Origin of the sequence: Rhizobium leguminosarum, assembly GCF_002953715.1 — a bacterium.
In the GTDB taxonomy this organism is placed as follows: Bacteria; Pseudomonadota; Alphaproteobacteria; order Rhizobiales; family Rhizobiaceae; genus Rhizobium; species Rhizobium leguminosarum_V.
Map to the genome: position 1 here is coordinate 3,423,460 of NZ_CP025012.1, position 53,968 is coordinate 3,477,427.

The 53,968-nt window shown below is 61.2% G+C and carries 60 protein-coding genes and 1 pseudogene (2 of these 61 running past the window's edge); 37 read left to right on the top strand and 24 right to left on the bottom strand.

Annotation, left to right across the window (positions count from 1 at the left end):
- On the top strand, positions 1–83 hold the 3' portion of the coding sequence (locus CUJ84_RS17210) for a KTSC domain-containing protein (RefSeq protein WP_012758625.1). It extends 160 nt beyond the left edge of the window; only the last 83 of its 243 coding nucleotides appear in the window; its start codon lies off the left edge, out of view; it ends in the stop codon at positions 81–83.
- A 104-nt stretch (positions 84–187) separates the two neighbouring features.
- Here the strand turns inward: CUJ84_RS17210 and CUJ84_RS17215 are convergent, their stop codons facing one another.
- The 3 genes from CUJ84_RS17215 to ung form a co-directional block, all read right to left on the bottom strand.
- Positions 188–793, bottom strand: coding sequence for an alpha/beta hydrolase (locus tag CUJ84_RS17215; protein ID WP_105007103.1), 606 nt, complete (start codon positions 791–793; stop codon positions 188–190).
- Positions 794–804: 11 nt separating this feature from the next.
- Positions 805–1,737: a VOC family protein gene (locus CUJ84_RS17220; RefSeq protein ID WP_105007104.1), complete on the bottom strand. Its 933-nt coding sequence runs from the start codon at positions 1,735–1,737 to the stop codon at positions 805–807.
- A 239-nt stretch (positions 1,738–1,976) separates the two neighbouring features.
- Positions 1,977–2,678: a uracil-DNA glycosylase gene (ung, locus tag CUJ84_RS17225; RefSeq protein ID WP_105007105.1), complete on the bottom strand. Its 702-nt coding sequence runs from the start codon at positions 2,676–2,678 to the stop codon at positions 1,977–1,979.
- A gap of 239 nt (positions 2,679–2,917) precedes the next feature.
- Here ung and CUJ84_RS38355 point away from each other — a divergent pair.
- The 3 genes and pseudogenes from CUJ84_RS38355 to CUJ84_RS17235 all read left to right on the top strand — a co-directional run.
- Positions 2,918–4,339 (top strand): annotated as a pseudogene (locus CUJ84_RS38355) (phosphomannomutase); the annotation flags it as partial.
- A gap of 42 nt (positions 4,340–4,381) precedes the next feature.
- Complete coding sequence (locus tag CUJ84_RS38360; protein ID WP_199788827.1) at positions 4,382–5,809, top strand: mannose-1-phosphate guanylyltransferase/mannose-6-phosphate isomerase; 1,428 nt, start codon at positions 4,382–4,384, stop codon at positions 5,807–5,809.
- A gap of 119 nt (positions 5,810–5,928) precedes the next feature.
- Positions 5,929–6,234, top strand: a complete 306-nt coding sequence (locus CUJ84_RS17235; protein WP_105007107.1) for a hypothetical protein — start codon at positions 5,929–5,931, stop codon at positions 6,232–6,234.
- A 71-nt stretch (positions 6,235–6,305) separates the two neighbouring features.
- On the opposite strand, the gene CUJ84_RS17240 is transcribed toward CUJ84_RS17235, so the two are convergent.
- Complete coding sequence (locus CUJ84_RS17240) at positions 6,306–7,262, bottom strand: endonuclease/exonuclease/phosphatase family protein (protein WP_105007108.1); 957 nt, start codon at positions 7,260–7,262, stop codon at positions 6,306–6,308.
- A gap of 281 nt (positions 7,263–7,543) precedes the next feature.
- Here CUJ84_RS17240 and CUJ84_RS17245 point away from each other — a divergent pair, with 281 nt between their 5' ends.
- The gene (locus tag CUJ84_RS17245) at positions 7,544–8,560 is read left to right on the top strand and encodes an NAD-dependent epimerase/dehydratase family protein (protein WP_027683418.1); all 1,017 of its coding nucleotides are present in this window, start codon (positions 7,544–7,546) and stop codon (positions 8,558–8,560) included.
- Positions 8,561–8,737: 177 nt separating this feature from the next.
- Here the strand turns inward: CUJ84_RS17245 and CUJ84_RS17250 are convergent, their stop codons facing one another.
- Together CUJ84_RS17250 and CUJ84_RS38365 are read right to left on the bottom strand one after the other, a co-directional pair.
- Complete coding sequence (locus CUJ84_RS17250) at positions 8,738–9,052, bottom strand: hypothetical protein (RefSeq protein WP_245457496.1); 315 nt, start codon at positions 9,050–9,052, stop codon at positions 8,738–8,740.
- A gap of 231 nt (positions 9,053–9,283) precedes the next feature.
- Entirely contained in the window at positions 9,284–9,436 is a 153-nt protein-coding gene (locus tag CUJ84_RS38365) for a hypothetical protein (RefSeq protein ID WP_003581757.1), read from the bottom strand.
- A gap of 434 nt (positions 9,437–9,870) precedes the next feature.
- On the opposite strand from CUJ84_RS38365, the gene CUJ84_RS17255 reads away from it, so the two are divergent.
- The 6 genes from CUJ84_RS17255 (at position 9,871) to CUJ84_RS17280 (ending at position 16,085) form a co-directional block, all read left to right on the top strand.
- Positions 9,871–10,572, top strand: coding sequence for a CerR family C-terminal domain-containing protein (locus tag CUJ84_RS17255; protein ID WP_105007110.1), 702 nt, complete (start codon positions 9,871–9,873; stop codon positions 10,570–10,572).
- Positions 10,569–11,582, top strand: coding sequence for a secretion protein HlyD (hlyD, locus tag CUJ84_RS17260; protein ID WP_105007111.1), 1,014 nt, complete (start codon positions 10,569–10,571; stop codon positions 11,580–11,582). The genes CUJ84_RS17255 and hlyD overlap by 4 nt, the downstream gene beginning before the upstream one ends.
- Entirely contained in the window at positions 11,579–13,324 is a 1,746-nt protein-coding gene (locus CUJ84_RS17265) for an ATP-binding cassette domain-containing protein (protein ID WP_105007112.1), read from the top strand. Before hlyD ends, CUJ84_RS17265 begins: the two co-directional genes overlap by 4 nt.
- Positions 13,321–14,448, top strand: a complete 1,128-nt coding sequence (locus tag CUJ84_RS17270; RefSeq protein ID WP_105007113.1) for an ABC transporter permease — start codon at positions 13,321–13,323, stop codon at positions 14,446–14,448. Before CUJ84_RS17265 ends, CUJ84_RS17270 begins: the two co-directional genes overlap by 4 nt.
- A gap of 1 nt (position 14,449) precedes the next feature.
- Positions 14,450–15,559, top strand: a complete 1,110-nt coding sequence (locus CUJ84_RS17275; protein WP_105007114.1) for an ABC transporter permease — start codon at positions 14,450–14,452, stop codon at positions 15,557–15,559.
- A gap of 130 nt (positions 15,560–15,689) precedes the next feature.
- Positions 15,690–16,085 (top strand): DUF1236 domain-containing protein, encoded by a 396-nt coding sequence (locus tag CUJ84_RS17280; RefSeq protein WP_105007115.1) that lies wholly within the window; start codon positions 15,690–15,692, stop codon positions 16,083–16,085.
- Here the strand turns inward: CUJ84_RS17280 and CUJ84_RS17285 are convergent, their stop codons facing one another.
- From CUJ84_RS17285 to CUJ84_RS17310, 6 genes are all read right to left on the bottom strand, one after another.
- A complete protein-coding gene (locus CUJ84_RS17285; protein WP_105007116.1) occupies positions 16,086–16,292 on the bottom strand; it encodes a hypothetical protein in 207 nt (68 codons plus the stop codon).
- Between the two features lie 100 nt (positions 16,293–16,392).
- Positions 16,393–17,928, bottom strand: coding sequence for a winged helix-turn-helix domain-containing protein (locus CUJ84_RS17290; RefSeq protein ID WP_105007117.1), 1,536 nt, complete (start codon positions 17,926–17,928; stop codon positions 16,393–16,395).
- Positions 17,929–18,028: 100 nt separating this feature from the next.
- Complete coding sequence (locus CUJ84_RS17295; RefSeq protein ID WP_003561895.1) at positions 18,029–19,072, bottom strand: Gfo/Idh/MocA family protein; 1,044 nt, start codon at positions 19,070–19,072, stop codon at positions 18,029–18,031.
- Between the two features lie 8 nt (positions 19,073–19,080).
- A complete protein-coding gene (locus tag CUJ84_RS17300) occupies positions 19,081–19,866 on the bottom strand; it encodes a ThuA domain-containing protein (RefSeq protein ID WP_105007118.1) in 786 nt (261 codons plus the stop codon).
- A gap of 191 nt (positions 19,867–20,057) precedes the next feature.
- Positions 20,058–20,399 carry a DMT family transporter gene (locus CUJ84_RS17305; protein ID WP_027683409.1) on the bottom strand — a complete coding sequence of 114 codons (342 nt, stop codon included), beginning with the start codon at positions 20,397–20,399 and terminating at the stop codon, positions 20,058–20,060.
- Between the two features lie 18 nt (positions 20,400–20,417).
- The gene (locus CUJ84_RS17310) at positions 20,418–20,981 is read right to left on the bottom strand and encodes a TetR/AcrR family transcriptional regulator (RefSeq protein WP_105008222.1); all 564 of its coding nucleotides are present in this window, start codon (positions 20,979–20,981) and stop codon (positions 20,418–20,420) included.
- Between the two features lie 164 nt (positions 20,982–21,145).
- On the opposite strand from CUJ84_RS17310, the gene CUJ84_RS17315 reads away from it, so the two are divergent.
- Together CUJ84_RS17315 and CUJ84_RS17320 are read left to right on the top strand one after the other, a co-directional pair.
- Positions 21,146–21,556, top strand: coding sequence for a group II truncated hemoglobin (locus CUJ84_RS17315; RefSeq protein ID WP_105008223.1), 411 nt, complete (start codon positions 21,146–21,148; stop codon positions 21,554–21,556).
- Positions 21,553–21,924, top strand: coding sequence for a DUF423 domain-containing protein (locus CUJ84_RS17320; RefSeq protein WP_105007119.1), 372 nt, complete (start codon positions 21,553–21,555; stop codon positions 21,922–21,924). The genes CUJ84_RS17315 and CUJ84_RS17320 overlap by 4 nt, the downstream gene beginning before the upstream one ends.
- A 96-nt stretch (positions 21,925–22,020) precedes the next feature.
- On the opposite strand, the gene CUJ84_RS17325 is transcribed toward CUJ84_RS17320, so the two are convergent.
- From CUJ84_RS17325 to CUJ84_RS17350, 6 genes are all read right to left on the bottom strand, one after another.
- Positions 22,021–22,392 (bottom strand): bleomycin resistance protein, encoded by a 372-nt coding sequence (locus CUJ84_RS17325; RefSeq protein WP_105007120.1) that lies wholly within the window; start codon positions 22,390–22,392, stop codon positions 22,021–22,023.
- Positions 22,389–22,703: an antibiotic biosynthesis monooxygenase family protein gene (locus tag CUJ84_RS17330; RefSeq protein ID WP_105007121.1), complete on the bottom strand. Its 315-nt coding sequence runs from the start codon at positions 22,701–22,703 to the stop codon at positions 22,389–22,391. The genes CUJ84_RS17325 and CUJ84_RS17330 overlap by 4 nt, the downstream gene beginning before the upstream one ends.
- A 9-nt stretch (positions 22,704–22,712) precedes the next feature.
- Entirely contained in the window at positions 22,713–22,985 is a 273-nt protein-coding gene (locus CUJ84_RS17335; protein ID WP_105007122.1) for a hypothetical protein, read from the bottom strand.
- Positions 22,982–23,389 (bottom strand): DUF2325 domain-containing protein, encoded by a 408-nt coding sequence (locus CUJ84_RS17340; RefSeq protein WP_105007123.1) that lies wholly within the window; start codon positions 23,387–23,389, stop codon positions 22,982–22,984. The genes CUJ84_RS17335 and CUJ84_RS17340 overlap by 4 nt, the downstream gene beginning before the upstream one ends.
- Before the next feature lie 109 nt (positions 23,390–23,498).
- Entirely contained in the window at positions 23,499–24,830 is a 1,332-nt protein-coding gene (locus CUJ84_RS17345; RefSeq protein WP_105007124.1) for a TonB C-terminal domain-containing protein, read from the bottom strand.
- A gap of 158 nt (positions 24,831–24,988) precedes the next feature.
- Entirely contained in the window at positions 24,989–25,411 is a 423-nt protein-coding gene (locus tag CUJ84_RS17350; RefSeq protein ID WP_105008224.1) for a hypothetical protein, read from the bottom strand.
- A 176-nt stretch (positions 25,412–25,587) separates the two neighbouring features.
- Between CUJ84_RS17350 and hemP the strand changes: the two genes are divergently transcribed.
- From hemP to CUJ84_RS17385, 7 genes are all read left to right on the top strand, one after another.
- On the top strand, positions 25,588–25,770 hold the full coding sequence (gene hemP / locus CUJ84_RS17355; protein ID WP_012758649.1) for a hemin uptake protein HemP: 183 nt from the start codon (positions 25,588–25,590) through the stop codon (positions 25,768–25,770).
- Positions 25,771–25,778: 8 nt separating this feature from the next.
- On the top strand, positions 25,779–26,828 hold the full coding sequence (locus CUJ84_RS17360; protein WP_105007125.1) for a hemin-degrading factor: 1,050 nt from the start codon (positions 25,779–25,781) through the stop codon (positions 26,826–26,828).
- 11 nt (positions 26,829–26,839) lie between these two features.
- Positions 26,840–27,769: a heme/hemin ABC transporter substrate-binding protein gene (locus CUJ84_RS17365; RefSeq protein ID WP_105007126.1), complete on the top strand. Its 930-nt coding sequence runs from the start codon at positions 26,840–26,842 to the stop codon at positions 27,767–27,769.
- Positions 27,770–27,771: 2 nt separating this feature from the next.
- A complete protein-coding gene (locus tag CUJ84_RS17370; protein ID WP_105007127.1) occupies positions 27,772–28,884 on the top strand; it encodes a FecCD family ABC transporter permease in 1,113 nt (370 codons plus the stop codon).
- A 24-nt stretch (positions 28,885–28,908) separates the two neighbouring features.
- Positions 28,909–29,703: a heme ABC transporter ATP-binding protein gene (locus CUJ84_RS17375; RefSeq protein WP_105008225.1), complete on the top strand. Its 795-nt coding sequence runs from the start codon at positions 28,909–28,911 to the stop codon at positions 29,701–29,703.
- Between the two features lie 149 nt (positions 29,704–29,852).
- Positions 29,853–30,197, top strand: coding sequence for a DUF883 family protein (locus CUJ84_RS17380; RefSeq protein ID WP_105007128.1), 345 nt, complete (start codon positions 29,853–29,855; stop codon positions 30,195–30,197).
- A gap of 9 nt (positions 30,198–30,206) precedes the next feature.
- Positions 30,207–30,608, top strand: coding sequence for a hypothetical protein (locus CUJ84_RS17385; RefSeq protein ID WP_105007129.1), 402 nt, complete (start codon positions 30,207–30,209; stop codon positions 30,606–30,608).
- 255 nt (positions 30,609–30,863) lie between these two features.
- Here CUJ84_RS17385 and CUJ84_RS17395 read toward each other — a convergent pair whose 3' ends face one another.
- Entirely contained in the window at positions 30,864–31,421 is a 558-nt protein-coding gene (locus CUJ84_RS17395; RefSeq protein WP_003542247.1) for an RNA polymerase sigma factor, read from the bottom strand.
- Positions 31,422–31,430: 9 nt separating this feature from the next.
- Entirely contained in the window at positions 31,431–31,637 is a 207-nt protein-coding gene (locus CUJ84_RS17400) for a NepR family anti-sigma factor (protein WP_024319398.1), read from the bottom strand.
- Between the two features lie 40 nt (positions 31,638–31,677).
- Between CUJ84_RS17400 and CUJ84_RS17405 the strand changes: the two genes are divergently transcribed.
- The 5 genes from CUJ84_RS17405 (at position 31,678) to preA (ending at position 36,974) form a co-directional block, all read left to right on the top strand.
- Positions 31,678–31,893, top strand: a complete 216-nt coding sequence (locus CUJ84_RS17405) for a hypothetical protein (RefSeq protein ID WP_105007131.1) — start codon at positions 31,678–31,680, stop codon at positions 31,891–31,893.
- Positions 31,894–32,688 carry a response regulator gene (locus tag CUJ84_RS17410; protein ID WP_027683394.1) on the top strand — a complete coding sequence of 265 codons (795 nt, stop codon included), beginning with the start codon at positions 31,894–31,896 and terminating at the stop codon, positions 32,686–32,688.
- A gap of 192 nt (positions 32,689–32,880) precedes the next feature.
- Entirely contained in the window at positions 32,881–33,876 is a 996-nt protein-coding gene (locus tag CUJ84_RS17415; protein WP_197726605.1) for a sensor histidine kinase, read from the top strand.
- A 407-nt stretch (positions 33,877–34,283) separates the two neighbouring features.
- A complete protein-coding gene (locus tag CUJ84_RS17420; RefSeq protein ID WP_105007132.1) occupies positions 34,284–35,645 on the top strand; it encodes an NAD(P)-dependent oxidoreductase in 1,362 nt (453 codons plus the stop codon).
- Between the two features lie 15 nt (positions 35,646–35,660).
- Positions 35,661–36,974 carry an NAD-dependent dihydropyrimidine dehydrogenase subunit PreA gene (gene preA / locus CUJ84_RS17425; RefSeq protein WP_105007133.1) on the top strand — a complete coding sequence of 438 codons (1,314 nt, stop codon included), beginning with the start codon at positions 35,661–35,663 and terminating at the stop codon, positions 36,972–36,974.
- Positions 36,975–37,050: 76 nt separating this feature from the next.
- Here the strand turns inward: preA and ftrA are convergent, their stop codons facing one another.
- The gene (ftrA, locus tag CUJ84_RS17430; RefSeq protein WP_105007134.1) at positions 37,051–38,052 is read right to left on the bottom strand and encodes a transcriptional regulator FtrA; all 1,002 of its coding nucleotides are present in this window, start codon (positions 38,050–38,052) and stop codon (positions 37,051–37,053) included.
- Positions 38,053–38,122: 70 nt separating this feature from the next.
- On the opposite strand from ftrA, the gene CUJ84_RS17435 reads away from it, so the two are divergent.
- Positions 38,123–38,533: a rhodanese-like domain-containing protein gene (locus tag CUJ84_RS17435; protein ID WP_105007135.1), complete on the top strand. Its 411-nt coding sequence runs from the start codon at positions 38,123–38,125 to the stop codon at positions 38,531–38,533.
- 113 nt (positions 38,534–38,646) lie between these two features.
- Here the strand turns inward: CUJ84_RS17435 and CUJ84_RS17440 are convergent, their stop codons facing one another.
- On the bottom strand, positions 38,647–39,669 hold the full coding sequence (locus CUJ84_RS17440; RefSeq protein ID WP_105007136.1) for a zinc-dependent alcohol dehydrogenase family protein: 1,023 nt from the start codon (positions 39,667–39,669) through the stop codon (positions 38,647–38,649).
- Positions 39,670–39,771: 102 nt separating this feature from the next.
- Here CUJ84_RS17440 and CUJ84_RS17445 point away from each other — a divergent pair, with 102 nt between their 5' ends.
- The 3 genes from CUJ84_RS17445 to CUJ84_RS17455 all read left to right on the top strand — a co-directional run bounded on the left by CUJ84_RS17445 (position 39,772) and on the right by CUJ84_RS17455 (position 43,913).
- Positions 39,772–40,671 carry a LysR family transcriptional regulator gene (locus CUJ84_RS17445; RefSeq protein ID WP_105007137.1) on the top strand — a complete coding sequence of 300 codons (900 nt, stop codon included), beginning with the start codon at positions 39,772–39,774 and terminating at the stop codon, positions 40,669–40,671.
- Between the two features lie 141 nt (positions 40,672–40,812).
- Entirely contained in the window at positions 40,813–41,349 is a 537-nt protein-coding gene (locus tag CUJ84_RS17450) for a biliverdin-producing heme oxygenase (RefSeq protein WP_105007138.1), read from the top strand.
- Complete coding sequence (locus tag CUJ84_RS17455; protein WP_105007139.1) at positions 41,346–43,913, top strand: HWE histidine kinase domain-containing protein; 2,568 nt, start codon at positions 41,346–41,348, stop codon at positions 43,911–43,913. The genes CUJ84_RS17450 and CUJ84_RS17455 overlap by 4 nt, the downstream gene beginning before the upstream one ends.
- Positions 43,914–43,918: 5 nt before the next feature.
- Here the strand turns inward: CUJ84_RS17455 and CUJ84_RS17460 are convergent, their stop codons facing one another.
- On the bottom strand, positions 43,919–44,596 hold the full coding sequence (locus CUJ84_RS17460) for a TetR family transcriptional regulator C-terminal domain-containing protein (RefSeq protein WP_018073741.1): 678 nt from the start codon (positions 44,594–44,596) through the stop codon (positions 43,919–43,921).
- Between the two features lie 276 nt (positions 44,597–44,872).
- Here CUJ84_RS17460 and CUJ84_RS17465 point away from each other — a divergent pair, with 276 nt between their 5' ends.
- From CUJ84_RS17465 to hydA, 3 genes are read left to right on the top strand one after another with little or no spacing between them, the layout of a single operon-like run.
- Entirely contained in the window at positions 44,873–46,126 is a 1,254-nt protein-coding gene (locus CUJ84_RS17465) for a Zn-dependent hydrolase (protein WP_105007140.1), read from the top strand.
- Positions 46,126–46,731 (top strand): hypothetical protein, encoded by a 606-nt coding sequence (locus CUJ84_RS17470; RefSeq protein ID WP_105007141.1) that lies wholly within the window; start codon positions 46,126–46,128, stop codon positions 46,729–46,731. The genes CUJ84_RS17465 and CUJ84_RS17470 overlap by 1 nt, the downstream gene beginning before the upstream one ends.
- Before the next feature lie 34 nt (positions 46,732–46,765).
- A complete protein-coding gene (hydA, locus tag CUJ84_RS17475) occupies positions 46,766–48,220 on the top strand; it encodes a dihydropyrimidinase (protein ID WP_105007142.1) in 1,455 nt (484 codons plus the stop codon).
- Positions 48,221–48,278: 58 nt separating this feature from the next.
- Here the strand turns inward: hydA and CUJ84_RS17480 are convergent, their stop codons facing one another.
- Positions 48,279–48,692 (bottom strand): cupin domain-containing protein, encoded by a 414-nt coding sequence (locus tag CUJ84_RS17480; protein ID WP_105007143.1) that lies wholly within the window; start codon positions 48,690–48,692, stop codon positions 48,279–48,281.
- 94 nt (positions 48,693–48,786) lie between these two features.
- Here CUJ84_RS17480 and CUJ84_RS17485 point away from each other — a divergent pair, with 94 nt between their 5' ends.
- From CUJ84_RS17485 to CUJ84_RS17505, 5 genes are all read left to right on the top strand, one after another.
- On the top strand, positions 48,787–49,563 hold the full coding sequence (locus tag CUJ84_RS17485; protein ID WP_105007144.1) for an ABC transporter ATP-binding protein: 777 nt from the start codon (positions 48,787–48,789) through the stop codon (positions 49,561–49,563).
- 58 nt (positions 49,564–49,621) lie between these two features.
- Positions 49,622–50,551, top strand: a complete 930-nt coding sequence (locus CUJ84_RS17490; protein ID WP_027683377.1) for an ABC transporter permease — start codon at positions 49,622–49,624, stop codon at positions 50,549–50,551.
- On the top strand, positions 50,548–51,675 hold the full coding sequence (locus CUJ84_RS17495; protein ID WP_105007145.1) for an ABC transporter permease: 1,128 nt from the start codon (positions 50,548–50,550) through the stop codon (positions 51,673–51,675). Before CUJ84_RS17490 ends, CUJ84_RS17495 begins: the two co-directional genes overlap by 4 nt.
- 58 nt (positions 51,676–51,733) lie before the next feature.
- Positions 51,734–52,705: an ABC transporter substrate-binding protein gene (locus CUJ84_RS17500; protein WP_018243277.1), complete on the top strand. Its 972-nt coding sequence runs from the start codon at positions 51,734–51,736 to the stop codon at positions 52,703–52,705.
- Positions 52,706–53,215: 510 nt separating this feature from the next.
- A protein-coding gene (locus CUJ84_RS17505; RefSeq protein WP_105007146.1) for an efflux RND transporter periplasmic adaptor subunit crosses the window boundary here: on the top strand, positions 53,216–53,968 show its 5' portion. Its footprint extends 438 nt past the window's final position; only the first 753 of its 1,191 coding nucleotides appear in the window; the start codon lies at positions 53,216–53,218; its stop codon lies off the right edge, out of view.

Genomic DNA, 53,968 nt, shown 5'->3' on the forward strand with positions numbered 1-53,968 from the left:
TCGTCGTCGGGTTGACGATGGCGGAATCACCGGGAAATTTCTACATGAAGGCAATCAGGGGCAAATATCCTCCTCGCCCCTAATGTCCTATCGATCACGACGATAGGATCCTTGTTCCAGCAAAGATGCAGGACCGGCCTTCGCCGGTCCTGCAAACGAGTTTCCCGCCGACAGACGGCGAGCGCCGTCAATAACCGCCAAGGAAATCTCGAACCGCATCGCTCTCGAGCGGCGCAATCTCGTGACCGCCGGGATGCCAGACCGTCCTGACCTCTGCCCCTCGGTTTTTCAGATGTTCGGACAGCGCCTCGGTCATGGAAACAGGCGCGATCGGGTCTCGCCGCCCGGCCGTCATCAGCACCTTTCTTCCCGCCAGTGTCGACTGGGCTTCGGGTTGAAACGGAATGAGCGGGTGCATCAGAACCGCAGCATCGAAGATACCCTTCTCGATCAGCACATTGGCAAGAATATTTGCACCATTCGAAAAACCCAGGCCGAGAATATCGGAAGCCTGGTATTCGTCAGCGAATGCCTTGACGTAGGCGGCCATCTTCTCCGTCGCCCGGGAAAGGTCGGCCATGTCGTAGACCCCCTCCCCGGTGCGGCGAAAGAACCGCGCCGCGCCGTGTTCGGAAACGTCGCCGCGCGGCGAGAGAATCGTCGCTTCGGGCAGCAGGCGCCGACCGAAGTCGAAAAACTGGCTCTCGTCGCCACCGGTTCCGTGCAGCAGCAGCAGGATGGGTTTATCAGGTGCACCGGCATGCAGCCGGTGCACATATCCAGTTTCGGTCATATCGCCTCTCCTTATGCTTCGAGCGGCTGCAGGTGCTGCTCGAGCAACGCGCGAAGATGGGCGTGCTGCTGCGGCAGTTTCAGTGCTTCGCCGAGATGGGCCGTATCCTCGTCGCGATCGAAGCCGGGCTCATTGGTCGCGACCTCGAACAGCACGCCGCCCGGAGTGCGGAAATAGATCGCCCAGAAATAGTCGCGGTCGATCACCGGTGTGACCTGATAGCCGGTGTCCATCAGCGCCTTGCGCACTTCGAGCTGCTTTTCGCGGTTTTCGACGGCGAAGGCGACGTGGTGGACGGAGCCGGCGCCGGGAAGCGCGCGGGCAATGTTCGGCATGGTCTCGAGATCGATGCGATGCGCGCCATTGCCGGAGGGCATGATCAGCCGCTTGACGCCGTCCCTTTCCTCGGCGACCTCATAGCCCATGAACTTCAGGAGTTCGGCCGTGGCGCCCTCGTCCCTCAGCCGCATGGCGACGGAGTGGAAGCCGCGAATGGCATGGTCTTCGCTGATGCCGCCATGTGTCCAGGCCTGGCGGGCATCATCCTTGACCTCGACGAGCGCAAAGCCGTCGCCATCGGGGCCGGAGAAGTTCAGCCGCTTTTCGCCGAAACTTTCCTCGGCCTTCAGGCCGCCGACACCAAGCGTGGCAAACCGATCGCTCCAGAAGCCGATCGAGCCTTGTGGAACGGAAAACACCGTCGTGCCGACTTCGCCGGTACCGGGACGGCCCTGTGCCATCTTCGGGAACGGGAAATAGGTCATGACCGTACCGGGTGCACCGGTCTCGTCACCATAATAGAGGTGATAGACATCGGGCGCGTCGAAGTTCACCGTCTTCTTGACGCGGCGCAGGCCGAGCGCATTGGTGAAGAACTGGTTGTTGGTACGGGCGTCCTCCGCCATCGACGTGACGTGGTGCAGACCCTTGATCTGATCGAGCATGTGAGACCCCTTTCATGCCCGCCGTTGCGGGCTTTCGATGAGGCTAAGATGCGCGCTGAAGCGCCCAGAGAACAGACCCACAGACCAAAACGCATTGTCTTCTTTTAGTGAACGAACACCGACTTCCGTTCACATCTAAAGCATGTCGCGCAAAACTGTGCAGCGGTTTTGCGATAACGACATGCGCAAAAACAAAGAGCCAAAGCGTGAGGAGCGAACCCGAAAGATTGCGACGCGCTTTAGGCGTCGTGGGGATTGGCCGGCAATTGCCAGTCGATCGGCGCGCGCCCGCGCGACTGCAGAAAGGCATTCGCCTTCGAAAAATGCCCGCAGCCAAAAAAGCCGTTATGGGCCGAAAGCGGCGAGGGATGCGGCGCCCTGAGCACAAGATGGCGCGTCGTATCGACGAAGGCGGCCTTGCGCTGAGCATAGGAGCCCCAGAGCATGAAGACGACGGATTCGCATTCATCGTTGACCTTGCGGATGACGGCGTCGGTGAAGCGTTCCCATCCCTTGCCCTGATGGGCCGCCGCCTGTCCTTCCTCGACGGTCAGCACGCTGTTCAGCAGGAGCACGCCCTGTCTTGCCCAATGTTCGAGAAAACCGTGACGTGCCGGTGCTATGCCGAGATCCGTCTCCATTTCCTTGTAGATATTGACGAGGGAGGGCGGTATGCGCACGCCCGGCCGGACACTGAAGCACAGCCCATGAGCTTGCCCAAGTCCATGATAGGGATCCTGGCCGAGGATGACGGCTTTGACGTTGGAGATCGGCGTCAGATCAAGAGCGCGGAAATATTCGCTGCCCTTGGGGAAAATCCGCTTGCCGACCTGCTTCTGCGCGACGAGGAAGGATTTGAGCTGTTGCATGTAGGGGCTTGAAAACTCCCCCTCCAGCGCAGCCTTCCAGCTCTCCTCGAGACTGACGGATGTATCGCTCATCTAGGAAAATCCTTCGCATAGGACGAAACAACGGACACACGGTTCTAACAAAATCGATCTACGCTGCAATGCCTGTCGGCTCGGCAATAGGTTTACACCTTGAGAATTCGGTGAGAGAGGATTGCGAGAGGCTGTCCGAGGCACCGTCGTCCGTGTTTAACTATATGATGGCTTCGGTATTTACGCCGGCAGGCGGCCTGAGTAGAACCTTGATTGAGAAATCGGAGTCATGTCTTCCTATGAAATTCGGCACGAGCGGCCTTCGCGGACTTTCAGTGGATCTAAAGGGACATGCCTCGGCCCTTTATGCCACGGCGTTCGGCAAATATCTGCTCGGAACTGGTAGGGCCAAAGCTGGCGATGCCATTCTGATCGGCCGCGATTTTCGCGATTCCAGCCCTGAAATCTCGGGAAATTGCGCCGATGCACTCGCTGCGCTCGGCTTCCGGATATTCGACTGCGGCAATGTGCCGACACCCGCACTCGCCCTCTATGGCCTTGAAAGAAACGCCGGCTGCCTGATGATCACGGGCTCGCATATTCCGGCGGACCGCAACGGCATCAAGTTCTATCGGCCGGATGGCGAGATCGACAAATCGGACGAGGCGGCGATTACGGCATTGGCCGCCGAGATCGAACGAAACGGCGAAACGGTGGTACAAGCACCGGCCGAGACGGAAGACCACGAGGCCGCTTGCCGGCAGCTCTTTTTCGAACGCAATGCGGCTCTGCTTCCGCAAGGTGCGCTGTCCGACCTGAAGATCGGCGTCTACCAGCACAGCACCGTCGCCCGCGACCTGCTGGTTGACGTTCTCGCCCATTACGGCGCCGAGATCACCGCTCTCGGACGTTCGGAGAGCTTTATTCCCGTCGACACCGAAGCCGTTTCCGACGAGACGATCACGCTGATGAAACGCTGGGTGTCCGAGCACAAATTCGATGCGATCGTCTCGACCGATGGCGACGGCGACCGCCCGCTGGTCGCAGACGAAACCGGCACACCACTGCGCGGTGACCTTCTCGGCCTTGTGGCAGCCAATTTCCTCGGCGCCGGCACGGTGGTGACACCGGTTACCTCCAATTCGGGCATCGAGGCCGCGGGCTCTTTCGCCGTCAGGCGCACCCGCGTCGGCTCGCCCTTCGTCATCGCCGGCATGGATGAGGCCGTAGCGGCCGGCGAAGATCATGTCATGGGCTTTGAAGCCAATGGCGGGCTGCTGACTGCAACCCCTTTCGATATCAACGACAGAGCCGTGCGAGCCTTGCCGACGCGCGATTGCTTTATCCCGATGCTCGCGATCCTGTCGCTCGCGGCCATTCGCAGGCAGCCGCTTTCTGCCGTTGCCGCCTCCTATCACCTGCCCTTTGCCGCCGCCGATCGCCTGGAGAATTTTCCGCTGGAGACGAGCGCCGCGCTGATGGAGTATCTGCGCGCTTCGGAAGAAAATCTCTCGGCTTTCCTGCAGCCGATCGGCGAGGTAGCGACAAAATCCGACATCGACGGACTTCGCGTGACGCTAAGGGATGGCGGGATCATTCATTTCCGCCCGTCCGGCAATGCGCCGGAAATGCGCTGCTACACGGAGGCCGGCAGCGAAGCTGCAGCCCGGGACCTGCTGAATACAGGGCTCAATCGAATAAGAGACTGGGCAGGCGCCCGGCAACATGCGACGAACAAGCCGTTTATTTCAAGGAACCCGCCTATGACGCAGAAAATCGTTCCCGTGATCATGGCCGGCGGCAAAGGCACGCGGCTCTGGCCGCTTTCCCGTGCCACCGCACCGAAACAATTCATCCAGTTCGTCGGCGACAAGACGTTGTTTCAGGAAACTCTCGAACGCGTTTCCGATCCAGAACTCTATGAAGCCCCCATCGTCGTCACCAATGAGGAATTCCGCTTCCTGGTCGCCGAACAGGCTCGCGAACGCGCCATCCCGCTCGCAGCGGTCCTGCTCGAACCGGTCGCCCGCAACACAGCCGCAGCGGTGGCCGCGGCCGCAACGCTTGCCGCCGATCTCTTCGGCAAGCACACCATCATCCAGATGCTCGCCTCGGATCACGAGATCCTTGCCGACAAGACCTATTTCGATTGCATCCGCATCGCCCGCGATGCCGCTGCCGACGGCAAGCTCGTAACCTTCGGTATCACCCCGACGGAGCCGGCGACGGGTTACGGCTATATCGAAATCGGCGATGCCCTCGAAAACGGTGCGCACAAGGTCAAGCGCTTTGTCGAAAAGCCGGCACTCGAGAAGGCCGAGCAGATGCTTGCCGACGGCGGCTTCTACTGGAACTCAGGCATCTTCATGTTCCCGGTGACGGAACTCATCGCCGAACTGCAGGAATATGCGCCCGATGTACTGAAGGCGGCCAGCAAGGCCGTTTCGAAAGCAAGCCGCGACCTCGATTTCACCCGCCTCGACGCCGACCATTTCGCCAAGAGCCCCGATATCTCCATCGACTATGCCATCATGGAAAAGACGTCCAAGGCCGCCATCGTCCCCTCGCCGTTCAAATGGTCTGATATGGGAAGCTGGGATGCCGTCTGGAAATCAGGCGCCCGCGACGACAACGGCAATGTCGCCGCCGCAAACACCACCGTCGTCAATACCCGCAACTCGCTCGTCATGACCCATGGCGTGCATCTTGCCGTCCAGGGCATGGATGATGTCGCCGTCATCGCCAGCGAAGACGCCGTCTATGTCGGACCGCTCAAAGACAGCCAGAATGTCGGACAATTGGTCAAGATGCTGGCCTCTACGTCCGCCACGGCGAAATTCGCGGAAACCCATCCGACATCCTATCGCCCCTGGGGCGGCTATACCTCCATCTTCAACGGCGATCGTTTCCAGGTGAAGCGCATCTTCGTCACGCCGGGCAAGAAGCTCTCGCTGCAAAAACACCACCATCGCTCCGAACACTGGGTCGTCGTCAGGGGAACGGCTGAGGTGACGGTCGGCGAGACCGTCCGGATGCTGCGCGAGAACGAAAGCGTCTACATTCCGCTCGGCGAAGTCCACCGCCTCGCCAACCCCGGCAAGATTCTTCTCGAGCTCATCGAGGTGCAGACAGGCTCCTATCTCGGCGAGGACGACATCATTCGCATCGTCGATGAGTTCGGAAGAACGTAAAATCGCAGCCGGAGCGATGGTCGGGCCTTTTCCGGCGCGACCATCCTCGCTGTTGAATTTCCTCTTGGGGTTCTCGTAGAATGGATGTACCGACAGACATGACCGGAGATATCCCCCTGATGCGTACCTTTCCCGTCCTCGCCGGATTTCTTGCAATCATGGTGCCGGCAATGGCGTTTGCCGAAACGGCAAGCATGCGAACCGCACGCGAGTCGGAAATTCGCCAGCATCTGCCCGGTACGTCGGAACTGAAAGAAGGCAAGAATGGCTACGAATATCGCGACGGCAATAAGAATGGCTACAAGATAACCAATGGCCAGGTGTGCGTCCTGTTTCCCAGCAAGAAGACTGATTGCGTCAACGTGAAGACCGACGGCAAGACGTTTCAGATGATCGACAAAAAAGGCGGCCGAACGAGATTCTGAGTTGCGCCGGCAAGGTCACCCTGCCCAGGTAGGACCTCTTGCTCCGGCGAGCTTATCTTGCCCCGGCAAGGTCACCTTGCCGGTGAGTTGCCGCCATCCTTGTCGAGAAGGAAGTCGGCGATCAAGCCTGAATGGTTCGATCCGAGATTGTCATCGAGACGTTTCAGCGATGTCAGATGAAGCGGCGCGCGCGCAAATATGTGATCGATGGCGATCCCGAGCGCGCCGGCGCCGACCGGCCATGTTGCCGGTTCTGGCGTGATCGTCGTCAGCTTCTGGCCGCGCAGGAAACCTTGGATGCTCGGGGCGATCACCGAGGAGTTGAAATCGCCTGACAGCACCAGAGGGCCGTCGATCGAGCCGAGCGCTTTGGCGAGATCTTCCAATTCAGCCATCTGGAAATCGTCGAAATATGGTTTGGTCAGGTGCGCTGAGACCAGATTGATGGTCTCGCCGCCGAAGTCGACGCTTGCTATAACAAGCCTGTTTTTTCGCAGACTGCCCATGCTTGCCACCTGCCGGCTGACGAACGGGCGTTTGGAGAGCACCAGCGTATCGCATGTATCCTTCCCGGCATCGCAACCGATATGGTAGGGATAGGCCTTGAACAATTGCTGCAGGTGGAACGTCAGCGGCTTGGCTTCGAGCAGATTGACGACGTCGGCATTCGACGCGATCACCATGTCGGTGATTTCAGTCGAGTTTTTCCAGTTGTCGATCGCGATGTTAAACGACATCAAACGGAAAAGCGGCGGCCTGTCGGTGCCTCTGTCGCCCTCCGAGAACTCGCGCAGCATGATGACGCCGTGAGCGACGAGAAGAAGCGAGGCAAGCAGAAGAATAAAGCCGTAAATCTGCCTTTTGATAGCCAGAACGACGAGACTGGCGACGACGAACACCACGCCGAGGTGAACCTGAAAGCTGTAGACGAAGGACAGAAGCCAGAAGTTCGTGACATAGCGTAACGACACGATCGCGATGGCAACGGTCAGAAACGCGCAGAGAATCCAATAAATTATATCTCTCATCGATCCTGACCTGCTTGCAGACGACCGGCCGGCCATAACATGCGAGCAATCATGTTGCAATGCAGCATAGCAGCCGAGAGCCGCGGCTGATCGGCAGACGATATCGATGGTCTCGCCCTCATCCAGCAAGGCAGCGGCGGACGGGCCGCCGACAGTAGAGACAGCGCTGTGACCTTCTCTTTCAAAGACCTATCGACTCGGCCTCTTTTTATCTTGTAAGTGGGGTCACTTGATACGGAATCGGCTCTTTGCCGTCGGCAGGGAGCCGAGAAAAGGTGGGAATGCGCTACTTCATTACAGGGACTGCCGGCTTTATCGGTTTTCATCTGGCCAGGCGCCTGCTGCAAGAAGGGCATGACGTCACAGGCTTCGATGGCCTCACTCCCTATTACAATGTCAAGCTCAAGGAGATGCGCCATGCGGCACTCTCCCAGTTTCCTGCCTTCAAACCCGTCATCGCGATGCTCGAGGACCGCCCAGCGCTGGAAGCGGCCGTTCTGGAAGCCAAGCCCGACATTCTGATCCACCTCGCCGCACAGGCCGGCGTGCGCTACAGCCTGGAAAATCCAGAGGCCTATCTTCGTTCGAACGTCGAAGGCTCGTGGAACATCATGGAAATCGCGCGGCGCGTCGAAATTCGCCATCTGATGCTGGCCTCGACATCATCGATCTATGGCGCCAATGCGACCGTCCCCTTTCGCGAGACCGATCGCGCCGACGAGCCGCTGACCATCTATGCGGCGACGAAGAAATCTATGGAGCTGATGGCGCATAGCTATGCCCATCTTCACAAGATTCCGACCACGGCATTTCGTTTCTTCACCGTATATGGTCCATGGGGCCGGCCCGACATGGCGCTGTTCAAATTCACCAAGAACATGCTTGAAGGCCAGCCGATCGAGATCTACGGCGAAGGCAAGATGAGCCGTGACTTCACCTATATCGACGATCTTATTGAAGCGATCGTCAGACTGTCGGCAATCGGCCCGAGCGAGGAAAACCGTCTCGACGACGTGGCTGTCGAAACGCTTTCGCGCCAGGCGCCCTTTCGCGTCGTCAATATTGGCGGAGGCCAGCCGGTCAGCCTGATGGATTTCGTCGAAACGGTGGAAAAGGCGCTCGGTCGTCCTGCCATTCGCAAGATGCTGGCGATGCAAAAGGGTGATGTGCCGCGTACCTTCGCTGCCCCCGACCTGCTCGTCGCGCTGACGGGCTACAAGCCGGATACGACCTTGGAGGTCGGCGTCAAGGCCTTCGTCGACTGGTATCTCGACGTGCGCGGTGAGCTCGACACCTAAAGCGCGTCGCGATCTTTCAGATTCGCTCCTCGCGCTTTAGGTCTTTATTTTACGCATGTCGCTATCGCAAAACCGCTGCATACTTTTGCGCGACATGCTTTAGCGCAGGCGGTCGCGGAGGATGCGACAAGCCGAACCGTTTCCAGCCGGCCCAATGTTTCAACAAAGACCGGTGTTTCAGCGAAGAAACGTGACGGCGTCCACGGCAGCGACCGCTTTCGAGAACATATAGTCGACGACAACGGTCAGCCTCTGCGAATAGATCTTGAGCTGGTTGCCCTCACCCTCGATTTCAGCCGGGCTACGTAGAACCAACGGAACGCCCGGGCGCACGAAACCGGCGCGAGTCGTCAGCGGAACCTCAGGCGAATGGCCGATGGCGGAGGTGTACATCAGGTCGCGGGCAAGGCTAGCGGGACCGATGGCGAATGCCGGCCCGGCAGCGGCAGTGATGGTCAGGCTCAAGGCGATGGCGGCGAGAGATTTGTGCATGTCGAAGTCCCCGTTTGCGGATCGTCGGGCTTTCGGCTCGCCCGGCTCCAAACGATCGACGCGTCTGTCCACGCTTCGGTCGCTTTCATGAGACCACTCTACACATCAGTATTTTCAGGGCTTTTAAGCAGATCGATCAAATTTTACGAAATTTGATTTTCCGTTCGCGGCGGTTCGGACCCCCCGGGGGAAACGCGGAAATGCCGATGACCTGGACAGCAGCGTCGCAGTCTACAGGACACGATCCAGCTTCTTGTTGATGTGCAGGTTCGGCATCAATCCCGCACTTTGCGCAGCATGATAGGACTCTCTCGCCGCATCGAACGAGATCGACCACATGATGGCGCTAAGCAACAGCGCAATGATATAAATCTGGATACGCATCAAACTGGCGATACCGAACGAGCAAGGCAGTTTTGTGTCAAAACATGGCCGTTGGTATGACGAAAACAACCGACGAGCTTTTTGTTCGCAACGACCCTGCCAGACATATTAGTGTCGTGAAAATTAGCGATATTGTATCGCTACCTGTTAGCAGCCGACCCCGAGGCTTGGTTCCTCTTCCCACCCCGAGAACCCTGAGAGGTCCGTTCTCCACGGGCCTCTTTGCCTTCTTTCCGGAACAGCTGAGATCGCCCGATCCGCTAGGCGCAGAACCGCTGAACGGCGCGTCTCGATCCAATCCCGCCGCGCATCTGCCACGAGCGATGTCACGTTCCTGCCTTTGCCTTTGCACCAGCGAAGGCATAAGCCGCCAGCTCAGTTTCAAAATATATCAATCGATTGACTTATTTTTCTGCCAATGTTATAAATTTGTCATGACCCAAGCACATGACAACCAGCCACCGACCTCCGCCCGTGCCGAGATCGCACGCCAGAAGATGCTGTCCGCTGCCCTCGACGTCTTCGGCCGTTATGGCTTCGACGGCGCCTCGACGCGCCAGCTCACCGAAGCGGCCGGCGTCAACCTGCAGGCCATCCCCTATTATTTCGGCAGCAAGGAAGGCCTCTACATCGCCACGGCCGAATATCTGATGATGCGGATCAATACGCATGTCGGTGACATGAGGGCGCGCGTCGGCGCGCATCTGCTGGCGCTCGATGCTGCGGGCAAACCGCTGAGCGAAGCTGAGGCCCGCCATTTCCTGACCGAGATTTTGCAGACCATGGTGACGCTGTTCGTCGGCAGGGAATCCGAATCCTGGGCGCGCTTCCTGATCCGCGAGCAGATGGAGCCGACAGAAGCCTTCACACGGGTCTATCAGGGCCTCATGCGTCCGATGATCGAGATGGGCCGGCGGCTGATCGGCGCCATCCTTCATGAGGATCCCGCCTCGGAACATGTGCGCCTGCGCACCTTCACCCTTCTCGGCAGCATCCTTGTCTTTCGCGTCGCCCATGCAGCCGTGCTCGCCCAGATGGAGTGGGACGGCGTCGGCCCGGAACAGGTGGAAACCGTGCGCGGCCTGGCCGCAGAGCTGGTCGATGCCATCGGCCCGCTGAAAGGAAGTGCCGCATGAAACGCATCCTTCCCATCGCTGTTCTTCTTCTCGTTATAGCGGGTGCCGCCGCCTGGTGGTACGCCCTGCCCGAAAAGCTCGGCTGGTGGCCTGAGGCCCACCGCGAATTCGTCATTTACGGCAATGTCGATATCCGCCAGGTCTCGCTCGGCTTCCGTGTCAGCGGCCGCCTCGCCGAACTCCACGCCGACGAAGGCGACGTCATCAAGAGCGGATCGGTTCTGGCAAAGCTCGACGCAGCTCCTTATGAGTTTGCGGTCCGCTCGGGCGAGGCCAATGCCGCAGCCCTTCAGGCGACGCTCGACAAGCTGAAGGCCGGTCCGCGGCCGACCGAGATCGCCCAGGCGCGCGCCGCCTATGACGAAAGTATCGCCGATCTCCGCAATGCCAACCTCGCCTATGACCGCGCCCGCCAGCTGCGCCCACAGGGCACGATCTCCGAGGCGAGCCTCGACCAGGCGACTGCAGCAAGGGCGATGGCCGCAGCACGCTCCGATTCCGCCAACGAGGCATTGAAACTGCTGTTGGAAGGCTCCCGTGTCGAGGACATCGCCGCCGCCGACGCCCAGCTGAAGGCGGCTCAGGCAACACTCGCCTCCGCCCGCACTTCGCTCGATGATACCGAGCTGCGCGCCCCGAACGACGGCGTCATCCTCTCGCGCGTGCGGGAAAATGGCGCGATCGTCTCGCCGGCGGACACCGTCTTCGTGTTGTCTCTGACCGAGCCTGTCTGGGTGCGAAGCTACGTCGCCGAGCCTGATCTCGGCCGCATCCATCCCGGCATGAAGGTTTCTGTCGCCTCCGATACGGCGCCCGACAAGCCCTATGAAGGTACGATCGGCTTCATCTCGCCGGTCGCCGAATTCACCCCGAAATCGGTGGAGACGCCGGAACTGAGGACCGACCTCGTCTATCGCCTGAGGATCGTCATCGACAAGCCCGGCCCAGATCTGCGCCAGGGCATGCCAGTCACCGTGCGCTTTTCTACGCCGACGGCGAGCGGACAATGACCGCCGCCGAGACCGGCCGCGACGACAAGCCGCTCGTCCGAATCGACGGCGTCACCAAGCGCTTCGGCACCGCGCCGGCCGCCCTTGATGCCGTCTCCGGCGCTATCGGCGGCGGCGCAATCACCGGCCTCGTCGGCCCTGATGGCGCCGGCAAGACAACGCTGATCCGCCTGATGACCGGTCTGATGCTGCCCGATACGGGAACGGTGGAGGTTCTCGGCTTCGACACCAGGAAGAATGCCGCCGGCATCCAGGCGGCGATCGGCTACATGCCCCAGCGCTTCGGCCTCTATGAGGACCTGTCGGTGCAGGAAAACCTCAATCTTTACGCTGATCTGCGCGGCCTGCCGAAGAGCGAACGCGCCAGCGCCTTCGACGAACTGCTCACCTTCACCGATCTCAAGCGTTTCACCGGCCGGCTCGCTGGAAAGCTTTCCGGCGGCATGAAGCAAAAGCTCGGCCTTGCCTGCGCGCTTCTGAAAAAGCCGCGCCTGCTGCTGCTCGACGAGCCGGGCGTCGGCGTCGACCCGATCTCGCGCCGCGATCTCTGGAAGATGGTTGAGAACCTGACGAAAGAGGGCATCGGCGTGCTTTGGTCGACCGCCTACCTGGACGAAGCGGAAGCCTGCGACCATGTGCTGCTGCTCAACCAAGGAAAGCTGCTCTTTTCGGGAAAACCGGCTGACATGACCGGCCGCGTCAACGACAGGGTCTTCTGGGTCACGGGCATGACAGGGCGCCGCCGGCAGGTGCTCGCCGGGCTTCTGCAAGCCGATGGCGTCATCGACGGCGTGATCCAGGGCGAAGCGATCCGCCTCGTCGCCGCCAAGGACAAGAAACCGGATATCGGTTCGGTCGGCAATGGCGCGACGCTCACCCCTGCCCCGCCGCGTTTCGAGGATGCCTTCATCGACATGCTAGGCGGTGGTCCTGGCGGCCGCTCGAGGCTGGCCGAAGCGCAGGAACCGACGAAGGGCGATGACGACCGGCCGGTCATCGAGGCCAAGGGACTGACCAAGCGCTTCGGCGATTTCACCGCAGCCGATAATATCAGCTTCGAAATCCGCCGCGGCGAGATCTTCGGCCTGCTCGGCCCGAACGGCGCCGGCAAGTCCACCACCTTCAAGATGCTCTGTGGCCTGCTGAAGCCGACCGGCGGCGAAGGCCGTGTTGCTGGTTTCGATCTTCGCCGAGATGCCGCCGAAGCCCGAAACCAGCTCGGCTACATGGCGCAGAAATTCTCGCTCTACGGCGATCTCACAGTCATGCAGAACCTCGAATTCTTCTCTGGTGTCTATGGGCTTCGCGGAAAACACCGGCGCGAACGCATCGATCTCATGGCCGGCATCTTCGATTTCGGCCGGCATATCGGCCAGCCGGCCAAGGACCTGCCACTCGGCCTGAAGCAGCGGTTGGCGCTCGCCTGCGCCGTCATGCACGAGCCGCGCGCCCTCTTCCTCGACGAACCGACCTCCGGCGTCGATCCGATCACCCGGCGCGAATTCTGGACGCATATCAATGCGCTTGTGGAAAAAGGCGTCACCGTACTCGTCACCACTCATTTCATGGATGAGGCGGAATATTGCGACCGCATCTCGCTGATCTACCGCGGCCGCTCGATTGCGCTCGGCTCGCCCGATGAATTGAAGGCCCGGGTCGCGACCAAGGAGCAGCCGGACCCAACGATGGAGGACGCCTTCATCGCCCTCGTGCAGCAATCGGAAGCGGAGGATGCCGCATGAGCGCCTCTTCCGGCCGGCTTCGGCGTCTTTCAGCCCTGGTGCGCAAGGAAAGCTTCCAGGCGATCCGCGATCCGAGCAGCATCCTCATCGCCTTCGTGCTGCCGCTGATCCTGCTCTTTCTCTTCGGCTACGGCGTCTCGCTCGATACCACCCGCACGCGCATCGGCCTGGTGACCGAGGAGATGACGCCGCTGACGCAGGATCTGTCGGCCAGTTTCCAGGCCTCGCGCTATTTCGATGTCGCCGTGGGACGCGACCGGCGTCTGTTCGAGGAAGACCTCGTGCTCGGCAAGGTGCGTGGCATCGTCGTCATTCCGGCCGATTTCACCACGCGCTACACCGCCGGCAACCGCCCCGATATCCAGGTGATCGTCGACGGCTCCGATCCGAACACCGCGAATTTCGTGCAGAATTATGCTCAGGGCGCCGTCGCCAACTGGGAGCGGCAGAGGCAGGCGGACGTCGCCTTGCGTCGTCCTGCCATCTTGGTCGAGCAACGCTTCTGGTTCAATCCCGAACTGACCAGCCGCAATTTCCTCGTGCCGGGCTCGATTGCCATCGTCATGACGCTGGTCGGCACGCTTCTGACCTCGCTCGTCGTCGCCCGCGAATGGGAACGCGGCACCATGGAGGCGATGATGGCGACGCCGGTGACGGCGGTCGAACTGCTCGCAGGCAAGATCCTCCCCTATTTCCTGCTCGGCCTCACCTCGATGACGCTCTGCGTGCTGCTTGCGGTCTTCCTCTTCGGCGTGCCGTTCCGCGGCTCCGTCGCCGCCCTCTATGCGCTGTCGGCCGCCTTCCTGATCCCGGCACTTGGCCAGGGCCTGTTGATCTCGACGGCAACGAAGAACCAGTTCCTCGCCTCGCAGCTGGCGCTGATCTCGGCCTTCCTCCCGGCCTTCCTGCTGTCGGGATTCCTCTTCGAGATCAATTCCATGCCGGTGGTGATCCAGTGGATCACCTTCATCGTGCCGGCGCGTTACCTGATCCCCAGCCTGCAGACGGTGTTTCTCGCCGGCGACATTTGGCCGATGTTCGCACAGGCGATCGGCGTGATGCTGACGATCGGCGCCATCATGTTCGTGCTTGCAGCCCGCAGCACCAGAAAAAGGATCGGCTGAGATGTGGACAAGGCTCTACGCCCTGATCGTCAAGGAACTGCTCGCCGTGCTGCGCGACCCCAAGGGCCGCGCCATCCTGATCGGCCCGCCGATCATGCAGCTTCTCGTTTTCTCCTATGCGGCGACGCTCGAGGTTCGCAATGTCGACGTCCTGATCCTCAACCGCGACAGCGGCCACTGGGGTCAGGAACTGATCGAGCGCATCGATGGCTCGCCGACTTTCCGGAAGATCGAGATCGCCTCCAGCCAAGCGGAAATCCGCGTGGCGATCGACAACCAGACAGCCATTGCCGCCGTCGAGATCGGCCCTGACTTTTCGCGCAATATCGAGGCGGAAGCGCCGGCCGACCTGCAGATGGTGCTTGATGGCCGTCGCTCCAACGCCTCGCAGATCGTCGCGGGCTATCTCTCGCAGATCGGTGCAGCCCTCGCTGCCGAGACCCCGGCCGGCAAACGCGCCGGTGCCGATATCGTCTCGACCGTGCCGCGCAACTGGTTCAACCCGAACCTCACCTATCAATGGTTCATGGTGCCGAACCTGATCGCCAGCATCGCGCTGCTGATTGGCCTGATCGTCACGGCGCTGTCGATCGCCCGCGAACGCGAACTTGGCACCTTCGACCAGTTGATGGTCTCGCCGCTGCGCATCCACGAGATCCTGATCGGCAAGTTGATCCCGCCGATGATGATCGGCCTCTTCCACATCACCGTCTATATCCTGGCCGCCGTCTTCCTCTTCGAGGTGCCGCTGCGCGGCTCGCTCTTCCTGCTGTACGGCAGCGCGATCTTCTATCTCGGCTCGGTCGCCGGCCTTGGCCTGTTCATCTCGGCGCTGTCGATGACGCAGCAGCAGGCGATCCTCGGCGCCTTCCTTTTCATGGTTCCGGCCATGCTGCTCTCAGGCTTTGCGACGCCGATCGAGAACATGCCGGGGTGGTTGCAGCCGGTGACCCTGATCAATCCGCTGCGCTATTTCCTGGTGATCGTCAAAGGCGTCTTCCTCAAGGATATTCCGCTGAGCGAGGTGGTGAACCAGACAATCCCGCTGGCGCTGATCGCCACTGTTACGCTCAGCGCCGCCGCCTGGCTCTTCCGTCGGCGGCTGGAATAATGCCTCCCGACTCAGGCTTCAGCCGCCTCACATAATGTGAACCGGCCGTCCAAAGCGTGACTCTCTCCTGCTGGAACCTAGGATTGGCGTGGTCGTTACCCAAACGCAACCCCAGCAAAGGAGAAGCAAAATGTACAAGGTCCTACTTGTCTCCAGCGCCCTTGCGCTGTCGTCACTGGCCACCAACGCGCTGGCTGATGGAGCCGTGACCGGTGCAGCCGGTGGCGCCATTACCGGCGCAATCGTCGGCGGCCCCGTGGGTGCTGCCATTGGCGGCGTGGCCGGCGGTGTCGCCGGTGCCGTTGTCGATCCGCCGCCGCGCGAGGTCGTCACCTATGTCCAGCAGCAGCCGGCCCCGACCGCCTCCGTAGTGGTCCAGGAACCTATCGTCGTCGGCAATCCGCTTCCGGCAGACGTCGTCGTGACGCCGGTGCCTGACAATCCAAAATATGCCTATACGGTCATCAACAATCAACGCGTGATTGTCGAACCCCGCACCCACCGCGTGGTGCAGGTCATAGAATAATCAGGCAACCGAAGCCGCCTGTTGCGGCCCGGCAACTTCCGGCCCCGCTTCGGCGGGGCCTTTTTTCGTGCGCTCGCGCCACCTGCCGATCAGCGAGAACAGAACGACAAGGTGCTGTGGCAACCCCTGTGGCAGCGCCTCTATCGGAATTCGGTCGCCGTAAAGCTTGCCCTGTTTGAGCGATAGAATATGCATGCTGGAAAGCATGAGCCGATCCTCCATCCTGATTGATGGGATCAGCGTGGCCGAAGCGACGAGGCTGGGTCCTTAAAGCTCCGGTTAAATGCTGCAAAAACTTGCAAAAAGCCTATGGCCGCGGACGCATCCCGGCGCGCGCCAGCCCTTCCAGAACCGGCGTAAAACGCTGCGGATTCTTGGCCGGCTGACCCGCCAGAATGCCTTCCAGCGTCACATCAGGTGCAATCGCCTCGAGCGCATGCAGGAATTGCCGCGCCTGCTCCATATTGCCGAGATGCGCGTGTGCGGCGATCAGCATCCAATAGGTCGGGTCGAAATGGGCGTTCAGCGCCAGCGAACGTGACGCATGTGAAATTGCTGCCTCGTAATTGCCGCGGAAGATTTCGGCCATGGCGATGCCCGTCAGCGAAAAACGCGCATCCGGATCGCGGGGTCCCAATTTCACGGCGCGATGCAGGCGCTCGAGCGCCTGATCGATATCGCCACAGTGCAATGCCGCAATTCCGGAGCAGGCCGCGACCATAAGATCGTTGGGATTGGCGGCTGAGGCGGCCTCCAGCACAGCCATGCCGCCTTCATAATCCTTGTCCGTCTGCAGCAATGCCATGCCGCAATGGGCCATCACGCGGGGATCGCCGGCCGAATGCTGAAGTCCACGACGGGCAAGACTGATGCATTCCGCCTTGTCGTCCTTCCCGAGCCGCGGCCAACCCATGGTAATGCGATGTTCGAGCGCCCAGGCGGCATGCGAAAGCAGCATCGCATTTTCCGGCTCTATGGCGAGCGCCTCCTGCAGCAAGGCATAGGCAATGGCGTTGTTTTCGATCGACTCGTCGACGATCGCGGCAAGGGCACGCAGATAGAGATCGTAAACTGCTGGACTGTTCGGCCTGTCGCGTCGTGACCTCTGGATCTCGGCGATCTCGATCGCCGGCTCGACGATCGAGGCGACGCGTTCGGTGATATGGTCCTGGAAGGCGAAGATGTGGCTTATGCCGTCTTCAAAATGATCGGCCCAGAGATGGGTCGCCGTCACGCCATCGACCAGTTGCACATTGATACGCACCTGGCCGCCTTCCCGCCGGATGCTGCCTTCGAGCACGTAGCGCACTCCCAGCTCCGCCGCCACCTGTCGCACATCGATGCTGCGTCCTTTGTAAATAAAGGCGGAATGGCGCGAGACGACCGAAAAGGAGCGGAAACGCGCAAGGGCGGTGATGATCTCCGTCACCACGCCATCGGCAAAATAATCCTGGTCGGTGTCACCGCCGAGATTGACGAAGGGAAGAACCGCGACGGAAGGCGGCTGCGGCGCCACTGGCGCCATCCCGTCATCCTCCTGGCGCGGCAGGCGATAACCAACCCTGGGAACCGTGACGATCCACTCCGTGCCATCGGGCCTTGCGCCGAGAATCTTCCTGAGCGTGGCAATCTGAACCGTGAGGTTGCCTTCCTCCACGGCAAGCCCCTGCCAGGCCCGGTCCATCAGATCCGCCTTGGTGACGACGCGGCCCTCAGCCTCCAGCAGCATGCCGAGCAGAGCTGCCGGCCGTGGTCCCGTGGCAACGGACTTCCCTTCCCGCCACAGGCTTCCTGTCACGGGATCGTAAACGAACGGACCGAAGGAGAGCCTCGAGCTGCCCATGCAGAAGCATAGCGTGAAATTCTCACAAACGAAAAGCCGATGACGCGCCGATGCGTTGCAGAAGCCGCCGTCGGAACGGCGGCTTGTCAGTGAAGCAGGATCAGACCTTCAGCTCGCGCCGTTCGCGCTCGGTCACCATGGCGAGGTCGAGCACCTTCTGCAGGTTGGCAGCGTGACGGAAGTTCGGATCCGGCTGGACGCCGCTTGCCACGGCCTCGGCAAAACGCTCGTAGTTGGTCGCCACCGGTTCAACCTCGATCTTCGTCCAGGTGGCAGTCTCGACATCCTCGCCGAGGCAGCCATGCAGCTCGGAACCGCTGGGACGATGGATGACCTCGAGGCTGCCCCTCTCGCCATAAATGCGCAGCTTCAACTCGTTCAGATGCCCTGTCGCCCAGCGGCTGGCATGAATGACGCCGAGTGCGCCGTTGGCGAAATCGACAGACATGGTGAAGCTGTCATTGGCGTCGAGCAGATATTCGCCGATCTGGCCGCCCGGCGCCTTGTTAAAGGTCTTCAACCGCGCAAAGACGTGGTCGATGTCGGTCGCCGCACCATAGGCGGCGAAATCCAGAATATGGATGCCGACGTCGCCGAGCACGCCGTTCGAACCATGGCCGGTGGAAAGCCGCCATAGCCAGGTGGACTCGGTGCGCCAATCGCCCCAGGCGCGCGACACCAGCCAGCTCTGGAGATAGGAGGCTTCCACGTGTCTGATCGTGCCGAGCTCGCCGGCGAGCACCATCTCACGGGCGCGCTGCAGGGGCGCGACGTTGCGATAGGTGAGGTTCACCATGTTGATGACGCCGGCCTTTTCGGCCGCCTCCGTCATTTCCAGCGCCTTCGCATAATTCTCTGCCAGCGGTTTTTCGCAGAAAACGTGCTTGCCCGCAGCAATCAGCGCCATCGTCGTCGGGTGATGGATGCGATCGGGCGTGACATTTGTCGCCGCATCAAATTCACCCCAGGCGATCGCCTCTTCCAGCGAAAGAAACCGCTTTTCGATGTTGAACTTGTCCGCGAAGGCCGAAAGCCGCTCGGGATCGGTGTCGACGGCGCCGACCACCGTCACGCCATCGATGAGAGGGAAGCGGGCGAGCTGGTTTTTCGCCATCACGCCCGTGCCAAGAACGAGTAATCGCATGATGCTCCTCAGCGGTAACCGGCTTCGCCGGCCTGGTGAAGTTTAGGGCCGCGTTCGACGATCGGCTCCAGTGCTTTTTCTACCGGCACATTTGGGGCGTCGGTGATACCAGTCAACGCCCCCTCGGGGTTATAGGCCCACTTCACGCCGTTGATCAGCACCTTCTGGACATTGACGTCGTGATAGGTCGGATAGGTCTCGTGGCCGGGGCGGAAATAGAAGATATTGCCAGCGCCGCGGCGCCAGGTCAGGCCCGAGCGGAACACTTCGCCACCCTGGAACCAGGAGATGAACACCGTTTCGAGCGGCTCCGGCACCGAGAACTGCTCACCGTACATTTCTTCGTTTTCGAGCTCGAAATGCTCGCCGATGCCTGCGGCGATCGGATGGCGCTGATTGATTGTCCACAGACGCTCGCGTTCGCCCGCCTCGCGCCACTTCAGCGCGCAGGGTGTACCCATCAGCCGCTTGAAGATCTTCGAGAAATGACCGGAATGCAGCACGAGCAGGCCCATGCCTTCCCAGACCCGCTTGGCAACTCGCTCGACGACGACGTCGGAGACCGCGCCGTGATCCTTGTGGCCCCACCAGGTCAGCACGTCGGTTTCGGCAAGGCGGGCTTCGCTGAGGCCGTGTTCCGGCTCTTGCAGCGTTGCTGTCGTCGCCGAAATGCCGGGATCGGCATTCAGGGCATTGGCGATCGTCGTGTGCATGCCCTCGGGATAGATGCCCCGGACGACGGCATTGGTATTCTCGTGGATATTCTCTCCCCAGACGACGGTGCGAATGGCCATGATGTGCTCCTGTAGAACCTGGAAGTATCGATAGGCGGGAAGGCAGGATTCAAAGCGCTTTGGAAAATGGCACTGGCTGCGCCTCGTCTCCTCCACGTCCAAAGAACACATAGACCTTTGTCAGTATTTTGACAAAGGGGAAAATTTACCGGCCGGAGACGGAGAATTCTCCTGCTAATATCACAGCAATATCAATGCGAAACGGATTTCGAGAATAGATTGACGACCACAACGCCTGATATGATCAGCCCGAGCCCGACGATTGCCGGCAGGTCGAGGCGCTGCTTGAAGAAGACCAGGCCGACCGAGGAAATCAGCACGATTCCCAAAGCGCTCCAAATCGCATAGGCGATGCCGACCGGAATGCTTTTCAGAGTCAGCGACAGGCAATAGAAGGCAGCCGCATAACAGGCGACGACGAGTGCCGTCGGCCCGATGCGGGTGAATTGTTGCGACAGTTGCAGCGCGGTCGTGCCAATGACTTCGAGCACGATGGCTGCAAACAGCAGCCCGTAGACGGCGGCCTGGCTCATGGCGAATTCCTTTTCGAATTACTTGCCGGTCAGTTCGACAAGGCGATCGATGAGATCCCGCCTCAGAACACCGTTGATCTCATGGCTTTCCAACGTATCTGCGAACCAAAGTCCGTCGGCGGCGAAACGCACGACTTGTGCGTCGAGGGAGGAATCGGTGCCGATATATTCCTCCGCCCGCGCCTGCACCCATTGGCGCCAGCGAAGACGCAACCGGGGTTCGGCAAGAAGCGCGATCGTCACCTGCGTCCAATTCCTGGAGTCGTCGGGATGATCCTTGAGACCGGATACCGCCCTGAGATAGGCGCGGGTAAAGCGACCCTGCGGTAGCGGATCGCCGCGCATCAACTCCTCTATATCGGCGTCGAACTTTTCGAGCAGGCTCTCGAACAAGGCGTCGAGCAGCGCATTCTTCGTCGGGAAGTGATGCAACAGCCCGCCCTTGCTGACGCTAGACGCGGCGGAAACAGCATCGAGCGTGACGGCGGCCATGCCTTCGCTGGCAGCAAGGCGCGCCGCGACCTCCAGCAACTGCTGGCGCACGAGGACGGGCTGCTTCTTGCGATGATGAGCGTTCGACATGAGAGCTAAAGATACCGTCCGGACGGTTTTGTCAAGAAGAATCGGCCAAAACCCTGCGTAGCCAGCATTATGCGCGAAATGCCGCGGCACCTTGATGACAGTTGCGATCATTTTCCGCCCGGTGCATGAAGAGCCTGGGGATTAAGATGGCATGGGATGGTTTCGTGATGGAGAAGGTCACCACACTCTATGAGGCGATCGGCGGCGATCCTATCGTACGGGCGCTGACGCACCGCTTCTACGAGCTGATGGACACGCTGCCGGAGGCGAGAAGCGTGCGCGCCGTGCATCCGCCGAGCCTTACGGGCAGTGAAGAGAAATTCTACGAATATATGAGCGGTTATCTCGGCGGCCCGCCGCTCTATACCGATAAGCGCGGCCATCCGCGCCTGCGCAGCCGCCATTTCGTCGCCGAGATCGGCCCTGTCGAGCGCGACGAATGGCTGATCTGCTTCCGCCGCGCCCTGGACGAGACGATCGCAAGCCAAGCGCTGCGCGATCTCATCTGGGCGCCGGTCGAACGGCTCGCCCACCATATGCAGAACAAGGCCCCTGACAGCAAGGAACAACCATGAGCTTGAACGCGCGTCTGGAGCCGGTGCTCTATCTCTTTGCCGGCCTGTTGGGCGTAGCCGGCGTGGCGCTTGCCGCCCTTGCTGCCCATGGCGGCGGCGAGGCCAATCTTGCGGCATCCGCATCTGCCATGTGCCTTGCCCACGCCCCTGCCCTGCTGGCATTGGCTCTCGGCAACACCAGGCTCAGAACCGCCTGGCTGGCCGGTTTCCTGATGATTGTCGGAACGCTGCTTTTTGCGGGCGATCTCGTTACCCTGCGCTTTACCGGCTCCGGCCTCTTCCCCTATGCCGCGCCGACCGGCGGCTGGGCGATGATGCTTGGCTGGCTGGCCGTTGCGGCAGGCGCTGTCTTCCGCGTCAGGGCATAGAGCATTTCCGTTTTCTCCGAGTGACGGAATTGCTCAGTATTTTGTTTTGGCGCAATTCCGGATGCAAAACCGCAGCGCAATTTTGCTGGAGTTGCTCTAATCACCCGGCTGCGGCACACGGCCGAAGCGCAGGAGATTGCCGTGCGGATCATGGATGTAGAACTCCTCCATGTTCCATGGCCGCACCTCCATATCGCTCAGGCGCTCGACGCCTCTTTCGCGATATTCCGCGTGGAGGGCGCCGATGCCGCCGCCACGGAAATAGACGGAGCTGTTCTGGCAAAGCGTCGCATCTTGCGTCCGCCAGAAATGCAGCTCCATGTCGTCGCGCCGCAGGATGAGATAATTCGCCGCCTGATAGACGATCTCGGTAAAGCCGAGCGCATCGCGGTAGAAGGCAAGCGTCTCATCGATATCGAGCGACGGCAGCACCGGCAGAACCTCGATGCGATCCGGGCCTTCGTTCATATGCCGTCGACGACGTTGAAGCCTTCGAAGACCGGCGGCCCCTTGTAGATCGTCTTGTGATCACCGGCATTGCGGTGCGCTGCACGAAAGCTCTCGGACTTCGTCCAGTTCTGAAAATCCGCTTCGCTTTTCCAGATCGTGTGCGAGGAGTAGAGCGTATAGCCTTCCTCGTCGTTGACCTTGCCGCGCAGCAGGCGGAATTCGACGAAACCGGGCACCTCGGGCAGGCTGGAATCGCGATTGCGCCAGACCGTCTCGAAATCACCTTCGCTCCCGGTTGCCACCTTGAAGCGGTTCATTGCGATATACATGAAATCTCCTTACGCCTTCCTCTTGCCCGCCCTTGCCACCCGCGAGGGAAAGGCGAGAACATTATCGCCGTTTGCCGCCGCCGGGCCAAGCGGTATTGTTGCCGCTTCTCCGGGCATGCGCGCTTCCCAGGTCGGAAAGAACATCACATTCTGGTAGATCTGCTGGCGTTCGGCATGCTGCTGGAAGAGTTCGTAAAGTTCGGGCACGAGGCCGTCGCCGTTCTGTGCGGCGAGCTTGTGCAGGCCGATCATGGTGAACCCGTCGGGACGCTGGTCGTTCATCGGGAATTGTCTCGTTCGTTCATCGTATGCAGCGCACGCTCCAGGCTGGACTTGCTGCCGTTGCGAAGCGGGATGAAGGCCTTGCCGAACTTCTTGCAGCCGGTCTTCACCCGCAGGCAGGCATCGTGGCTGATACAGTCGATCGGGCAGAACACGCAGTCGACCGAGGGAAGAACGGTATCGATGCGGGAAACCGCTTCGCGCAACCCGCCGTCATGATGAATGAGCTCAGCGCCGAAATTGCTGCAGATCTGGCGAAGATGCGCCACCTGGCAGTCACGGCCACCGACATAGAGGAAACTGCGGCCATCCAGTTTGGATCGCCCTGGGGATGCCTGGCCAGCGTCCTCGCCCACGTTATCGCGGACCTCCCGGTTCGAACCCTTCTTGCCCTTGCGAGCCATATGCCACCCGTTCGCTCGTTGATCGTCACACGATTCCTGCGTGTGCGGGTGGACCTTATTAAACTTGATTTTTAGAGTAAAGTATAAAGTTGATTGTTTTTATCATATTTTATCGAGCCGTGACTTGAACCGGAAAACTGTACGACCGCGAGGATCCGGCCCAGTCATCAGGCATAGCGGGAAGATTACAGGAAGCGATCCGGGACATAACGGCACCATCCACCTCGGCCAAGCCCGAACCTCGGACAAGGCCCGATGCGGTGATATCTCCGTTACGATTGATCGTGATGCGAACATTCAAGGATGCAGAATCGCGACGATATCGCGATTCAATCCGGTCAACGCAACGAAACAGTCGCGAGACGATCTTGCCCTTGTAATTGGCTTCGGATGCACCGCCCGATCCACTCCGTCCGCCCGACGTGCGTGAATTATTGTCGGAGTTGGCGTCTGCCTGCCCGTCCGCGGCGCCTCTGCGTGACTCCTGTTTGGCCTCTCCCTCTGAACCCTGTCCCTTCTTTGGGGGCTGCTTTCTTTCGGCCGGCTTCTTTTCCGCGGGCTTTTCCAGCTTCGGTTTTGGTTGTGGCGTGGCGATCTCTGCGGGCGGTTCCGGCTCGGGAGAAATCGCGGCCGTTTCGACAGGCTTGATCTCTTCCGGCTCGGATTGCGTCGCGGTTGCGGCGAGTGGTTCGGCGGATGTTACCGGTATCTCCGCGGATTGCTCCGGCACCACTGTCGACATGGGCTGCGCAACTGACGTTTCCGCAGGGGTTTCCGACACGAGCACCTCTGGTTCCGCAGTCGTCACCGTCTCCACTGACTGGCGCGTCACCTCCTGCGCGGGCTGAACGGCCTCGACCGGCTCTGCATCAGTCGGCTGGACAGTTTCCGGTTGGACGGCCTCCGGCTGCATCTCCGCTGTTTCCACCGGCTTGACTGTGTCGGGTTCGACAGCTTCCGGAACAATTTCTTGCTGTATGGTCACCTCGGTCTCTCCGGCGGCGCTCTGATCGGCGTCAGAACTGCCGAGCATGACGACGCTGATCGCTTCGCCTGCCTCCATCAGTGTCTCATCCGGCGCCGTTGGGAAAGCAATGATCAATAGAGCGGCCAGCGTCGCATGGAAGATCAGCGAACTAACGCAGGCAAGCGCCACCCGTCGCCGCACCGGCGCCTTCTCGTCTTCCTGCTTTTCCACCGCCGCATCCATCGGCGGTGCAGGAACGGAGGCTGCCGGCTCGGCTTCCGGATGGTCGGGAAAGGAGGGTATCTGCGCGAAACGCGCATAGTGGACCGCAGCCTCGCCAGCCGGCTGCCGCTGCACATTGCGCAGGTCGGAAAGCTCGTGGCCGGGATGCATGTTATTGTCGTTCAGACTGCCGTCAGCGTCCGGCTCCCCGATGAGCACCTGTCTCGATCTGGACTTCGCTGAAATTGCCATTTGTATGCCTCGGACTGCCTGAAACAGGTCCGCCGGGATTTATCCCCGGCGTATTCTCAGAGCAATTCCAGGAAAAGTGCGAAGCGGTTTTCCGTCCGGAATTGCGTCAAAACAAAAGGTTAGAGCGGTTCTGCACTTCCCTCAAAAGCTGAACCGCTCTAACCCTCGAAGGGAACGGAAATCTGTGAACGGGTGACGAGACCCTTCATGCATTCGCCCGCCGCCGGGCCCTCGCAGACCGGCGTGTCGTTGATGAGGATGCGCGTGACCGTCTCGCACTTCACATTCGGCATATCGAACTGGCGCACGCGCTTCTTGCCCTGCGGCAGATCGCGGAAATCGAGCACGGTGATGCGGTCGACGGCATTCTTGTCGTTGAAGAAAGCGAGCTCGAAGGAGATCTTGTTGATTGGCGCCTGAAGATTGTTCTCGGCGACGAAGGTCATCATGCAGCCCTTCTGCGATGGCGCCAGAGCGTTGAGTTCGACGTCCAGCTTGGCGGTTGCCGCATCCTGCGCCTGGCATACGCTTGAAACCGCCATCACCATGCCGGCTGCAACAGCCGCAAACCTCACCGTCATCATCTTCTCCGCCATTGTCGCGAACCGCCGCCAGGCGGCCTCATATCAGCAATCTCAAAAACTTGACTGTATTAGTCTCCTATTGCGTCTTTAAAAAACTATGAGTAAGAAAGTCAAGATAATTGTCATCACAACCGGGGACCCTGATCACCGGTCTCACGGAATTGCCAACCGAAATGATGGTTGAAAAGCCAGATAACTTTAAGCACGTGCCACTGCAGAGCGAGCCTGCGGCACAGCACCGGATCGTCGAAAGCGCGGATCTCTTCCGCGGCACGAACGAGATCATGATTAGACACGACGGCTTGGTCTATCGTCTGAAGATCACCCGTCAGGGCAAGCTCATTCTCAATAAGTAGGGTAGGACATGACCGAACAGACAAGACCGGCGCCAGCCGAAATCCGTGCGTTTCGCGCCGAGAATCCGAAGATGCGCGAGCGCGATATCGCCGCCCAGCTGAAGATTTCCGAGGCAGCCCTCGTCGCCGCCGAAACCGGCATCAGCGTGACCCGCATCGATGGCAGCGCACTGAAGCTTCTTGAACGTGTGGCCGGCCTCGGCGAAGTGATGGCGCTGTCGCGCAACGAAAGTGCCGTGCACGAGAAGATCGGCGTCTTCGAAAACATCAAGAGCGGTGCGCAGGCCGCGATCGTTCTCGGCGAGAATATCGACCTGCGCATCTTCCCGAGCCGCTGGGAGCATGGTTTCGCCGTATCCAAGAAGGATGGCGATCAGGAGCGCCTCAGCCTGCAATATTTCGACAAGGCAGGCAACGCCGTGCACAAGGTGCACCTGCGCCCGAGCTCGAATGTCGAGGCCTATCACGCGATCGTCGCCGAGCTAAAGCTGGAAGACCAGTCGCAGGAATTTGTCGAGGCTGAAACCTCGAACGCCGCCGATGATACCGCCGACGTCAGCCGCGACGAACTGCGCGACAACTGGAGCAAGCTCACCGATACGCATCAGTTCTTGGGCATGCTGAAGCGCCTGAAGATTGGCCGCCAGGCGGCCGTGCGCACTGTCGGCGACGACTATGCCTGGAAGCTCGACAACAGCGCGACGGCAGAGATGATGCATGCCTCTGTGAAATCTGGCCTGCCGATCATGTGCTTTGTCGCCAATGACGGCATCGTCCAGATCCATTCCGGCCCGATCTTCAACGTGCAGTCGATGGGACCGTGGATCAATATCATGGACCCGACCTTCCACCTGCATCTGCGCCAGGATCATATCGCCGAGACCTGGGCTGTGCGCAAGCCGACCACGGACGGCCACGTCACCTCGCTGGAGGCTTACAATGCCGAAGGCGAGATGATCATCCAGTTCTTCGGCAAGCGGCAGGAAGGTTCCGACGAACGCGCCGCATGGCGCGAGATCATGGAAAACCTGCCTCGGGCAGCAAGCGTGGCCGCATAAGGATCGCAACGATGACGATGCGTAACAATCTACGCCGGATCCGCCCTTGGGAGCTGGCCCTGACGGCGGCCGTCATGGCGCTGCCGTTGGTCCCGGCGGCACTGCCAATCGAAGGTTTCGCCTTCGTCCGCGCCGCCCATGCTGACGAAAAGAAGCTCGACACCTCGCGCCTGGTTTCGGTCGGTGGTGACATCACCGAGATCGTCTATGCGCTCGGCGAGGAAAGCCGGCTGATTGCCCGCGACACGACGAGCATATATCCGGAGGCGGCGCTGAAGCTGCCCAACGTCGGCTACATGCGCGCGCTCTCGCCGGAAGGCATCCTCGCCATGAACCCGACGGCGATCATCGCCGTCGAAGGTTCAGGCCCGCAGGAAGCGCTGACCGTGCTGAAGAATGCCAGCGTGCCCTTCGAAACCGTGCCAAGCCCCTTTACCCGCGACGGCATCATCGCCAAGATCGACCGTGTCGGCACACTGCTTGGCGTGCCTGACAAGGCGAAGGCGCTTGAAGCAAAGGTCGCAGCCGATCTCGACGCGGCGATCACCGATGCCGAAAAGCGCCCGGAGGCCGAGCGCAAGCGCGTTCTCTTCATCCTCAGCGCCCAGAACGGCCGGATCATGGCATCGGGCACCGGCACGGCCGCCGATGGCATCGTCAAGCTCGCCGGCGCCATCAACGCCGTCGGCGCATTCCCGGGCTACAAGCCGCTGACGGACGAGGCGATCATCGAAGCCAAGCCCGACATCATCCTGATGATGAACCGCGGCGACGGCGCCGGCACCAAGAACGAGGACCTGCTGGCTCAGCCGGCGATCGCGCTGACGCCGGCAGGCGAGAAAAAAGCGATCATCCGAATGGACGGCGTCTACCTGCTCGGCTTCGGCCCGCGCACCGCAGCCGCCGCGCGTGAGCTCAACACGGCGATCTACGGGGGCTGATCATGGCCCTGCCGCAAGCCATGACGGAACGAAGGCGACCATTCCCGATGGCGGACATCCGCGAAACCAGGCAGGCGGGCGACAGGACGCGGCTCGCCTTGCTGGCGATAGCGCTGCTCGTCGTCGGCTCGGTCTTTTCGATGCTGTTTTCGGTAACGACAGGCGCCTCGGATGCCTCGATCCTCGACGTCATCAGCAACATGGCCGGCTCTGAGACGGCGCTCAGCACGCGTGACCGGATCATCATCTTCGATATCCGCCTGCCCAGGGCGATCCTCGGCTTCCTGATCGGCGCCTCGCTGGCCGTCTCCGGCACGGTGATGCAGGGCCTGTTCCGCAATCCGCTGGCCGATCCCGGTCTCGTCGGCGTCTCCTCCGGCGCAAGCCTCGGCGCGGTGGCGATGATCGTGCTCGGCAGCGGCCTTGCAGCTCCGCTCCAGGCGCTTCTCGGCATTTACGCTCTGCCGGCGGCCGCTTTCGGCGGCGGTCTCGTCACGACGCTGCTGCTCTACAGGATCGCCACCCGTCATGGCCAGACCTCGGTGGCGACGATGCTGCTTGCCGGCATCGCGCTCGGCGCGCTCGCCCTCGCCATAACAGGCTTGCTGATCTACATGGCCAACGACCAGCAGCTGCGCGACCTGACCTTCTGGAGCATGGGTTCGCTTGCCGGCGCCACGTGGACGAAGATCGCCGCCGCCGGCCCGATCATCCTGTTGTCCTTCACCGCCCTGCCCTTCATGGCCCGCGGCCTCAATGCCATCACGCTCGGCGAGGCGGCCGCCTTTCATATGGGCGTGCCGGTGCAGCGGCTGAAGAATGTCGCGATCGTCGGCGTCGCCGCGGCGACCGGCGCGTCCGTCGCCGTCAGCGGCGGCATCGGTTTCGTCGGGATCGTCGTGCCACATATCCTGCGCATGGCGATCGGCCCCGACCATCGTTTCCTGCTGCCGGCCGCAGCGCTGCTCGGCGGCTCGCTGCTGATCTTCGCGGATGTCCTGGCGCGCACCCTGGTCGCCCCGGCCGAGCTACCGATCGGCATCATCACTGCGGCGGTCGGCGGCCCGTTTTTCCTGTGGATCCTGCTGAGACAGCGTTCGCGCCTTGCCCTGTGAGTGACGCCTGTGAGTGACATTGCGATGATCGAAGTTTCCGGCGTCTCCGTGCGTCTTTCCGGCAAGACCATCATCAGCGACGTCACTTTTACGGCAAGAGCCGGCAAATTGACGGCGATTGCCGGGCCGAACGGCTCCGGCAAGACGACGACCATGAAAGCTATCTCCGGCGAACTTGCCTATGGCGGCTCGGTCCGCATCGGCGGCGACGAGGTGAAAGGGCTGAAACCTTGGCAGCTTGCCGCCATTCGTGGCGTGCTGCCGCAGGCAAGCACGATCTCCTTTCCCTTCACCGTGCGCGAGATCGTCCGCATGGGACTGACGACGGGCCTCAACCTGCATCCCGACAAGGCCGAGCAGACGGCCGCTGCAGCACTTGCCTCCGTCGACTTGACCGGCTTCGAAGGCCGTTTCTATCAGGAACTCTCCGGCGGCGAGCAGCAGCGTGTGCAGCTTGCCCGCGTGCTCTGCCAGATCGCCGAGCCCGTCGTCGACGGCAAGCCCTGCTGGCTGCTGCTCGACGAACCGGTCTCGAGCCTCGACATCAGCCACCAGCTGACCATCATGACGCTCGCCCGCAATTTCTGCGAACGCGGCGGCGGTGTCATCGCCGTCATGCACGACCTCAATCTGACAGCGCTCTTTGCCGACCGCATCGTGCTGATGAAATCCGGCCGGCTCGCGGCCGCCGGCAGCATCGGTGAAGTGCTGACGGACGAAACGATGCTCTCGGTGTTCGGTTGCGCGCTGCGGATCAACCAGGTGCCGGCGGACGGCACGCCCTTCGTGCTCGCCCACAGTGCCGTTTCCCGCCCCTGAGCACTGCTCCGGCGGAACTTTTGATCGTCCGGCACGTTTTCGGCATGATCTGGGTCAATGCCGGGCGATATCATTCTTGCAACGGACGGTGGTGACCCTCGTGCGAAATAGGCGGGCTTTTGCGCGCGCCCCAGCCAATGGAGACAGCCATGAGCTATTCTATCTTCCAGTCCGCCCGCAGCCGCCGCAACGGCACCTTCCACAATCTGGAATCCGGCATCGAGGAGCAGATCGAGGCGCTGCGCGACGAACTCGCGGAACTGACGCGCCTCGTCGGCAAGAGCTCGCGCCACCAAGGCGAGAAAATCCGCAGCCAGGCCGGCGCCGGCTATGAGGAACTGCTTGGCCGTAGCGAGGATCTGCTGCGCGAATTGCAGCACGGCTATGAACGCGGCGCGACGGAAATGCGCGAGACCGTGCGCAAGCATCCGCTGGCAACCATCGGCGCCGCAGCCGCTTTCGGCCTTGCCATCGCCTTCTTCGCCCGGCGCTGAGGAAGCGCGATGCTCTTCCCGATCATCAGCCTGCTGACGGGCGCAAACGTGCACCGGACCGTTGCGCGCGCCAAGCGCAATGGCATCTTCATTGCGCTTGCCGTGCTCTTCCTCCTCACCGCCTACGCGCTGGCTGTTACCGCCGGCGCCATCTGGCTCGCCGGCATCTACGGCCCGGTTGGCGCTGCCCTCTTCCTGGCCGCCTGCGCCCTGCTGATTGCCATCATCACACTGGTGGCGATGTCGATCATCAACGCCCGGGAAGCGCGCCGGGCCCGTGAACGACGCGCGGCGCTGGAATCGCTGGCAACGGTCGGGCTCGGCCTTATCCGCGCCCAGCCGCTCCTGACCGCCGGTGTTCTGGCGGCAATTGTCGCAGCCAATCTTGTCGGCTCGAAGCGCGAGGATTGATGGTTGGGGTATGCGGCTGGCTGCTCCTCACCCTAACCCTCTCCCCGTAAAAAACGGGGAGAGGGGACGTGCCCTGCGAGAGCGAGGTGGGAACGGTGAGGGTGCGACATGTCCCTTCGCCCCGCTAGCGGGGAGAAGGTGGCGGCAGCCGGATGAGGGGCGAATACGCACAATTATATCAATGGCATAACCGACAAACGCAAAAAAACCGGCGCCCCGAGGGGCGACCGGCTTTCCTCCCAGACATAACTCTTGTCAGAACGCGAAGGCCTTCGACGTCAGCGGCGCCGAGGTGGCGTCGGGGCCGAAATCAGCCTCGCCTGATATCTGCAGCAACTCCTGCAGCCGCTGGCGGGCCCGGTTGACGCGGCTCTTGATGGTGCCCACGGCGCAGCCGCAGATTTCGGCTGCCTCCTCGTAGGAGAAACCCGAGGCGCCGACAAGGATGATCGCCTCGCGTTGGTCCGGCGGCAGCTGGTCGAGCGCCTTCTTGAAGTCCTGCAGATCGAGCGCGCCATATTGCGAGGGGTGCATCGCCATCGATTCAGTGAACAGCCCGTCGCTGTCCTGTACTTCGCGGCCGCTCTTGCGCATCTGGCTGTAGAGTTCGTTGCGCAGGATCGTAAAGAGCCAGGCCTTCATATTGGTGCCCATCTCGAAATGATCCTGTTTGGCCCAGGCTTTCATGATGGTGTCCTGGACGAGATCGTCGGCACGGTCGTGCCGCCCGATCAGCGAGATCGCGAAGGCGCGAAGACTTGGGAGTGCCGCCAGCAGTTCCCGCTTGAAGCTGGGTTGCGATTTGTCTTCCATGCGGCGATCCTATTCGGCCATCTTGGCAGAAGCCATCATTTCGGCATGGTCGAGCTTTTCGAGAAGGTCGAGAAAACGATCGGGGATCGCCTCATCCTGTGCAGCCGCATAAAGCGACCGCAGCCTGACGCCGATCTGATTGTTCGGGTCCAGGATGTCGCTTGCCCGCAGCTCCAGCTTTCGCTGATCGGCTGCTTCTTTCTTGCGTGTAGTCATCAATTCGTCTTCTCGCCGGTTGTCTGTTCGAGGGGCGTGGATGGGTTCAATCACGATTTCAACCATCGACATCGAACGTTCGATTGTCGATGTCGCTGGTATTTGCCGCTGCATGGGTCAAAACGCTACGCCCTTTCTTCGTCGGCTGGAACAATGCGGCGCGACGAAAAAAGTTCCTGCCGATCCGGAACTTTTTTATCAAGGCGGCGTTAACCGCTCATTGAAGCCAATGCCGGCCTGTATGCAGGAGCCATGAATGACACTTTCTACTCGGATTGCGCCGCACCTTCCTTATCTGCGCCGCTATTCCCGCGCCCTTACCGGCACTCAGACTTCGGGCGACGCCTATGTCGCCGCCGTTCTCGAAGCCATCATCGCCGATCTGTCGATTTTCCCGGATACGGCGAATGACCGGGTCGCACTCTACAAACTGTTCACGCAACTGTTTGGTTCCACCGCAGTCCAGATTCCAGAGCCGACCTCGCCCTATGCCTGGGAGCAACGCGCCACGCTGAACCTCTCCAAGGTTTCGCCGCGCGCCCGTCAAGCCTTCCTGCTCGCCTCCGTGGAGAATTTTCGCGTCGCTGAAATCGCCGAAATCCTGGAAACCGAGGAACAGGATGTCATGCGTCTGCTCGACGTAGCGTCGCAGGAGATTTCCCGTCAGGTCGCAACCGATATCATGATCATCGAGGACGAACCGCTGATCGCCATGGATATCGAGCAGATGGTCGAGAGCCTCGGGCATCGCGTCACCGGCATTGCCCGGACGCATGCCGAGGCCGTGGCGCTCTACAATAAGACCAAGCCGAGCATGGTGCTTGCCGACATCCAGCTTGCCGACGGCAGCTCCGGTATCGACGCAGTCAACGACATCCTCAAGACGTCGAGCGTGCCGGTGATCTTCATCACCGCTTTCCCGGAACGGCTTCTGACCGGCGAGCGCCCGGAACCGACTTTCCTTGTGACCAAGCCCTTCAATCCCGACATGGTCAAGGCACTGATCAGCCAGGCTCTTTTCTTCAATGAATCGACCAGAGTAGCCGCCTGAGACGCAATTTTCCGGCCTTCGGAACCAAATCGCCAAAGCAGGCGTTCCGGTGCTACCGGGACGCTCCGGTAGCTTTAACGGTTTTTGCAGCGCTTTGTTCTAGAGTTGGCAGGCGGTGTCTGTAAGGGCGCTCCCTTCAGCGACGTTCAAGATGTCACAAGGAAAGGCGGCCGCGTGAATACGACTGAACCATTGTCCGGCATGCCTTTCACCTTCGAAGGCAAAGCCGCAATGATGGAACGCGCGCTCGGCAGCGCCGGGATTTCGATCCTCTGCCAGGACGCCCGACTGTCGATCTTCTACGCCGAAAATCTGCCACCCCATTTCGCAGCGCTTTTTATGCCCGGCGGCAGCGACGCCGCCCTTTTCGGCGACGCCCATGGGCGATATCTGACAGCGCTGAAACACAAGGTGCTGGAAACCGGCATCCCAAACAATGCCGAGGTCGAGATCGACGTTGACGGCGAAAGGCGCACTTATGAACTGAAGATCCAGCGCACCGGCGAACGCGGCGCACATGGACTTCTGTCCGTCATGACTGAAGTCACCGAAAGCCGGCATCGCGAAAAAGTTCTGAAATCGCTGCTGCGCGAACTCTCTCACCGCTCGAAGAACCTTCTCGCCATCATCCAGGGCATTGCCACGCAGACGGCGCGCAATACGCTCTCTCTCGACAGCTTCCTCCTCAAGTTCCGCGGACGGCTGCAATCGCTTTCCAACTCGCAGGACCTGATCACGGATTCGAGCTGGCGCGGCGCCTACCTCTTCGAACTCGCCGAAAAGCAGTTCGCCCCCTATTGGCCGGAGACGGCCGGCTCCATGCCGATCTATGGCATCAACGCTCATCTGACACCGAATGCCGCCGTGCATCTCGGGCTCGCCCTCCACGAACTCATCGTCAACTCCGCCTCCTTTGGCGCGATATCAGGCGGCGCCGCCTCCATCACGCTGAATTGCCGCGAAGCCATGATCAACGACAGGAAGGCGATCGAAGTCGCCTGGGCAGAGGTTCTGCATGATCAGTCGGAAGTCCACGAATTCAGCGACAACAGCTTCGGCCGCACCGTGCTGGAGCGTGTCGTGCCTTCGTCGGTCAACGGCAAGGCGGAGTTGAACCTCGTCCCGGGCCGCATTGAATATCGTCTGACCATTCCGGAAACCGAATTCGAGATCTTCAAGCGGGTGTGAAAGCCCTGGAGACTGCCGAGAACGAAAAACAGCCGGTGCGAGGGCGGCGCACCGGCTGTCTTCACTCACCGGGAGGGGACCGTGAGTACGTCCGGATAGTGGGTTGGGGGCGCGCATGTTGGGTCGATGCGATCACCATCCGGATATCGCAATAACGACGACATCAAACTTTGGTTCCCTGCCATCCGAAAAAAATTCGACTTTTTTGAATCTTTTTTTGGATGCCCTTGCCTCGTCGCGCGCTCAGCCATTTCACCGATGCAGGCCGAATAAATTCTTCCAGCAAAAACAGCGGATTACCTGCGTGACAGTAAGAGAAAATCGTCAAAATTTTACCGTTTGATAAATTTTTAAACCTGAGTTACGCTTTCCCTCACAGGCCGTTTACCAATAATGAGGGAACTTCAATGGAACGACTGGAAACTGGGATTCATGCCGGCCGGCTTTCGCCCGCCGAGTATGAGGCTAATTTTTCCGATCTGCATCCGCGCCTCGACAATCACGAGGCGCTGGTCGCCGCCGACCGCTGTTATTTCTGCTATGACGCGCCGTGCATGACGGCCTGTCCCACCTCGATCGACATTCCGCTGTTCATCCGCCAGATCTCGACCGGCAATCCGATCGGTTCGGCAAAGACGATCTTCGACCAGAACATTCTCGGCGGCATGTGCGCGCGCGTCTGTCCCACCGAAGAACTCTGCGAGCAGGCCTGCGTGCGCAACACGGCTGAAGAGCGGCCCGTCGAGATCGGCCGCCTGCAGCGCTACGCCACCGATGCCGCCATGCAGGCCGACAAGCAATTCTATGCCAGGGCCGAACCGACTGGCAAGACGATCGCCGTCATCGGCGCCGGTCCTGCCGGCCTTGCCGCCGCCCATCGCCTGGCCGTCAAGGGCCATTCGGTCGTCATCTATGACGCCAGGGAAAAATCCGGCGGCCTCAACGAATACGGCATCGCCACCTATAAGACGGTCGACGATTTCGCCCAGAGGGAAGTCGACTACGTCCTCTCGATCGGCTGCATCGAGGTCCGGCATGGGCAGCGTCTCGGCCGCGACTTCTCGCTTTCCGATCTGCAGGCGCAATATGACGGCGTCTTCCTCGGTATCGGCCTTGCCGGCGTCAACGCGCTGCGCGTCGAAGGCGAAAACCTTGCAGGCGTCGACGACGCCGTCGATTTCATCGCGGCACTCCGCCAGGCCGAAGACAAGGGCGAAATCGCCATCGGTCGCCGCGTCGTCGTTCTCGGCGGCGGCATGACGGCGATCGACGCCGCGGTGCAGGCGAAGCTGCTCGGCGCCGAGGAGGTGACGATCTGTTACCGTCGCGGTAAGGAGCACATGAACGCCTCCGAATACGAGCAGGATCTGGCAAGCTCCAAGGGCGTCATCATCCGTCATTGGCTGGCGCCGAAATCGATCCTGTCGCAGGAGGGCAAGGTCGCCGCGATCGAGGTGGAATACACCAAAATCGTCGATGGCCGCCTCGTCGGCACCGGCGAGACCGGCGTGATTGCCGCCGACCAGATCTTCAAGGCAATCGGCCAGACCTTCGAAGCCTCGGGCCTGGGTCAGTTGCGCATGGAGAGCGGCCGTATCGCCGTCGATGCGGAAGGCCGCACCTCGCTCGACGGCGTCTGGGCCGGCGGCGACTGCGTCTTCGGCGGCGATGACCTCACCGTCTCCGCCGTCGCCCATGGCCGCGATGCGGCCGAATCCATCACTCGGGCCCTTAATGCCGCAGCCGCTCCGGCTGTCGCGGTTGCTTGAAGGGGAGAATGAACAATGGCTGATCTCCGCAATAACTTCGTCGGCATCAAGTCCCCGAACCCGTTCTGGCTGGCATCGGCGCCGCCGACCGACAAGGCCTACAATGTCGAGCGTGCCTTCAAGGCGGGCTGGGGCGGCGTGGTCTGGAAGACGCTGGGCGAGGAAGGCCCGCCGGTCGTCAACGTCAACGGCCCACGCTACGGCGCGATCTGGGGCGCCGACCGCCGCCTACTCGGTTTGAACAATATCGAGCTCATCACCGACCGCGACCTCTACACCAACCTGCGCGAAATGAAGCAGGTGAAGATGAACTGGCCGGACCGGGCGCTGATCGCCTCGATCATGGTACCCTGTGAGGAACAGGCCTGGAAGGCGATCCTACCCTTGGTCGAAGAGACCGGCGCCGACGGCATCGAGCTCAATTTCGGCTGTCCGCACGGCATGTCCGAGCGCGGCATGGGTTCGGCGGTCGGCCAGGTGCCGGAATATATCGAGATGGTCGTGCGCTGGTGCAAGCAGTACACCCGCATGCCCGTCATCACCAAGCTGACGCCCAACATCACCGATGTCCGCCGCCCCGCCCGCGCCGCCAAGGCCGGCGGCACGGATGCCGTCTCGCTGATCAACACGATCAATTCGATCGTCTCCGTCGATCTCGACAACTTCGCCCCCAACCCGACGGTCGGTGGCAAGGGCAGCCATGGCGGTTATTGCGGCCCGGCAGTGAAGCCGATCGCACTCAACATGGTGGCCGAGATCGCCCGCGACCCTGAAACCTACGGCCTGCCGATCTCCGGCATCGGCGGCATCACCACCTGGCGGGACGCGGCCGAATTCCTCGTGCTCGGCGCCGGCAACGTTCAGGTCTGCACGGCGGCGATGACCTACGGCTTCAAGATCGTCCAGGAGATGATCACGGGGCTTTCCGACTGGATGGACGAAAAGGGCCACCGCAACCTCGACGACATTACCGGCCGCGCCGTGCCCAACGTCACCGACTGGCAGTATCTGAACCTCAACTACATCGCCAAAGCGAAGATCGACCAGGACGCTTGCATCAAATGCGGCCGCTGCTACATCGTCTGCGAGGATACTTCGCACCAGGCGATCACCAACTTCGTCGACGGCGCTCGCCATTTCGAGGTGATGGACGAGGAATGCGTCGGCTGCAATCTCTGCGTCAGCGTCTGTCCGGTCGAGAACTGCATCACCATGGAAGAGCTTCCCGCCGGCACTCTCGACAAGCGCACCGGCCGCGTCGTCGACCCCAACTATGCCAACTGGACGACGCACCCGAACAACCCGATGGCGCGCCAGGCAGCGGAGTAAGGATCTGCAACGCCGCGGAGAAGATCGATCCGCGGCGTTGCAATCTTGCCGGCAACGTTCAAAGCACCAGGTCAGTCTAACCGCCGAATGACTTCCGATAGGCATTGGGGCTCGTCCCCAGTCGCCTGCGGAAGTGATGCCGCATCGTCGCCAGTGTTCCAAAGCCGCTGGCTGCGGCGATGTCATCGAGCGAAACAGCAAGTTCCTTTTCCAGCAGATCGCGGGCGTGCCGCAGCCGCTCTTTCAGCAGCCATTCGCCGACGCTGAGGCCCGTCGTCGCTTCGAAGCGCCGCTGGAAGGTGCGCATGCTCATACCCGCTCTTTTCGCGAGCAGGCTGATCGGCTGGTCCTCGGAAAGGCTTTCGCGCATCCATTCGATCAGCGGCCCCAAGCGGATGCCCTCGCGTTCCTCGGGAACCGGCGCGTGAATGAACTGCGCCTGTCCGCCTTCGCGGTGCGGCGGCACGACGAGGCGTCTTGCCACGCTGTTTGCGGCTTCCGAACCGAAATCGCCGCGCACCACATGCAGGCAGAGATCGATGCCGGCCGCACTGCCCGCCGCCGTCAGCAGGCTGCCTTCGTCCATGTAGAGAACGTCGGCATCGAGTGTGATGTCGGGATAACGTGCAGCGATCGAGGCGACATAGCGCCAATGTGTCGTCGCCCTGCGGTTGGCAAGCAGCCCCGATCCGGCAAGAACGGCAACGCCGGAGCAGAGCGACATGATACGCGCGCCGCGCTGATGCGCAGCCTTGAGTGCTGCGGCGAGCGGTGCCGGCACCGGCGCATCGATTGCCCGCCAGCCGGGCACGACGATCAGGTCCGCCTCATCGAGCACCTCCAGCCCCTTGTCGACCGCGACCGTCAGCCCTCCCGCAGCGCGAAGCGGTCCCGGCTCGATCCCGCAGACCGAGAAGCGATACCAGCCCTCACCCATCTCCGGGCGCGGCAGGCCGAAGACCTCGTAGGCGATGCCGAATTCGAAGGTGCAGAGCCCGTCATAGGCAAGCGTTGCGACCAGCGGTCCTTTCGTCTGCTGCGGCGATGAGTTTGGCATGATCTTTACGCTGTCAGTCATGATGGCCAATTTCGCAAAGCTTTAGCATCGGCGATACCAGTCGGCAATTCGAACCGAAAAGGAAATCGCAATGCCAAGCCCTGTCGCAGAAATCCCCGCCGCCGCCGCTGATATCGCCGCTGCCCATTATGCAGCCAAGCTTGCCTTCGAGACCGATTGCTCCGATGTTCATGCCGCCTTTGCGTCGGGCAAGGTCGATTTCGTTCTGCTCGACGCGCGCTCGCCGACGCTCTTTGCACAGTCCCACCTTCCCGGTGCCCTCAACCTGCCACACGGCAAGATGACCGCGCATCGCATGTCGGCCTGGCCCACCGACACGCTTTTCGTAGTCTATTGCGCCGGCCCGCATTGCAACGGCGCTGATAGGGCCGCGCTTCGCCTCTCCCGCCTCGGCCTGTCGGTGAAACTGATGATCGGCGGCATGACCGGCTGGGCCGATGAAGGCTTCGCCTTCGAAGAGGGCGTTCCCACGGCGGCCTGATCAACCTCCCTTCTCCGTCTACAGCGCCGCGTGTCCTCTTAGACGCGCTGCGCTGTAGCAGTTTGAATTGCTGCATGATTTTTGGCAGCAGGGAGAAGGGAAAAGCGCGACCGTCAGAACTCGACGACCACCTTGCCGAAAGGCCCGCGATAGAGATGATCGAGCGCCTCGGGGAATTCGTCGAAGGCGTAACGCTTGTCGATCACGGGCTTCAACCCGGTCTGGTCGATTGCCCGCACCAGATCTTCCAGCGCACGGCGATGGCCGACGGATATGCCCTGCACGACAGGCGCCTTGAGCAACAGCGGGCCGGCCGGTCCGGAAACCTCGAACCCCTCGAACACGCCGATCACGGAAATGCGGCCATTGATCGCCACCGCCTTCAGCGCCTGGCCGAGATGCGGGCCGCCGACGATCTCGAGCACGTGATCGGCGCCATAGCCGCCGGTCAACTGATAGAGTTGCTCAACCCAGTCGCCCTCATGGCGGTTGATCGCATGATCGGCGCCGAGAGCAACGGCGCGTTCGAGCTTCTCGGCGCTGCCTGATGTGATGAAGACCTCCGCGCCATGCGCCTTGGCGATCTGCAGACCGAAGAGCGCCACACCGCCGGTGCCTTGCACAAGAACCTTGTCGCCGGCCTTCAGACCGCCGCGTTCGATCAGCGCGAACCAGGCAGTCAGCCCGGCGCAGGGTAAGGTGCTCGCCTGCGCTGCGTCGAGCGTGTCAGGTGCACGCGAATACCATTCTGCGGAAAGCACGGTGTATTGCGAGAGGACGCCGGGATAGAAGCCGCCGCGCGTCTTGTAAGGTGGCGTGCGCGCATCGCCTAACCCGCGTCCGTCGATCCAGTCGGGCGAAAACGTCGAGATGACACGATCGCCCGGCTTGAAACGGCTGACCTCGGATCCGACTGCCTCGACTACCCCCGCCATATCGGAAGCAGGCACGAAGGGAAATTGCAGCGGCAACCCCATGCCGCTCTCCAGCACCAGCCGGTCGCGGAAATTGAGCGAGACGGCTTCCGTCCGGACCAGAATCCTGTTTCCCGAAACCGGTTCGAGCCTCCGCTCGCCGATCGTCAGCTGGCGCTCCGGTCCAACCGCGTCGATCTGCCATTGCCGTGTTGTCTGCATTGTCTTGCTCCTTGTCCATTGCAGGGAGCCGAAACCATATAGTTGAATATTTCGCACCAGTTGCGATATTAATTCTCCAGAATGGTTCCAAAGAGGAAACAAATGGAACAGCTGAAGGGTATCTCGATCTTTGTCGAAGCCGTCGAGGCAGGTGGCTTTTCGGCTGCTGCCGAGCGGCTCCATCTCACGCGTTCGGCGGTCGGCAAGACCATCGCACGGCTGGAACAGCGTCTCGGCGTGCGGCTTTTCAACCGTACGACGCGCATGCAGAGCCTTACCGAGGAAGGCCGCTTCTTCTACGAGCGCTGCCTGCGGGCGGTTGAGGAAATCCGTCTCGGGGAAGCCATGCTGGAATCCGGCCGGCGTGACGTGCGCGGCCGATTGCGCATCTCGATGCCCGTGCTTTTCGGCCGCCACTGCATCGCGCCGACCCTCGCACGCCTGCTCGATGAACATCCGAACCTCGAACTCGACCTTTCCTTCAACGACCGTATCGTTGACCTGCTCGAGGACGGATTCGATCTTGTCATCCGCAACGGACCGCTGAAGGACAATCCGGATCTGATGGCCCGGGCGATCGCCCGCCAGCGCATGACCGTCTGCGCATCGCCCGCCTATCTGGAAAAACATGGCGCGCCGCAGACAGTGTTCGATATTCCCCAGCATGAAGGCATCGTCTACAGACGGGGCGATGATGACAAGGGTTGGATCTTTCCGACTGCAGCCGATCCCGGGCGGCGGCTGGCGCCAAAGGCGCGACTGCGGCTCGACGACCTCGCTTCGATTTCCGATGCGGCCGTCACCGGGCGCGGTCTTGCCTGGCTGCCCTGCTGGCTGGTCCGCAAGGAGGTGCTGGCAGGCCGGCTCATTCAGGTGTTGAAGCACGAACCGGCCAATGTCTTTGATGCCCATGCCGTTTGGCTGCGCTCACCGGTCATGCTGCCGAAGGTGCGGCTCGCGATCGATACGCTCGCCGCGGGACTGCCGGCAATGATGGGCTGAAGCGCTCGCCGCGTATCTGCGAGCGACGAGAAACCTATGTTATTCCTAGGCGTTTCTCTGGAAATAACGCGATGCCGCAGTATATCCGCTAGTTCGTCGTCCTTTTTGGGCGGCCGCCATATCACTCGGAAAAACCTCAGCATGTCACTTCGCAGCGCCCTCCGCGCACAAACTGCAGATTGCCACGCCGCGGTCGACACCCTCTTCGGCAGTTTCAACCTCTCACGCATCCAGGATTATAAGGCCTTCTTGCGCGCGCATGCGCGGGTCGTACCGGCCATCGAACATGCGCTTGAGAATGGAGGAATCGGCCGTCTGCTGCCAGACTGGCCGGAACGAAGGCGCGCGCACCTGCTGGCTGCTGACATAAGGGAACTCGATGATCGATTGCCCGTACCGCTTCCGCGACCGGCATTGCGCTGCGAAGCAGCCGTCTGGGGTGCCGCCTATGTCCTTGAAGGCTCCAAGCTCGGCGGCGCGCTGCTCGCCAAGGCCGTGCCTGACCACTTGCCCCGCAGCTATCTGAGCCCGCAAGGTCCGAAGGGCGCCATTCGGCTTTTCATGGATCGACTTGACGCGAGCAAGGTGGACGATCCCAGTGCGGCTGTCGCCGCAGCCCGCGATGTCTTCGATCTCTTCCTCAAAGCGGGGCAGGTCGAACTGGAAGCCGTCCCATGAGCGGCACGCACGAACCCGTCGATCTCACCAATTGCGACCGTGAGCCGATCCACCAGCTCGGCTCGGTCCAGCCCTTCGGCTTTCTGTTGGCGGTATCCTCGGACTGGATTGTCATGCGCGCCTCCGCAAATCTGGCGGAGTTTCTTGGAGTGACAGAGGCCAACGCGATCGGCCGTCCCGTTCTCTCTCTGATCACCCCCGAAGCACTCCACACAATCCGCAACAAGCTCACCACGCTGCGCGGTTCCGACGTCGTCGAGCGTATTTTCGGCATTGCTCTGACGTCCGATCAAAACAGGTTCGACCTTGCCGTGCATCTGAACGAAGGTCAGGTCACCATCGAAGGCGAGCGCTGCCAGGAAGACAGACACGACGCCGCGTCACTCTCCATGCGCAGCATGATGTCCCGCCTCGATCACACGGAAACACTGGAGGCTTTCTTCCGCGAGGGGGCAAGACAGGCGCGGGCGCTCACCGGTTTCGATCGGGTCATGGTCTATCGTTTCGACGAAAGCGGTTCCGGCGAAGTCGTGGCGGAAGCCGCCCGGGCCGGTATCGGATCGTTCCTCGGGCTGCACTATCCGGCTTCCGACATTCCGGTACAGGCGCGCGCGCTTTATCTGCGCAACCTGTTCCGCATCATTGCCGATGTCGACGCCGTCCCCGTCCCGATCCTGCCGCCGCTCGACGAGCACGGTCAGCCGCTCGACCTCTCCATGTCGGTCTTGCGTTCGGTCTCGCCGATCCATATCGAATATCTGAAAAACATGGGCGTTGGTGCCTCGCTTTCCATATCGATCGTCGTCGACGGCAAGCTCTGGGGCCTGTTTGCCTGCCATCATTACGGCCCGCGTCTGCCTTCGGCCCAAAGCCGCTCCACCGCCGAACTCTTCGGTCAGATGTTTGCTTCGCGCCTTGAAAGCCGTGAACGGCGACTGGCTCTCGACTACGAGACCAAGGCACGCCGCATCGCCGACCGGCTTCTCACCTCCGTTGCAGACAATGCGAGCCTGCTCGACGATCCGGCCTGGCTGATCGAGGCGCTCGCCGACGCCATTCCTGCCGACGGGATCGGCGTCTGGATCAACGGCCGGCTGGCACTTGCCGGCATCGGGCCGGATGAGAGAGATTTCGCAGCCCTCGTCCGCCACCTCAACCGCAACGCCGCCGGCCGCATCTATGCCGTGGACAGGCTCGCGGAAACCTATCCGGATCTTGAGGTCGACGATGCGGTGGCAGGCATGCTCGCCATCCCGATCTCGCGTTCGCCGCGCGATTATGTCGTGCTTTTCCGTCAGGAATTGGTGCGCACTGTTCGCTGGGGCGGCGATCCGCACAAGCCGGTGGAATACGGTCCGAATGGCCCGCGGTTGACGCCGCGCAAGAGTTTCGAAGCCTGGTCGGAACTGGTGCGCGGCCGCTCGCTGCCCTTCACGGAAGCCGAGCGCCGTGTCGCCGAAACGATCCGCGTCACATTGATCGAGGTGGTGTTGCGCCTCACCGACGAGGTCAGCATGGCGCGCCAGACGGCAAACGAGCGCCAGGAACTGCTGATCGCCGAGCTGAACCACCGCGTCCGCAACATATTGAGCCTCATCACCGGTATCATCCGGCAGTCGCAGGCGACGTCGGTCGGCCTTGGCGACTACATGCGCCAGCTCGAGGGTCGCATCCAGTCGCTTGCCCGCGCCCATGACCAGATCACCCGCGATCACTGGGCGCCCGCTTCGCTCCGGCAATTGCTGCTGGCAGAGACCGCCGCCTATCTCGGGAAAAATGCGCAACGCATCCAGATGGGCGGCGAGGATGTACTGCTGGAACCGCACGCCTTTTCCACCGCCGCCCTTGTCTTCCATGAGCTGATGACCAACAGCGCCAAATATGGCAGCCTTTCCGGCACCGGCAGCGGCACGGTCCAACTTGGCTGGCACCGCGACGACGAGGGCAATCTGCGCATTGGCTGGCGCGAAAAAGATGGTCCGCCCGTTGTCGAACCCACACGTCATGGCTTCGGTTCGACCATCATCCGCCGCTCGATCCCCTATGACCTCGGCGGCAAGGCGGAGGTCCGCTACGTCAAGGACGGGCTCGAAGCGGATTTCTGCATTCCGGCACGACATGTCGTCGACCCGACGAGCGAACGGTCAAATCCGGCTTCGGTCGGAGCGACCGGAGGCAAGACGATTCCCGACGATCCGCCGCTCTCCGGCCTGAACGTGCTGCTGGTGGAAAACAATCTGATCATCGCCATGGATGGAGAGGACATCCTGCGCCGCCTGGGCGCCGACGTAGCAACGGCACCAAGCGTCACTGAGGCGATGGAAATTCTGGCCGGCCAGTCCTTCGATCTGGCGCTTCTCGATGTCAATCTTGGCGATGAGACGAGTTTTGGGATTGCCGACCGGCTGGCAGCTGATGGCGTGCCCTTCGTTTTTGCCACGGGGTATGGGGAAGGCATCGCCCAGGCAAACAGCCACTCCGACGCGCCCGTGTTGCAGAAACCTTATACGATGGAAGGCGTGACGGATATTCTTGCCCGGGTGCGGCTCCCGAGGAAAGGGTAAAACCCTCACCCCCCAAGGGGATCCGGTCGCAGCCCGCCGATGAAGAGCTGTTCCAGAAACCGCGCCGCATCCTCGAAGCGCCCTTCGCCCGAATGTTCCTGCCCCAGCACGGCACGCACCTGAACGTCGAAATCCGCGTAGTGCTGCGTCGTCGACCAGATGGAGAAGATCAGATGGTAGGGATCGCATTTGACGATCTTGCCTGATTTCGCCCAGGCGCGGATGACCTCCGCCTTCTCGTCGACCAGCTCCTTCAGCGGCCCCTTCAACTCGTCCTCGATATGCGGCGCACCCTGCAGCACCTCGTTGGCGAAAAGCCGGCTCTCGCGGGGGAAATCGCGGGCCATCTCCAGCTTGCGGCGGATGTAGCTGCGGATTTCCGTCTCCGGATTGCCTTCGGCGTCGAAGGCGCGCAGCGGCTCCAGCCAGGTGTAGAGCACCCGGTCGATCAGCGCCCGGTGCATCGCTTCCTTGGTGCGGAAATAATAGAGCAGGTTGGGTTTCGACATGCCGGCCACTTCGGCAATCTGGTCGATGGTCGAGCCGCGGAAGCCGCTTGCCGAAAACACATCGAGCGCAGCTTCCAGGATCTGCTCTTCCTTCTCTTCCTGGATTCGCGTCCGCCTCAGGGTTTTCGCTGCTCTCGGTATGGTCACAGGCTGTCGTTTCCCCTTGAAATTCAACTTCTTCGCTCAAGTTTGGATTGGGGACGACCCTCGCCGCTTCCTTGAGCAACTGCCCGCATTTTTATCGGCGATTTTCGTGATTTTCGTCTTGAGCCCGGCGGTGGAAGTTGTAATGTTTACCAATCGGTCAAATTATCCGTCAGATGTAAAACAAAGGCAACTGGCGATTTTCCGGCGCTCGACAAAACCAATAAGGGGGCGCAGGAAAGGACCACGGGAACAGGCGGGCATGCCCCTTTGCATGACTGCCGCAAACAGGTGAGGGCATAAAGAATGGTGGCAGCACCAGGCGAGAACATGCGCGTCAATGGCGACCGTCTCTGGGACAGTCTCATGGACATGGCGAAGATCGGCCCCGGCATAGCAGGCGGCAACAATCGCCAGACGCTGACGGATGCCGATGCGCAGGGCCGCAGCCTTTTCAAAAAATGGTGCGACGATGCCGGTTTGACCATGGGTGTCGACCGCATGGGCACGATGTTCGCCACCCGCCCCGGCACCGATCCCGATGCCTTGCCCGTCTATGTCGGCTCGCATCTCGACACCCAGCCGACCGGCGGCAAATATGACGGTGTGCTCGGCGTGCTCGCAGCCCTCGAAGTCGTGCGCACCATGAACGATCTCGGGATCAAGACCAAACATCCGATCGTCGTTACCAATTGGACGAATGAGGAAGGCGCCCGTTTTGCCCCTGCCATGCTGGCGTCAGGCGTCTTCGCCGGCGTGCACAGCCTGGACTTTGCCTACAATCGCAGGGACCCCGAGGGCAATTTGTTCGGCGACGAATTGAAGCGTATCGGCTGGGTCGGCGACGAAGAGGTCGGCGCCCGCAAGATGCACGCCTATTTCGAATATCACATCGAGCAGGGACCGATCCTCGAAGCCGAGGAAAAGCAGATCGGCGTCGTCACCCATTGCCAGGGCCTCTGGTGGCTGGAATTCACGCTGACCGGCAAGGAAGCCCATACCGGTTCGACGCCGATGAACCTGCGCGTCAATGCCGGTCTCGCCATGGCCCGCATCCTGGAAATGGTCCAGGGCGTGGCGATGGGCGAACAGCCGGGCGCCGTCGGCGGCGTCGGACAGGTGTTTTTCTCGCCGAACTCCCGCAACGTGCTGCCCGGCAAGGTGGTCTTCACCGTCGACATCCGCTCGCCCGACAAGGAGAAGCTTGATCGCATGCGGGCAAAGATCGAGGCGAAGGCGCCCGAGATCACCGATGCACTCGGCGTCGGCTGTTCCATCGAGGCGATCGGCCACTTCGAGCCGATCACCTTCGATCCGAAACTGGTCACGTCGGTGCGCGAGGCTGCCGAGCGGCTCGGCTACAGCCACATGAACATCATCTCCGGCGCCGGCCACGACGCCTGCTGGGCCGCCAAGGTCGCACCTGCAACGATGGTCATGTGCCCCTGCGTCGGCGGGCTCTCGCATAACGAGGCGGAAGAGATCTCCAAGGAATGGGCGATGGCGGGAGCCGATGTGCTGTTCCATGCGGTGGTCGAGACGGCGGAGATCGTGGTGTGATGGCATCAGATTTGCCAACCACTTATCTCGATTATCCTGATATCTTTAAGTTCGAAACTCAGCGAACTGCCGACGACCTCGCGTGGGCCACCGCCAATGTGACGCCAGTGAACGAAGGTCCGTGGGACGACGTCCCTGGTGTGCAGATCTTCTACATTGGCATCAACACGGCAGGCGAGCGGATCAAGCTTCCGCAAATATCGAGCTTTTGGCGATATAAACCTTCTGGTGTTCAGCTGGCCAAGCCAGATGACCGCGACCCAGATGCGCTCCACCAAACCTACTATATCTATGGGCCTGGGCCCGGTGTCGTTCGCATCGAACTTGGCCCTTCCACGCCTGGCATACTGATCGAACGTCCCAAGGACAGCCAACCCGTACAGTCAACCGGGCTGATCGACGGCAAGGATTTTTACTTTCGCGAATGCGATGGCATTTGGTCCTTGTCGGTGGGTGGCATTGACGTCCTTGAGCAGCCCGACTGGTATTACGAAGAGAAGCACGACAAGCCGAATGAGTTGAGTGAGGAGGCCGTCTACAGCCTTATCGCCAAGGGTGCGGCGCTCTTTAGAAACGGCACGCCCACGATGGCAGTGGAGCCGTAAGACAATAAGATCGCAGGGAAAAGGAACAGCAGCCATGACCACAGTCATCAAGAACGGCACCATCGTCACCGCCGACCTGACCTATAAGGCTGACGTGAAGATCGACGGCGGCAAGATCATCGAGATCGGGCAGAATCTCTCCGGCGACGAAACACTCGACGCCTCCGGCTGTTATATTATGCCCGGCGGCATCGATCCGCACACCCATCTCGAAATGCCCTTCATGGGCACCTATTCCTCCGACGATTTCGAGAGCGGCACACGCGCCGCCCTTTCCGGCGGTACGACGATGGTGGTCGATTTCGCCCTGCCCGCCCCCGGCCAGTCGCTGCTCGAGGCGCTGACCATGTGGGACAACAAATCGACCCGCGCCAATTGCGACTATTCCTTCCACATGGCGGTCACCTGGTGGAGCGAGCAGGTCTTCAAGGAGATGGAGACCATCGTCCGCGACAAGGGCATCAACACCTTCAAGCACTTCATGGCCTATAAGGGCGCGCTGATGGTCGACGATGACGAGATGTTCGCCTCCTTCCAGCGCTGCGCCGAACTCGGCGCCCTGCCGCTGGTGCACGCCGAAAACGGCGACGTCGTCGCCTCGATGTCGGCAAAGCTGCTCGCCGAAGGCAATAACGGCCCCGAGGCGCATGCCTATTCCCGCCCGGCCGAAGTCGAGGGCGAGGCCACCAACCGCGCCATCATGATCGCCGACATGGCCGGCTGCCCGGTCTATATCGTCCACACCTCCTGCGAACAGGCGCACGAGGCGATCCGCCGCGCCCGTGCCAAAGGCATGCGCGTCTATGGCGAACCGCTGATCCAGCACCTGACGCTCGACGAAAGCGAATATTCCAACCCCGACTGGGATCATGCGGCCCGTCGGGTGATGTCGCCGCCCTTCCGCAACAAGCAGCATCAGGACTCGCTTTGGGCGGGCCTTGCCTCCGGCTCGCTGCAGGTCGTCGCCACCGACCATTGCGCCTTCACCACGGCGCAGAAGCGCTTCGGCGTCGGCGATTTCACCAAGATCCCGAACGGCACCGGCGGCCTCGAAGACCGCATGCCGATGCTCTGGACACATGGCGTCAACACTGGCCGACTGACGATGAACGAATTCGTCGCTGTCACCTCGACCAACATCGCCAAGATCCTCAACATCTATCCGAAGAAGGGCGCGATCCTTGTCGGCGCCGATGCCGACATCGTCGTCTGGGACCCCAAACGTTCCAAGACCATTTCGTCCAAGGCCCAGCAGTCGGCGATCGACTACAACGTCTTCGAAGGCAAGGAAGTGACCGGCCTGCCCCGCTATACGCTGACACGCGGCGTCGTCGCGATCGAGGAAGGCGCGATCAAGACCCGCGAGGGCCACGGCGAATTCGTCAGGCGCGAACCAGTCACGGCTGTCAGCAAGGCGCTTTCCCAGTGGAAGGACATCACCGCACCGCGCAAGGTGACGCGTAGCGGCATTCCGGCAAGCGGCGTATGACGATGGCGCATGACCATACGGCCATTAACCGGGGACCGCTGCCTCTATGCCAATGACCTCACGCCGGCACCAAAGCGTCCAACTCCGGCAGAAGCACGACGCTTTCCTGCTCGTTCGGATCGGTGCGCGCGATGATCGCCGTGCACGGCGTGCTGCTGAGGTTCGCCGGCAGGTGCGGCACACCCGCCGGGATATAGAAAAGTTCGCCGGCATGGACGATGACGTGATGCTCGAGCCGGTCTCCGTACCAGGTATGGGCCTCGCCGGAGAGCATGTAGATCGCCGTCTCGTGCGCCTCATGCAGATGCGCCTTGGCGCGTACACCCGGCGGGATCGTCAGGAGGTGCATGCAGATGCCCTTGGCGCCGACCGTCTCGGCCGCGACCCCTTCGAAATAGCTGAGCCCCTGCTTGCCGTCATAGGCATGATTGGGGCGAACGATGTGGCAGGTGGGCTTTAATGTCACGTCCATCCTCATCCTCCATGGAGTGTGTCGTCGATAAAACCGGCGATAATGATAGCACGCAAACCGCGTTCCCGCGGCGAAAACAAGACTGGTCGCATTGATGCAAGCACCCTCCGTCGTATCCGCCAAGGATCTCTGTCTCACCTACCAGGCGAATGACGGCCCGGTGCGTGCACTGAGCAATGTCAATCTTGATGTCCGCAAGGGCGATTTCGTTTCTTTCATCGGTCCATCGGGCTGCGGCAAGACCACTTTCCTGCGTGTCATCGCCGATCTCGAAAAGAGCACGTCGGGCGAGGTCTCGATCAACGGCATGACGCCGGAGGAAGCTCGCAAGGCCCGTGCCTATGGCTATGTCTTCCAGGCGCCGGCGCTCTATCCCTGGCGCACCATCGAAAACAACATCGCCCTGCCGCTGGAGATCATGGGGTATTCCAATGTTGACCGGACGAGGCGCATCGCCGAAGCGCTCGATCTCGTCAGTCTTTCGGGCTTCGAGAAGAAATTCCCCTGGCAGCTTTCCGGCGGCATGCAGCAGCGCGCCTCGATCGCCCGCGCGCTCGCTTTCGACGCCGACCTATTGTTGATGGATGAGCCCTTCGGCGCCCTGGACGAGATCGTCCGCGACCATCTGAACGAAGAGCTGCTGAAACTCTGGACCCGAACCAACAAGACGATCTGCTTCGTCACCCATTCCATCCCCGAGGCGGTCTATCTCTCTACCAAGATCGTGGTGATGTCTCCGCGCCCGGGCCGCGTGACCGATGTGATCGACTCGACCCTGCCGGCCGAGCGCCCGCTCGACATCCGCGAAACCCCCGAGTTCCTGGAGATTGCCCACCGCGTCCGCGAAGGGTTGAGGACGGGGCACGCATGAGGAATAGGGGTTTGATTCCCGGGCTCTGCAGGCTCAACACAACGTGGGAGCAAATCCCATGAAACCCGACACCCTCAAGGACAAGATCGTCCCCGTCACCACCATCCTGCTGGCGCTCGTCGTCATCTGGTATGTCGCCGCCATCCTGATGAACGCGCCGTTCCAGCGCGACATGGACGGCCGCGCCGGCGCGACCCCATCGACCCTCGAATTCATCGGCAAGACGCTCGCCCAGCCGAAGCCTATCCTGCCGGCGCCGCATCAGGTGGCGCAGAACGTCTACGAGAACACCTTCCTGCGCAGCCTTTCGAGCAACCGCAGCCTCGTCTATCACAGCTGGGTAACGCTCTCCTCCACCCTGCTCGGCTTCGGCTTCGGCATGCTGCTCGGCATCCTTCTCGCCGTGCTGATCGTCCATAACCGTGCCATGGACCGCTCGCTGATGCCCTGGCTGGTGGCGAGCCAGACCATACCGATCCTCGCCATCGCGCCGATGATCGTCATCATCTCCTATAACGTGCTGACTGGCGACAATGCCGTTGCACATCTCCTCAATCTCGATTCCGACGCCTCCCGTCTTGTTTCGAAGGCGCTGATCTCCACCTACCTCTCCTTCTTTCCGGTCGCCGTCGGCATGGTGAAGGGGCTGCGTTCGCCTGAAATCATGCATCTCGACCTGATGCGCACCTATTATGCCAGCCCGATGCAGACGTTCTGGAAGCTGCGCGTTCCGGCTTCGATCCCTTTCCTCTTCACCTCGATGAAGGTCGCGATCGCCGCCAGCCTCGTCGGCGCCATCGTCGGCGAGCTGCCGACGGGTGCAGTCGCCGGCATCGGCTCGAAGCTGCTCGCCGGCTCCTATTACAGCCAGACCATCGATATCTGGGCCGCCCTCGTCGCCGGATCGCTGCTGGCGGGCATCCTGGTTGCGATTGTCGGCGTTGCGGCGAAGATCGTCGACCGCGCCATGGGCGGGAGGCCGGCATGAGACATCTGACGTTCTCCTGGCAAGGCGTGCTCGCTCTCCTCCTCTGCGCCGGGGCGCTGACGGCCCTGCCGCTCCTAGCCGAGGGCGCGACGCGACCCCTCACCGACGGCACGGCAAGCCTCATTTTCATCATCGTCATCGCGGCCGCCCTGCTGTCCCTGGCGCCGCAACCGCCGGCCTATCGTGCCACCGTGCTGTTTATCGGCGCGCATGGCGCCGCCTGGATGCTGCTTTCCGCTCTTTCCGGCAACGAGGGCGCGGCGACGCGGGCTTTCTTCCTGCTGCTCTTCGCCTGCTGGCTGCTTGCCTGGCGATGCGTCACCGAGCTGTCGAAACTGCAGCCTGTCACCACTTTCAGCAAGTCGGCGCTCCAGATGCTGATCCCGGCGATCTTCGGCGCCTGGATCTTAATTCTCTGGGAGGCGGTTACGCGTGGCGCCGGCGTCCCCTTCATCCTGCTGCCGCCGCCGAGCGCCATCGGCGCGCGGTTCATGGCATCGCTGCCGATCCTCGGCGCGGACGTCAGGCAGACGATCTTCAAGGCGGTGCTGATCGGTTATATCGTCGGCTGCCTCAGTGGCTTCGTCGTCGCAGTGCTCGCCGACCGCATCGCCTTCCTGCGCCGCGGCCTTCTGCCAATCGGCAACATGGTTTCGGCCCTGCCGATCATCGGCGTCGCCCCTGTCATGGTCATGTGGTTCGGCTTCGACTGGCCGTCGAAGGCCGCCGTCGTCATCATCATGACCTTCTTCCCGATGCTGGTGAATACCGTCGCCGGCCTTGCCGCCTCCGGCAGCATGGAGCGCGACCTGATGCGCACCTATGCCTCCGGCTATTGGCAGACGCTGCTGAAGCTCAGGCTTCCGGCGGCAATGCCCTTCATTTTCAACGCACTGAAGATCAACTCGACGCTGGCGCTGATTGGTGCCATCGTTGCGGAATTCTTCGGAACACCGATCGTCGGCATGGGCTTCCGCATCTCCACCGAGATCGGCCGCATGAATGTCGACATGGTCTGGGCGGAAATCGCCGTCGCGGCGCTGGCCGGCTCGATCTTCTATGGCATCATCGCCCTGACCGAACGGGCGGTGACGTTCTGGCATCCGTCTATCCGTGGTGGCTAGGCGCGCGCGGGCTCCAGCAACGGGTCCGGGCATAACTTCAGAGGGTAAGGATAAGAAAATGAGAAAGTTGATGGTTGCAATGATGGCGAGCGCGATGTCGCTTGCATCGGCCCATGCGATGGCCGCCGACAAGGTGGTGCTGCAGCTGAAATGGGTCACGCAGAGCCAGTTCGGCGGTTATTACGTCGCCAAGGACAAGGGCTTCTATAAGGAAGAAGGCCTCGACGTCGACATCAAGCCGGGTGGCCCCGATATCGCCCCCGAGCAGGTGATCGCCGGCGGCGGCGCCGATGTCATCGTCGACTGGATGGGCGGCGCCCTGGTTGCCCGCGAAAAGGGCGTTCCGCTCGTCAACATCGCCCAGCCCTACCAGAAGGCGGGCCTGGAAATGGTCTGCCGCAAGGACGGCCCGATCAAGACCGAAGCCGACTTCAAGGGCCACACGCTCGGCGTCTGGTTCTTCGGCAACGAATATCCCTTCTTCGCCTGGATGAACAAGCTCGGCCTGTCGACAGAAGGCGGTCCGAACGGCGTCACCGTGCTGAAGCAGAGCTTCGACGTGCAGCCGCTTGTCCAGAAGCAGGCCGACTGCATCTCTGTCATGACCTATAACGAATACTGGCAGGCGATCGATGCCGGCTTCAAGCCGGAAGAACTGACGGTCTTCAATTACACTGAAATGGGCAACGACCTTCTTGAAGACGGCCTCTATGCGATGGAAGACAAACTGAAAGACCCGGCCTTCAAGGAGAAGATGGTCAAGTTCGTCCGCGCGTCGATGAAGGGCTGGAAATATGCCACCGAGAATCCCGACGAAGCCGCCGAGATCGTCATGGACAATGGCGGCCAGGACGACAACCATCAGAAGCGCATGATGGGTGAAGTCGCCAAGCTGGTCGGCGACAGCTCCGGCAAGCTGGACGAGGCGCTCTATGCCCGCACGGCAAAGGCGCTGCTCGACCAGAAGATCATCAGCAAGGAGCCGTCAGGCGCTTGGACGCACGACATCACCGACGCCGCTTCCAAGTAGTTTCGGCAAGATTGCGAAGCGAAACGCGCGGGAAATTTCCCGCGCGTTTTGTCTTTTTCTAAAGCATGATGCCGAAAAGTGTACACGGTTTTCGGACGACATCATGCTCTATTGATTTGATTTGGATGCTGATTCAGATTTTAGGCCAGTCGGCCTAAATCATCAGCATCTCGCAACCGAAAAAAATGCCGTGCAACTGTCGCATTTATCGGGCGTCAAACGTCTTAGAGATAGAGGCGCGATCAATCTTCGTAATGTTGACATAACCTTGCAGTGATTGATTGACGTCAGAATGGTAATTATTATCGCCTAATGGGGAATTGTTTTCTGCCGGACTTGTAGATCGAGCAAATCGATACCACCTACAAGCCGAATTTGCCGGCGAGGGATGAAGACGGCAAAGGATCGGCGGATACCTCTGAGAATGCAGGAAGGGCAGTGGCCTGATCGCGCGCTGAGTGGCAGACGCTCGAGTTCGGCCAACCTTATCATAAGATTGGACGAAGACGCATGGCACGCAAGCCGATTGGAATTCTAGGCCCCTCTACTCTTTTTGCAGCGGTACTTGCTGCATCCACTGCATTTTCGCAGGAAAAACCGGTCGAAAAACCGCAGCAGAACCTGCCGGCGATCGTCGTCACCCAGGCGACGAACCGGACCCTCGTCGACCGCGTCATCGGCACGGGAACGGTCAAACCCGTCGAGGAAGTCTATATCCAGCCGCAGGTCGAAGGCCTCTCGATTCGCACGCTGAAAGCCGATGTCGGCGACAAGGTTCAGGCGGAAAGCACGCTGGCGACGCTCAACGATGACGCGCTGGTCTTGGAAAAGAGCCAGATGATGGCGACGAAAGCAAAGGGCGAGGCAAGCCTCGCCCAGCTGCGCGCCCAACTCGTCGAGGCGCAGGCCAACGCTGAACAGGCAAGGCAGCAGCAGGCTCGCGCCCAGGAAATGGGCAAGAAGGGCACGGTCTCCACCGCTCAGGTCGAACAGGCCGATGCGACTGCTGCCGCCGCCAATGCCCGCGTATCTTCCGCCGAACAGGCAATCGAAGTTTCCGTAGCCGATCTGAAGGTCTTCGACAGCCAGATCGCCGATGCCGATCTGAAGCTGGCGCGCACCGATGTGAAGACGCCGGTCTCCGGCACGGTCTCGGCGAAGAACGCCAAGGTCGGCGCCATCGCCGCCGGCAACGGCGACCCGCTCTTCACCATCATCCGTAACGGCGATATCGAACTCGTCGCCGAAGTCGCCGAAAGCGAC

What these genes read in the sequence shown, in the direction of transcription:
- CUJ84_RS17215 (WP_105007103.1), bottom strand. Translation starts at nt 793, where the DNA reads ATGACCGAAACTGGATATGTGCACCGGCTGCATGCCGGTGCACCTGAT.
- CUJ84_RS17220 (WP_105007104.1), bottom strand. Translation starts at nt 1,737, where the DNA reads ATGCTCGATCAGATCAAGGGTCTGCACCACGTCACGTCGATGGCGGAG.
- ung (WP_105007105.1), bottom strand. Translation starts at nt 2,678, where the DNA reads ATGAGCGATACATCCGTCAGTCTCGAGGAGAGCTGGAAGGCTGCGCTG.
- CUJ84_RS38360 (WP_199788827.1), top strand. Translation starts at nt 4,382, where the DNA reads ATGACGCAGAAAATCGTTCCCGTGATCATGGCCGGCGGCAAAGGCACG.
- CUJ84_RS17235 (WP_105007107.1), top strand. Translation starts at nt 5,929, where the DNA reads ATGCGTACCTTTCCCGTCCTCGCCGGATTTCTTGCAATCATGGTGCCG.
- CUJ84_RS17240 (WP_105007108.1), bottom strand. Translation starts at nt 7,262, where the DNA reads ATGAGAGATATAATTTATTGGATTCTCTGCGCGTTTCTGACCGTTGCC.
- CUJ84_RS17245 (WP_027683418.1), top strand. Translation starts at nt 7,544, where the DNA reads ATGCGCTACTTCATTACAGGGACTGCCGGCTTTATCGGTTTTCATCTG.
- CUJ84_RS17250 (WP_245457496.1), bottom strand. Translation starts at nt 9,052, where the DNA reads ATGCACAAATCTCTCGCCGCCATCGCCTTGAGCCTGACCATCACTGCC.
- CUJ84_RS38365 (WP_003581757.1), bottom strand. Translation starts at nt 9,436, where the DNA reads ATGCGTATCCAGATTTATATCATTGCGCTGTTGCTTAGCGCCATCATG.
- CUJ84_RS17255 (WP_105007110.1), top strand. Translation starts at nt 9,871, where the DNA reads ATGACCCAAGCACATGACAACCAGCCACCGACCTCCGCCCGTGCCGAG.
- hlyD (WP_105007111.1), top strand. Translation starts at nt 10,569, where the DNA reads ATGAAACGCATCCTTCCCATCGCTGTTCTTCTTCTCGTTATAGCGGGT.
- CUJ84_RS17265 (WP_105007112.1), top strand. Translation starts at nt 11,579, where the DNA reads ATGACCGCCGCCGAGACCGGCCGCGACGACAAGCCGCTCGTCCGAATC.
- CUJ84_RS17270 (WP_105007113.1), top strand. Translation starts at nt 13,321, where the DNA reads ATGAGCGCCTCTTCCGGCCGGCTTCGGCGTCTTTCAGCCCTGGTGCGC.
- CUJ84_RS17275 (WP_105007114.1), top strand. Translation starts at nt 14,450, where the DNA reads ATGTGGACAAGGCTCTACGCCCTGATCGTCAAGGAACTGCTCGCCGTG.
- CUJ84_RS17280 (WP_105007115.1), top strand. Translation starts at nt 15,690, where the DNA reads ATGTACAAGGTCCTACTTGTCTCCAGCGCCCTTGCGCTGTCGTCACTG.
- CUJ84_RS17285 (WP_105007116.1), bottom strand. Translation starts at nt 16,292, where the DNA reads ATGCTTTCCAGCATGCATATTCTATCGCTCAAACAGGGCAAGCTTTAC.
- CUJ84_RS17290 (WP_105007117.1), bottom strand. Translation starts at nt 17,928, where the DNA reads ATGGGCAGCTCGAGGCTCTCCTTCGGTCCGTTCGTTTACGATCCCGTG.
- CUJ84_RS17295 (WP_003561895.1), bottom strand. Translation starts at nt 19,072, where the DNA reads ATGCGATTACTCGTTCTTGGCACGGGCGTGATGGCGAAAAACCAGCTC.
- CUJ84_RS17300 (WP_105007118.1), bottom strand. Translation starts at nt 19,866, where the DNA reads ATGGCCATTCGCACCGTCGTCTGGGGAGAGAATATCCACGAGAATACC.
- CUJ84_RS17305 (WP_027683409.1), bottom strand. Translation starts at nt 20,399, where the DNA reads ATGAGCCAGGCCGCCGTCTACGGGCTGCTGTTTGCAGCCATCGTGCTC.
- CUJ84_RS17310 (WP_105008222.1), bottom strand. Translation starts at nt 20,981, where the DNA reads ATGTCGAACGCTCATCATCGCAAGAAGCAGCCCGTCCTCGTGCGCCAG.
- CUJ84_RS17320 (WP_105007119.1), top strand. Translation starts at nt 21,553, where the DNA reads ATGAGCTTGAACGCGCGTCTGGAGCCGGTGCTCTATCTCTTTGCCGGC.
- CUJ84_RS17325 (WP_105007120.1), bottom strand. Translation starts at nt 22,392, where the DNA reads ATGAACGAAGGCCCGGATCGCATCGAGGTTCTGCCGGTGCTGCCGTCG.
- CUJ84_RS17330 (WP_105007121.1), bottom strand. Translation starts at nt 22,703, where the DNA reads ATGTATATCGCAATGAACCGCTTCAAGGTGGCAACCGGGAGCGAAGGT.
- CUJ84_RS17335 (WP_105007122.1), bottom strand. Translation starts at nt 22,985, where the DNA reads ATGAACGACCAGCGTCCCGACGGGTTCACCATGATCGGCCTGCACAAG.
- CUJ84_RS17340 (WP_105007123.1), bottom strand. Translation starts at nt 23,389, where the DNA reads ATGGCTCGCAAGGGCAAGAAGGGTTCGAACCGGGAGGTCCGCGATAAC.
- CUJ84_RS17345 (WP_105007124.1), bottom strand. Translation starts at nt 24,830, where the DNA reads ATGGCAATTTCAGCGAAGTCCAGATCGAGACAGGTGCTCATCGGGGAG.
- CUJ84_RS17350 (WP_105008224.1), bottom strand. Translation starts at nt 25,411, where the DNA reads ATGACGGTGAGGTTTGCGGCTGTTGCAGCCGGCATGGTGATGGCGGTT.
- hemP (WP_012758649.1), top strand. Translation starts at nt 25,588, where the DNA reads ATGATGGTTGAAAAGCCAGATAACTTTAAGCACGTGCCACTGCAGAGC.
- CUJ84_RS17360 (WP_105007125.1), top strand. Translation starts at nt 25,779, where the DNA reads ATGACCGAACAGACAAGACCGGCGCCAGCCGAAATCCGTGCGTTTCGC.
- CUJ84_RS17365 (WP_105007126.1), top strand. Translation starts at nt 26,840, where the DNA reads ATGACGATGCGTAACAATCTACGCCGGATCCGCCCTTGGGAGCTGGCC.
- CUJ84_RS17370 (WP_105007127.1), top strand. Translation starts at nt 27,772, where the DNA reads ATGGCCCTGCCGCAAGCCATGACGGAACGAAGGCGACCATTCCCGATG.
- CUJ84_RS17375 (WP_105008225.1), top strand. Translation starts at nt 28,909, where the DNA reads ATGATCGAAGTTTCCGGCGTCTCCGTGCGTCTTTCCGGCAAGACCATC.
- CUJ84_RS17380 (WP_105007128.1), top strand. Translation starts at nt 29,853, where the DNA reads ATGAGCTATTCTATCTTCCAGTCCGCCCGCAGCCGCCGCAACGGCACC.
- CUJ84_RS17385 (WP_105007129.1), top strand. Translation starts at nt 30,207, where the DNA reads ATGCTCTTCCCGATCATCAGCCTGCTGACGGGCGCAAACGTGCACCGG.
- CUJ84_RS17395 (WP_003542247.1), bottom strand. Translation starts at nt 31,421, where the DNA reads ATGGAAGACAAATCGCAACCCAGCTTCAAGCGGGAACTGCTGGCGGCA.
- CUJ84_RS17400 (WP_024319398.1), bottom strand. Translation starts at nt 31,637, where the DNA reads ATGACTACACGCAAGAAAGAAGCAGCCGATCAGCGAAAGCTGGAGCTG.
- CUJ84_RS17405 (WP_105007131.1), top strand. Translation starts at nt 31,678, where the DNA reads ATGGGTTCAATCACGATTTCAACCATCGACATCGAACGTTCGATTGTC.
- CUJ84_RS17410 (WP_027683394.1), top strand. Translation starts at nt 31,894, where the DNA reads ATGACACTTTCTACTCGGATTGCGCCGCACCTTCCTTATCTGCGCCGC.
- CUJ84_RS17420 (WP_105007132.1), top strand. Translation starts at nt 34,284, where the DNA reads ATGGAACGACTGGAAACTGGGATTCATGCCGGCCGGCTTTCGCCCGCC.
- preA (WP_105007133.1), top strand. Translation starts at nt 35,661, where the DNA reads ATGGCTGATCTCCGCAATAACTTCGTCGGCATCAAGTCCCCGAACCCG.
- ftrA (WP_105007134.1), bottom strand. Translation starts at nt 38,052, where the DNA reads ATGACTGACAGCGTAAAGATCATGCCAAACTCATCGCCGCAGCAGACG.
- CUJ84_RS17435 (WP_105007135.1), top strand. Translation starts at nt 38,123, where the DNA reads ATGCCAAGCCCTGTCGCAGAAATCCCCGCCGCCGCCGCTGATATCGCC.
- CUJ84_RS17440 (WP_105007136.1), bottom strand. Translation starts at nt 39,669, where the DNA reads ATGCAGACAACACGGCAATGGCAGATCGACGCGGTTGGACCGGAGCGC.
- CUJ84_RS17445 (WP_105007137.1), top strand. Translation starts at nt 39,772, where the DNA reads ATGGAACAGCTGAAGGGTATCTCGATCTTTGTCGAAGCCGTCGAGGCA.
- CUJ84_RS17450 (WP_105007138.1), top strand. Translation starts at nt 40,813, where the DNA reads ATGTCACTTCGCAGCGCCCTCCGCGCACAAACTGCAGATTGCCACGCC.
- CUJ84_RS17455 (WP_105007139.1), top strand. Translation starts at nt 41,346, where the DNA reads ATGAGCGGCACGCACGAACCCGTCGATCTCACCAATTGCGACCGTGAG.
- CUJ84_RS17465 (WP_105007140.1), top strand. Translation starts at nt 44,873, where the DNA reads ATGGTGGCAGCACCAGGCGAGAACATGCGCGTCAATGGCGACCGTCTC.
- CUJ84_RS17470 (WP_105007141.1), top strand. Translation starts at nt 46,126, where the DNA reads ATGGCATCAGATTTGCCAACCACTTATCTCGATTATCCTGATATCTTT.
- hydA (WP_105007142.1), top strand. Translation starts at nt 46,766, where the DNA reads ATGACCACAGTCATCAAGAACGGCACCATCGTCACCGCCGACCTGACC.
- CUJ84_RS17480 (WP_105007143.1), bottom strand. Translation starts at nt 48,692, where the DNA reads ATGGACGTGACATTAAAGCCCACCTGCCACATCGTTCGCCCCAATCAT.
- CUJ84_RS17485 (WP_105007144.1), top strand. Translation starts at nt 48,787, where the DNA reads ATGCAAGCACCCTCCGTCGTATCCGCCAAGGATCTCTGTCTCACCTAC.
- CUJ84_RS17490 (WP_027683377.1), top strand. Translation starts at nt 49,622, where the DNA reads ATGAAACCCGACACCCTCAAGGACAAGATCGTCCCCGTCACCACCATC.
- CUJ84_RS17495 (WP_105007145.1), top strand. Translation starts at nt 50,548, where the DNA reads ATGAGACATCTGACGTTCTCCTGGCAAGGCGTGCTCGCTCTCCTCCTC.
- CUJ84_RS17500 (WP_018243277.1), top strand. Translation starts at nt 51,734, where the DNA reads ATGAGAAAGTTGATGGTTGCAATGATGGCGAGCGCGATGTCGCTTGCA.